A 57,671-nucleotide genomic window follows, 5' to 3' on the forward strand; every position below is an offset into this window, starting at 1 on the left:
CCAAGATGCCACAACTGAGGGTTATTTTGCATCACTTAACGCCGACGATATGATTGCTTCTATTACGCAGTCAGACGACCTTTTTGAGGCTAAACCGCAACCTCAGCAAACCGTTACTTTGAGTGATCAATCTTATGTACTACCAAAAGCCTTAAATAGTATGGAAGTGGGGAAATCCGCCAGTATCGGCCGTTTGTCACGTGCTCGTATTCATTTAGATGAAAACGAAATTCGCACTAGCTTATTACAAATGCAACCAGGTGGAAGTGTTCCTGAACATACTCATAAAGGATTTGAACTCACACTGTTATTAGACGGCTCATTTAGCGATGAAAAGGGCAAATATGTAAAAGGTGACTTCATTGTGCTAGACAGATCCCATCAGCATCATCCTGTGTCTGAAGAAGGGTGTCTGTGCTATACCGTTGTCAACGACGCGCTGCATTTTACCCAAGGTATCAATAAGTTACTTAACCCCATCGGTTCGCTAATTTACTAATTTCCCAAGGAAAACGAGAAGAAATCATGATACACAATGTTGAAAAGAAAGATCTACAGGTTGGAATTAGTGCCTGTTTAGTGGGTGAAAAAGTACGCTTTGATGCCAGCAACAAACCTTCAAATTTTTGTATCAAAGAGCTAGGCAAGCATGTTTCTTACCAAACGTTTTGTCCAGAAGTGGCAATAGGTTTGCCAATCCCTCGGGCCACAATACGCCAAATTAAAAACAATGATTTGATCAGTGTTGCCAGACCTGACGGCACGGGTGATGTCACACATGCACTTCAAGCTTATGGCAAAAAAGTAGCCCAGTTAACAAAAAACCTAAGTGGCTATGTATTTTGTGCCAAAAGCCCAAGTTGCGGTATGGAACGGGTAAAAGTGTATAACCAAAAAGGCAATGCCCTTGATTCAGACGGTGTGGGAGTTTTCGCAAAAGAAATCATGCAAGCCAACCCTTTATTACCTTGTGAAGAAAATGGGCGCCTAAAGGATCCCAATATTCGTGAAAATTTTGTAGCACGCGTTTTTGCATACAAACATTGGCAGGATGTTGAAGCTTCTGGGTTAACTAAACACAAACTTACAACTTTCCACAGCCAGTACAAATACACAATAATGAGTCACGACCTTATTGCCTACAAAAACTTAGGGCGATTATTAGCTAGAGCTGACTTACCATTGCAACACATGGCCACACAATATATATCTGGACTAATGGACGCACTAACCATTCAAGCCACGCGTAAAAAACATGCAAATACATTAGCGCACATTCAAGGCTACTTTTCTAAACAATTGCAAAGCAACGAAAAACAAGAGTTATGCCTGCAAATTGAAGCATACAGAAAAGGACTGATCCCTCTCATCGCGCCATTGACACTTATCAAACACTATTTAATGCAATTTCCAAAAGACTACATAGCCAATCAGTCTTACTTATCCCCTTATCCAGATGATCTAAAGCTCAGGTACGCTTATTGAAAAACATGGCTTAATTGGATTTTCCGAAACCATAGTATTAGGCTGCATAGCTAAATAATCTATACTACATACTGTAATGAATAATGATTGTTTGAAGTACAGAAAGGGCTACTCAGGCTCAGTGATTGCAACTACTGGGTCGAACTAGCTAAACAACTTGTCAATTGGAGTGGGTTTACTATATAAATATCCTTGCAACTGATGACAGCCACTTTCTTTTAATAGATTAGCTTGCTCTACAGTTTCTACTCCTTCAGCACAGACTTCTAAGCCTAACTGCTTACCCATTTCAATGATCGCTTTAGTAACTAACTTACTTTTGTTTGATTCTGTAATATGACCAACAAACTGCTTGTCAATCTTCAAGGTATCAATATTAATTTGTGTTAAATACCCTAATGAAGAATACCCCGTACCAAAATCGTCCAAGGCTATAGAACAATTTAACTTCGCCATATCTTCAAAAAAGATATTAGACGAGTCAAAGTTATCTAAGTAGACCGACTCAGTAACCTCGATCTCAATATTGCGACCATCTACATTATATTGTTCGAGCAATGACGCTATTTTGTTACTTAAATAGGCTTCTCTTAAATCAAGCGCTGAAAGGTTAAAAGATAACTTAATATGCGAACCATGCTGGCTAATAAAAGTCGACATATCCTTACATAGTGTCTCCAATACCCAAAAGGTGATCAGCGAGATTTTACCACTTTGTTCTGCAATTTGAATAAACTCATCTGGGGGAATAAACCCCAAACTTTTACTGTTCCAGCGAATTAGCGCTTCGTAACCCACAATTTCGTCAGCTCTGTTTACCTTAGCTTGATAAACCAATTGAAATTCATTTTCAGTGATTGCTTGGCCTAATGCGTTGGCAATATCTAACCTACGATTTTTTTCTTCCTTCATGTGGGTAGCAAAAATGATGTAATTACCCGGCCCAGAATTCTTAGCATGATAAAGCGCAATGTCGGCATTACTCACTAGCTCTTTAATATCAAAATCTGAATCAGAAGCCACAGTTATGCCGATACTGGCTGTGACCTCCAGTTGCCAAGAATCTATCGAATAGGGTTGTGATAGTGTTGTTGCTAAACGTTTAGCTATTTCATTGACTGTGACTTCGTGAAGATCGTTGTAAAACAGAATAAGAAATTCATCTGTTCCCAACCTTGCAATAATATCACCTTTACGTAACAAACTACGAGCGCGATTTGCTACTTCTACAAGTAATGCATCACCGGTTTTATGACCGTATGTTTCATTAACCCGTCTAAATCCGTCTAAGTCAAAAAACATCAAGGCTAAATCTCTATTGTCGCGCTTAGACTGAGCCAATATTCTTTCAAGGGTTTCCATAAAATATTTACGATTGGGTAACCCTGTCAAGGTGTCGTAGCGAGACATCCTACTCATCGACTCTTGAGCGGCTACTAATCGACGAGCATTCATGCGATTTAACTCTGAATCGGCATGAATTGATTCAAGCATGTCGTTAATATTGCGACCAACAACGGCTAACCCTGAACCAAGTTTTGGTTTAATACGCAGGCTGTAATCTCTGGTTTCTTTTACTTCGTGAATAAATGCAAATAAACCAAAAAAGGACTGCAAAATTCGGTGCACAAATAGGTGACTTAGACAATAACAAGCAGCCAACAGAGCAATACAAAAAATTCCAATTGCTAGGTAGTTTTTTTGAACAACTTGATGCGTGCCAGCATCTATCACGGATAAAAAAACCACAGTCGAAATCGTGCTGAACAAGCTAATGAAACACATAATGAACACAAATTTTAACTTGTTCGAATTTTTAGGCATGGGATTCCAAAATCTTCTTAAAAATTGGCATTTTCAAAATATAATAATACTTGCTCAAATACAATGTAAATCAACGGCTTAAACCTTCGATTGATTTAATAACACACTTTATTGATCCATTGTTGCAGAATTAATACAGTGGGGTTAACGTAATCTAGTGACATATACTCATCAGGTTGGTGGGCCTGCTCAATACTGCCTGGCCCTAATACAATAGTATCGCAACCAAGTTGATTGATAAAAGGGGCTTCAGTTGCATAGTTAGCACTTTGATATTTATTGCCTGTTAGTTGCTCAGCTATCGCCAATATATTTTGTTCATCACGACAAGCAAACGCTGGGGCGGTAGGATACATCAAATCCAAACTTAGTCGATTCGGATATTTCACAATAACTGGAGCGAGTGCTTCCTCAATCATAGTTAGGGCTTGCTCATCCTGTAATTCCGGCACTGCTCGCATATCAAAGTTGAGTTTGCAATGTCCACAGATACGATTTTCGCCATCACCACCATGAATATGCCCTAAATTCATAGTGACATGGGGCACACTAAAAGCATCATCATAAAAGCGATTTTTTAATTGCGTTTGTAAGTCCAGCAACTGGCCTATCGCCTGATACATTATTTCAATCGCATTGACGCCCTTGTCGGGATCACTTGAATGCCCCGCTTTACCCTGAATATTCAAACTCTGCGCAATATGCCCTTTATGCTTATAAATGGGAACTAATTCGGTTGGCTCACCAATTATGGCCATATTAGGCTTAATCAATTGTTGCTCGGCAAAAAAACGCGCCCCAGCCATAGAAGTTTCTTCATCTGCCGTGGCTAATATGTACAAAGGTTTACGCAATTTTTGCAATGGAATGGTTTTTAACGCTTCTAGAATAAAAGCGAAAAAACCTTTCATATCACAGCTACCTAGACCATATAACTTGTGATCGGCTTGCTTAACTTTAAAAGGATCGGTTTGCCATTGTCCTTCGTCAAACGGCACTGTGTCTGAATGGCCACAAAGTAGTAATCCACCTTCGCCGCTACCTATTTTGGCAAGCATATTAAATTTATTACGGGTATTGGGCACTTTCTGAATAGTTATTGTAAATCCAAGGTCACTAAACCAAGTCGAAAGAATATCAATAAGGGGTCTATTGGATTGATCTATAACTTCATCAAAAGCACTAATTGAAGGGCTTTCAATAATTGTTTTGTAACTCTCTAAAAATGATAAATTTGACACAGCAACCCACTTAAATAATTATTCACATTTATTGCATAAATATAAAGCCTATGACACACTATACACCAACTTGAATTGGCCGTGCGATAAATTGGTCAATTTGGAAAAATGGCCCTTACTTTAATTTATTTTGGTTAGTTAACCTATATGTACTTAATCTTTGTAAAAATCACATTCCACTTAATTTCCCTGCCTAGCTTCGCCAGCGTGTTGTATCGACGATAGTCGAGGTTGTCGCGTATAGCTCACTCTTTGCTTTAATCTATAATGTTTGGGCGAAGAGTGCTTTTTATTTTCAGATTTCACTAAATTTACACACTGCTCATGTTGAGCATACTGAGAAATATTTATGATCAAAACCTGTATTATAGGAGCAAGTGGTTACACTGGTGCCGAGTTATCGGCATTAGTACAGGGCCATAGTCAATTTGAGCTCGCCGCGTTATATGTATCTACTACTAGCCAAGATGCAAACAAAACACTAGGCGAGATCCATCCGCAGTTTTTTAATCAAATTGATTTGACATTACAGCCCATTGAGGAAGATAACTTATCCTTATTGGCAGATAATTTTGATCTTATATTTTTAGCTACACCCCATGAGGCAAGTCACAAATGGATGAAGCAGCTTTGCGGTAAAAAAGCCGTCATCATGGACTTATCCGGTGCCTTTAGAATAAAAGACAAACATACTTTCGCTGAATATTATGGCTTTGAACATCAGGCTGATGAACTACTTGACCAAGCCGTATATGGGTTAGCCGATTGGCATCAAGCTCAGATTAAAGATGCCGATTTGGTGGCTGTTCCCGGCTGTTACCCAACAGCTTCATTAACGGCTCTTAAACCGTTACAGCAGCATGGCTTAATAGATACTGCACATTTTCCAATTATCAATGCCGTTTCTGGTGTGTCAGGGGCCGGTAGAAAAGCCTCACTAAACAGCAGCTTTACCGAAGTCAGCTTGCAAGCATACGGGGTATTAGGCCACAGGCATCAACCTGAAATATCAGACTACTTAGGCACTGATGTGATTTTCACTCCACATTTAGGTAACTTTAAGCGTGGAATCTTGGCAACAATAACAATCAAAACAGCGATAAATGTCACTCATCAGCACATTTCAAATGCGTTTCAGCAAGTATACCAAGGCAATCCTATTGTTAGGCTTAGAAATAACTGGCCGAAAATTGATGATGTCGTTGGCACGCCTTATTGCGATCTTTTCTGGAAATTAGATGAAAAAACGGGCTATTTGGTTGTCACCAGTGCCATTGATAACCTATTAAAAGGCGCGGCCTCTCAAGCCATGCAATGTGCCAATTTACGTTTTGGTTATGCGTCGCATTTAGGGTTGGTGAATGAGCAATGAATCCTAGACATGTATTAGTCATCAAAGTCGGTGGCGCTTTTATGCAAAACCATGACGCAGCTATGGCATTACTCTCAGCCATTGCCGAATTACAATCACGTTATATAGTGGTGTTAGTCCATGGCGGCGGCGCTATGGTCGAGGAATTACTCGCGGCCCTTAATCTTAGTAGCGAAAAAATTAACGGTTTACGCGTCACGCCAAAAGAACATATGCCTTACATTACCGGTGCACTGGCAGGTACCGCTAACAAGCAACTGTGTGGTCTGGCGATACGCGCCGGTCTTAGTCCTGTAGGACTAAGTTTGTTAGACGGAAATATGTGTCATACCAAGGTTATGGATAAAAAATTGGGGGCCGTAGGCGCTGTTACTGCGGGTGATGCAACTCTATTAAAAGCCTTAGCCGCCACACAGATGTTACCAATTATCAGTTCTATTGGTGCAGATAACCAAGGAAACTTACTCAATGTCAACGCCGACCAAGCGGCTACTGTGATTGCACAATTACTTGATGCTCAGCTACTATTATTATCCGATGTATCAGGCGTGTTAGATGCTGAACAAAACCTGATTGAACAATTAAATAACAAACAAATCGAATCACTGATTGAGCAAAAGGTGATCCGCGATGGCATGATAGTCAAAGTGCAAGCCGCTCTAACTGCCGCCAATAGCTTAGGGCGCAGCGTCACAATTGCCAGCTGGAAAGATCCAAAAAAGTTACTCGGTTTATTACAGCAACAAAGTATTGGTAGCACCATTACGCCGCTATTAACAACACTCAATCACAAGGCTTAGTTATGAAACAGGATCTTCTATCATTTAAAGATTGGACAGCAGAGCAATTACACAACTTGTTGGCTTTAGCTAAAGCCATCAAAAATAACCCTGTGGGTTATCGTACTGCTTTAGATGGTTTATCGATTGTGGCATTGTTTGAGAAGCCGTCACTGCGTACTCGTGTTAGCTTTGATATAGGTATTAATAAGCTAGGTGGCCATATGGTGTATTTAGATAGCCAATCAAACAAGTTAGCTGGACGCGAAGATGTAAAAGACATGGGCGCAAACCTAGCCTGTTGGGCCGATGCCATTGTAGCAAGAGTATTTGCACACAGTACCCTAGAAGAACTAGCAGAGTCAGCAAATGTGCCTGTCATCAATGCATTGTGTGATTTGTATCACCCATGCCAAGGGGTAGCAGACTATTTAACTATAAGCGAAAATTATGACGATTTGAGCAAAGTGAAACTAACCTACATAGGTGACGGTAATAACGTCACCCATTCCCTTATGTTAGTAGGCGTTGCGTTAGGGTGTGAAGTGGTGGTTATCACACCAAAAGGGTATGAAGTGGATGAAAACATTGTCACCTTAACCCATGCTAGAGCGCAGCAATATGGTGGGAAACTCACAGTGAGCACCGACATTAACGCGGCAAATGGCTCGCAAGTGTTGTACACAGATACTTGGCTTTCTATGGGTGATGATACACCCTTAGCCGATATCAAAGACGCCTTCTCTGGTTACGAAATTAATGAAGATTTAATGATAAAAACTGGGGCTGAATATGTCATGCATTGCCAACCGGCACATCGTGACCTAGAAATAAGCGGAACTCTAATTGACAGTGATAAATCTCTACTTATGCAACAAGCAGAAAACCGTATGCATGGACAAAATGCACTTTTAGTTAAATTACTAGCAAAAGATTTTCAACCAAGAAATTAAGGGCTGCTTCGAGCTAAGTAGCAGAATGTACAAAATATTGTAGATAAAGTGTCAATAACCATTCACTTTATTAAGTTAAATAACATCAACGCAGTAATGGGTTTGCTGGTAGCTCCAAGCTAGTAACTCGCCACTGCTTTTTAAGGATCCATCATGGCAATTGCAAAAAACAAACCTATTAAGAAAGTCGTACTGGCTTATTCAGGCGGACTCGACACCTCGGCTATTATTCCTTGGTTGATAGAAACCTATAACTGTGAAGTTGTGGCTTTTGCCGCTGATGTAGGTCAAGGGGATGATGAACTTATTGGCTTGCATGAAAAAGCAATCGCCACTGGTGCCAGCGAATGTTATATCGTCGATTTAAAAGAAGAGTTTGTCGCCGACTATATCTATCCAACCATTACTACAGGCGCTGTTTACGAAGGTGAGTACTTACTTGGCACCTCTATGGCTCGCCCAATCATCGCCAAAGCCCAAGTAGAAATCGCCCGCAAAGTTGGTGCCGATGCTCTATGTCATGGTTGTACTGGTAAGGGTAATGACCAAGTCCGTTTTGAAGGAACATTTGCCGCATTAGCGCCAGATTTGGCAGTTATCGCGCCATGGCGTGAATGGGATATGGTTTCACGAGAAGACTTACTCGATTACTTAGCTGAGCGTAATATTCCGTGCTCTGCTTCATTAACCAAAATTTATAGTCGCGATGCCAATGCTTGGCATATTTCACACGAAGGGGGCGAGTTAGAAGATCCTTGGTGTGAACCTACTAAAGGGATTTGGACCATGACAGTTGATCCAGAGGATGCCCCTGACCAAGCCGAACGTATTCAGTTAAGTTTTGAAGCGGGTAAACTAACCAAAGTAAATGGCGAAAGCCTAACGCCTTATGGCGTATTAATGAAGCTAAACGAGTTAGCTGCAGCTCACGGCGTGGGTCGTATCGACATAGTTGAAAACCGTTTGGTAGGCATGAAATCTCGAGGCTGTTACGAAACACCGGGTGGCACAGTCATGATGACTGCTTATAAAGCATTAGAGTGCTTAGTACTAGATAAATCATCACTTAAATACCGCGAACAAATCGGCTTAGAGTATTCACATGTTATGTATGACGGGCGTTGGTTTACGGCATTAAATGATGCGTTACTTGCAGGTGCTGCTAGCTTCGCGCAAAAAGTTACCGGCGAAATTGTGGTTAAACTGTATAAAGGTCACGCCACAGTGGTACAAAGAAAATCGCCTAACAGTTTGTATTCTGAAGATTTTGCCACCTTTGGTGCAGATGATGTATACGATCAAAGCCATGCAGAAGGGTTTATTCGTTTATTTAGCTTGTCAAGCAGAATTGAGGCCATGAACAAAAAAGGGATGGCCTTTAAAAATACAGGTATCGAATAATGAGTTTATGGGGCGGACGTTTTCAAGACGGTAGCAGTGAAATGTTCAGAAGGGTTAACGATTCGTTGCCTTTCGATAGAGCATTAGCCAGCCAAGATATTCGTGGTTCAATTACATGGTCAAAAGCCATTTGCAAAGCGGGGGTATTAACCCAAGACGAACAACAACAACTTGAACAAGCGCTACAAGCATTATTAGTTAAAGCCGAAACTGGCACCTTAGACTTTGATGCTAGTAGCGAAGAAGACATCCATAGTTTTGTGGAAGCCACTTTAATCGAGCAACTAGGTGATGTTGCCCGTAAATTACATACTGGCCGTAGCCGTAACGACCAAGTGGCCACCGATTTTAGATTGTGGACTCGTGAACACGTTGACTTACTCATTGCTGACTTAGAAAATGTTAAAGCCTCGCTTGTAGGCACGGCAACGAATAACAAGACAGTGATTTTACCCGGTTATACCCACTTGCAGCGTGCCCAGCCGGTACGTTATCCACACTGGTGTTTGGCCTATGTTGAAATGTTTAAACGTGACATCAGTCGTTTGCACGACTTAAGAGCGCGGTTAAACCAATCACCACTGGGTTGCGGGGCTTTAGCAGGCACCACTTACCCAATTGATCGTCACGAAATTGCCAGTGATTTAGGCTTTGATAGCCCATGTTTAAATAGTCTGGATGCCGTTTCTGATCGCGATTTTGTTTTAGAGCTATTATTTGCCGCCAGCACCAGCATGATGCACATGTCACGTATGGCCGAAGACTTAATTTTCTTCAACTCTGGTGAAGCTGGTTTTATCACTTTAGGCGACGAAGTGACTTCTGGTTCATCACTGATGCCGCAAAAGAAAAATCCCGATGCATTAGAGCTTATGCGTGGTAAATGTGGCCGTGTGTTTGGCAGTTTACAAGGTATGTTGGTGACCATGAAAGGTCTACCTTTGGCTTACAACAAAGACATGCAAGAAGACAAAGAAGGGTTACTTGATGCCGTCACTCAATGGCACATATGTTTGTGTATTGCTTGTGAGGTGATCGATAGCATTAAGCTTGACTCAGAGCGCTGCGCTAAGGCAGCCCGAGAAGGTTATGCCAACGCCACTGAATTGGCAGACTACCTTGTTGCTAAAGGCATTCCTTTTAGAACCGCTCATGATATTTCCGGTCAGGTAGTACTTGCTGCACTTGAAAAGAAAAAAGCTATCGAAGAATTAAGCCTTGAAGAATTGAAACAATTATCTGGACTAATCGAAAACGATGTTTATGAAATACTGCAATTGGAATATTTAGTGGATAAACGCAGCATATTAGGTGGAACCGGTATTGATCCCGTTAGTAAAGCCCTTGCCGCTGAAGTCGCGCAACTAAAATAAGGATAAACCCGTGGTCGCCACGCACCTAGACAGCGTTAAAATCATTCGCAATTCTGCACCCTACATCAATGCTCACAGAGGCAAAACCTTTGTATTGATGTTTGGTGGCGAGGCCATAGAAGAAGCCAACTTTGCCAATATCATTCACGATATAGCCTTGTTAAATAGCTTAGGGGTGCGCTTAGTTTTGGTTCATGGTGCTAGGCCACAAATCGACCAAAGAGTGGCGCTGCGTAACTTGCCTCGTCGTTTTCATCAAGATATTCGCATCACAGATAAACAAACCCTTGAATGCGTGAAAGACGCAGCAGGATCGGTTCGCGCCGAAGTAGAAGCCTTATTAACCATGGGCCTTGCCAATTCGCCCATGCACGGCGCGCAAATTCGGGTGTGTTCGGGTAATCTAGTGGTGGCCATGCCAACCGGCGTGCGTGATGGTGTGGATTTTGAAAATACCGGTTTAGTAAGGCGCATTGATGTAGATGGTATCAACGATCACCTCAACGATGGCTCAATAGTATTGTTATCACCCATGGGATATTCATCTACCGGTGAGGTGTTTAATTTGTCTCACGAAGATGTGGCCACGCAAGCGGCTATTTCCCTTAACGCCGATAAACTCATTCTATTTAGTCAGCAAGAGGGAATAGTAAACCAACAAGGAAAACTTTTAAGAAACTTGGAGTTACACGAACTCCACAACATGATTAATCAAGCGTTTTATGCACCCGAAAAACACTCTCTACAAGCCATAGTATCGAGCTTAGAAGCAGGTATTAGCCGTTGCCATACAGTCAGTTATCGCCAAGACGGCGCGTTATTACAAGAGCTATTTACTCGAGATGGTGCGGGCTCACTTATCTCGCAAACATCTTACGAACAACTACGCCAAGCTAATATTGAAGATGTGGTCGGCATTCTAAAACTCATCAAACCGTTAGAAGAAAAGGGCATGTTGGTGAAGCGCTCCCGAGAGCACCTTGAGCAAGAAATTGAACAATTTACTTTAATAGAACGTGACGGCATGACCATAGCCTGCGCGGCTCTGTATCCATATGCAGATGAAAAAATGGCTGAACTTGCCTGTGTGGCAACCCATAACGATTACCGGGGTGGCAATCGCGGTGAGCGACTTTTAGAAGCGGTCAAAACCCAAGCTCGTAATCAAGGTTTACACTCGATATTTGTATTAACGACCGTAACAGCACATTGGTTTCAGGAGCAAGGTTTTGTTGAGGCCAGCTTAGATGAACTACCTGCCAAGAAAAAACAACTTTACAACTTCCAACGTAAATCCAAAGTGTTTAAGCTAGCGCTCTAATCATTTTTGAGATCGACTATTTATGTACTTAAAACGCATTTCGTTAATTTTCAGTGCCGCCCTTTTAAGCATTTCGCTAAGTGGCTGCGACTTATTTGAAGACCAAGCCATTAAACAAGCAAAGCAGATCATTGCCGAGCAAAAGGTGGATAAAACTAAAGAAGATTGGAAAACCACCTTATCACAACCTGACGTTTTAAATTTTAGTGCTGACAAAAGTTATCTTTGGCATTTAACGACCAATCAAGGTGATATCACCATTGAACTCATGCCCGACATCGCCCCTATGCATGTTTCCAGTACTATTTATCTAACCAAGCTAGGCGTTTACGACAACACTATATTCCACCGTATTATTCCCGGCTTTATGGCGCAAGGTGGCGATCCGGAAGGCACGGGTAGAGGTAACCCTGGTTACAAATATGCTGGGGAATATAGCGACACAGTCAAACATACTCAGGGTGGTCTATTAAGTATGGCGAACGCCGGACCAAATACTGACGGCAGTCAATTTTTCTTAACCTTTAAAGCCACGCCTTGGCTAGACGGCAAACACAGTATATTTGGAAAAGTTACCCAAGGTATGGAAGTCCTTGAAAACATGGAAAAACTCGGCTCAAGAAGCGGCAAAACTAGCGAACCAGTACAGCTCATAAAAGCGACAATAGTTGTCGAATAATTAAAGTAAAAACTCTATAGTGAACACTAATAAACCAAATAGGTGTTCACTATGTTTGCGGCTTTGCCATTTCAAGTATTAGGCTTTCTATTATTCACGGCTTCAAGCTTGGCTACACCTAGCGCCGCTATCCAATCCATTGATCAAAATTTCTCCAAGGCTATAGCGGCAGATACCCTTCCCGGCTTAAACGTCGCCATCGCGGATAAACACGGTATAGTGTGGGCCAAAGGTTATGGTTTTGCTGACGTAGAAAACCAAGTCGCCATGACCCCAAAACACAAAATGCGTATAGGCAGTATCGCAAAACTAATTACCGCTGCCGGCTTAATGCGACTATATGAACAACAGAAATTATCCTTAGACACTCCGGTTACCAAGTATGTAGAAGTGTGGCCTACACATCATGCCGCCATCAATCTCAAGCAATTAGCGAGTCATACTTCAGGTGTGCGCAGCTATAAAGATAAGGCTGAGTTTCTTCTGAATGAGCACTATTCAAGCACCTTATCTAGCCTAAACCTATTTAAAGAAGATCCATTACTTTTTGAACCTGGAACTAAACATACATACTCAACATTAGCCTATACCCTTATCGCAGCGGCCATGGAAGGGGCCGACAAAGAACGTAACTTTAAAAAAATCATTCAACAAGAAGTGTTTAATCCACTAGGCATGCAAGACAGTGCATTTGATGATCAAGCCGATATAATTGCTTACAGGCAACGTCCATACACAGTTCTCGATGGGAAATTAAGCAATGCGCCTCAATCGGACCATTCCTACAAATACGCGGGAGGCGGATTTATTGCCACACCATCAGATATCTCCCGCTTTGCCATCGCTCATAGTCAAGCTGGTTATCTCAAACCAGCAAGCCTAAAGACTATGTTTACCAAAGCGCAACTCAAAAATGGGCAAACAATAGGCTTTGGCATTGGCTGGATGATAGATTTTGATAACTACAAAAATCGCCCTAATCTAAAAGACAATACTCACGCTCATAAACTTATGGCTAGTTTCGACAATGCGGTGATGCACTCAGGTGGCAGCAACGGTGGAACCACCATGCTAATCCTCTGTCGTGATCACCAACGCAGCATTACAGTGGTAAAAAATGTAGACAACGACCCCAGTGCAGATGTGTTTTTACTAGCTCTGGAATCATTAAGTTTGTTACATACACCTTAAGCATCTTTACTGAACCATATAAAGTGATTGAATTTCTTTTTGTTACAATATAACATCTCACAAATATTGATATATTATAACATTACTAAGAGATGATATGAGAGTTAAGACCAGACTTGCAGCGCTTATCGGCGCAGCGCTTTCGCCTTATGTATTAGCACAGTCGATAGAAGGGACAGTACAAACTCAAAGCGGAACACCCATTATTGGTGCCAAAGTTGAAATAGAAGGTGCCGGCACCACTACCACAACAGACCAAAGCGGAAAATTTGTGTTTACTGCGGTAAGTCAAGGGTTGAACGAAATACACATTAAGGCCACAGGCTTCTCACATATGCATAGAGACATAAAGGTGAGTGGTAATGAAGTGGTGTCTCACACTTTTGTGGCCACTCGCACCCCAATAGAAGTGATTGATGTATCGGCCTACCCTATTCATCTTTCGTCGATGGAATCGGCAATACCAGTCAGTGTATTGGGCGGCGAAACATTACGCCGCCAGCAAGCCCCTACTCTTGGTGATACCTTAGAAAAACTGCCCGGGGTACACACAAATTTTCACGGTAAGGTAAGCAGCACCCCTATTATCAGAGGTTTAGGCGGCCCCCGCGTACTCATTACTCAAAATGGTCTTGATGTGAGTGATGTATCTAGGGTTGGCCCAGATCATTCGGTAAGCAGTGAGGCCTCAACGGCACAACAAATTGAAGTATTACGGGGCTCGGCCACACTTTTTTATGGAAGCGGTGCAATCGGTGGTGTGGTCAATGTGGTTGATCAACGTGTGCCTACCAGTAGTGATACTCAAGGTGAATGGCTACTAGAACATTCAAGCGTAGATGAGCAAAAATCGGCCTCATTTAATGCAACAACTGGCACTAAGTCTCTTGCATTTTACGCCGATGGTTTTTATCGAGAGTCCGATGATTATGAAGTGCCGGTTCAGCCTGAGCTTGAGTCAGATGGTCACGTTATTGAGCATGACAACAAGACGCACTTTAAAGTCGCCAATAGCGCTGAAGAGTCCAACGGCTTTACGTTAGGCACTAGCTACTTGTTCGAACAAGGCTACGCAGGAATATCTGTAGAGCAGTTTAACCGTGAATATGGCGTACCCGGTCATGCCCATGGTGAGGAAGACGAACATGACGATCACGGCCATAACGAAACAGCCGAGCATGAGGCGCACAGTGACGATGTCTTCGCCGATTTAGAGCAAACTAAAATTCAGCTCTTAAGTGAACTGGTGTTTGCAGATTCATTTATAAACGGCGCCAATTTTCGAGCCGGTTTTACCGACTATAAGCATGCCGAAATCGAAGCGGGCGAAGTAGGCACTACCTTTGAAAATAGTACTCAAGAAGTACGTTTAGAGCTGCTTCATCAGCCTTATGCTGGATTTAAGGGCGGCCTGAGTTTCCATTACAAAAACAGTGAGGTGGCGGCACAAGGCAACGAAGCATTTACCCCACCATCAGACACTGAGATGATTGCCTTGGCCGTAATGGAAGAACGTCATTTTGACAAGGTATTATTGCAATTTGGTGGGCGCATTGAACGTGTAACCCTTAAAACAGACGAATTAATCCTGCCAATGATAGCGGCCCATAGTCAAGAGTCAGAACAGGAAGAAGACTATGATGGACACGATACCGACGACCACAGTAATCACGGCTCAGGTAATCACAGCGATGAAGCCCAAGTACCCCGTATATTTAGTAGCGCACATAAATTCACACCCATTAGTTTGTCCGCCGGAGCGGTGTGGGATTTTGCTAAAGATTACAATCTAGGTATTTCGATTTCACACTCTCAAAGAGCCCCGTCAGCCTCTGAATTGTTGTCTTTTGGACCACACATAGGCACCCAAACCTATGAAGTGGGCGCCTTGTTTGCAGTGCACCATCATGACGGCGAAGTAGAATTTGAGCTAAGCGACAACCCTATCGACTTGGAAACAGCGAATAACATCGACCTCACCTTACGTAAAACCCAAGGCGACATTGGTTTTATTTTTAACGTTTTTTACAACCAAGTAGATAATTATTATTACCAAACGGCCACCGGATTACTGACAAGCTCTGAGCATAACGATGACGATCATGACGGCCACAACCACGGTGCAGCAGAAGACGAACACATTGGTGAGTTGCCTGTGTTTATTTTTCAAACCGATGATGTGGTGTTACATGGCTTTGAAGCGCAAGTCGCATGGCAAGTTAGCGAAGAGTTTAATGCCACAGTTTTTTCTGACTTAGTACGGGCGCGCCTTAAAGATGGCGGTAATTTACCACGCACTTCGCCCATTAGATTTGGCACCCAGTTTAGTTATCAAACAGTGGATTTAAGTGCCCACTTAGATGTCACTCACTATCAATCACAAGACAAGGTAGCCTCATTTGAAACCGCTACCAATGGCTACACTTTGGTTGATGTAGCGGTGTCCTACGACTTATCGCTATTAAATCACCAGCTTGCTGTATATCTCAAAGGTCACAACCTGACCGATACAGAGGCACGTGTACACACCTCATTTTTAAAAAATCTAACGCCCAGACCCGGTCGAAACTTTAGCCTAGGTATAAAAGGTTATTTTTAGGCAACTCTCAATTTAAAGCATTAGGAAATCACTATGACAAACCCAACTACCCGTAATTTACTTGCCATGTCAATATTATCTGCTTTGTTGTTAGGTTGCGGTAACGCAGAAACCACCATCAATGAACTTGAATCAATTGTTGTTCCTGATACTGAAACAGACGACCACACATCTGGAGATACTGACGGAGACTATATAATCAATAGTTTAGGTCGTTTAGCGGTGACCTCTACACAAAGTAATAATATCAGCCTATTAGATATCGACGATGGAAGTCTACTTGATAACTTTGCCCTAAAATACGATGGCACCAGTATTTCAGCTTCAGCAAATAACCGCTATGTTGTTCTTAATTCAAGAAACTTTGATACTGTACAATTCTTAGATGCTGGCCTGTGGCGCGAAGATCACGTTGCACACATACACGATTATCAACAAGCACCAAGTATGAGTGACTTTGAATTGAGCGGAATTAAACCTACACACCTGAGTGCCCATGAAGGCAATTTAGCAGTCTTCTATGATGGTGACAGCGAAGCAGGTTTACCCGCAGCCATACACCTTGTGTCAGACAATGATATTAATTCACAAACCACAGTCCCCACCTTCTTAGAGTACCCTGTTAATATGCATGGCGTAGCTTTGCCTCGCGGTGAATTTGTCATAGCCACGATCCGCCGTGAGGACTCAGACAACACCTCAAACAATAATACCTTACCCGATCAAGTAGCTGTTCACCATATTCATGATGAGGAGTTAGAACTAGAACAAGTGATAGATATGGCCTGCCCTGATCTCCACGGTGCAGCCCAAAATCATGAGTTTTTGGCCTTTGGATTTAGTGACGGTGTGATGGTAATTCATGATCATGATGGCGAGTTCGAAGCGCATAAAATTCCAAATATCGAAGCCATAAACAAGGTGCGGATTGGTACAATATATGGACATGAAAACAGCGAACTACTTGTAGGTATTGCCAGCACTCATGGCTCTGGTGCAGCAACAGTGCTAACGATAACTCCTGAAGAAAACGAAATGGAACTACTCGACTGGCAAGGCCTTGAAAACGCTAACCCAGTGTCATATTCATTTACTTACGATGGCGCTCATTTTGTGATCCTAGATGACCAAGGCTATGTCACCATACTCGCTGTTGAGCAACACGAAGGCCATACTCATCTAGAATTTGAAAACAGACTAAGCGTTACCGAACTTGACGTTGCTACTATGCCAGAAGGCACATCCTTTGGCATGGCTGTATCCAAAAACGATAATCATATATACGTGTCTGATCCTATGTCGCAACATATTTTACAAATCGATATAGAAACAATGAGCATAGAAGGCGATATGGAACTGGACTTTATACCCGCAGCAATTGTTTGGTTGGGCATAGCCGCAGAAGATCACGATAACGGCCACCATTAAGCTATCCCCAAAGGACGCCTAAGTTCAGGTTGCTCAGGCGTCCTTGCTGACTGCGATTAAAAGCCCCACTGGCTATAAAACATCAATCGCCACAGTTGCTATCAAGTGTTTCAATAAAGAAAAGAGGAAACACCTCTCAATCGGTTATATGGAATGGTTGGTATTGTATTCAAACGCCTTAATAACCTGCTTTACACCTTTGATGTTGCGGGTTATATCTACCGCTATTCTAGACTCCTTATCGCTCACTAGTCCCATTAAAAATACTTCACCATTCTCAACCTCAATCTCAATATGTAAGCCGTCAATACGTTTGTCGGCTATCAATTGAGTTTTTACTTTTGAGGCCAACCATGTGTCACTTGCTACAACGCTTGCTGGTATTGGTGAGCCAAGGCGAATTTGATTGTGGAGTTTTCTAATGTTTTTCACCGACATTGCCAATTTTTCGGTTTGCTGTATTAGTGTCTGAGTAGGTGCTTGGCCTACTAATAAAGCAACGCCGTTAAATACTTGAATCGTTACATTAGCCTGATGACTTATAGCTTCATTACCTGCAATAGCCACTGAAATGCGACTGGCTAATGTTGTGTCGTCAATTTGGGTACCCATTGTACGTCTATCATGGGCAACAGACGCAGCTCCCACACCCGCGCCAACGATTAACCCTGCGCAGCCTTGTATGCATAAGATTGCTGTGACAAGCAAGGGTAAATAAATTCTATTGTTTTTGCTCATATCTTACTCCTGAAAATTTTCAGGGAACAAACAGTTGTCGATCCCTTCACAAAGACTATGTACTACCAGAAAATGTACTTCTTGGATCCGCGCAGTGCGATTTGAAGGCACACGTATTTCTACGTCGTGCTGGCTAACTAATCCAGCCATTTTTCCTCCATCCATACCTGTTAAGGCAACTATCGTCATATCTCGGCTAAGGGCCGCTTCCATGGCCTTAATTACATTCTCGGAATTACCACTAGTGGATATAACAAATAAAATGTCTCCGGCTTGGCCTAAGGCACTCACTTGCTTTGAGTAGACTTCGTCGAAAGTAAAATCATTGGCTATGGATGAGACAGTCGCACCATCCGCAGTCAAAGCAATAGCCGGCAGACTAGGCCTCTCACGCTCAAATTTGTTCAATAATAATGATGAAAAGTGTTGCGCAATTACAGCGGAGCCTCCATTGCCACAACACAAAACTTTATTACCGTTAATTAAAGCATTTACCATCATGTAGGTTGCGTTTGAAATAGCTTCGGGTAATAACTCAATTGAGGCAATTTTGATTTGAATACTTTCAGTAAAATTAGCCTTAATGCTTTCTAACATAACACTCCTTTAAAATTTATAATGTCACTTGGCTAGTGTTTTCAAACACTTTTAAGCCAATTAATAATTGGCTGATGCTGGCCTTGACCTTCAATGCCAATTACATCAATTCTGTGTGGCACCACACTTGGATTAAAGTTATTTTGTTGCATGTAATACATAACCGCAGATTCAAACTTACGCTTTTTTTTGGCATGAAAAAACTCAACGGCTTTTCCATGCTGGCTGTTCTTTCGGTATTTCACCTCTACAAACACCAATTCAGTACCATCTCGCATAATTAAGTCAATTTCGCCAGAACGACATCTATAATTTTGCATAACAAAGGTCAGACCTTGTTGCTCTAAGAAGGTTCGCGCAACACGTTCGGCTTCACTGCCTATAATCGGAGATAGCGCCTGCTTAATCCAATTCAAGTAATTTCACTCGGTCTTGAGCAACTTGTGCCCAAGGCAAACGCCTGTGTACCACGCCTTTATCATCAATATTAATGTCTCCAGTTAGACCTTGACTGATCATTTGTGGAAGCGTTTTTAGTCGACGTAAATTGGGTAGTAAGTTGTAGGCATCAAACCCTAAAGCAAAAAGTCTTAGTAAGGTATCTTGCCTTTGCGGCCAAAGTTGTGTGGTTTGATTCGCTAAGGTCTGCCAATTATGATCAGGCAACATCCAAGGCATATCTGTAAAGGTTAGATTGCGAAGATCTCTCAAACTATTACTATTTAAATCAAGGCTATAGCTGCGCGAAGATGCGAACACCGACAATGATTTACGGGCGAATGGGCTAAGGCTTGCTTCAATAATAGGGTTGAGTAATCTGGTCTGTTCAGGGTTTGCAAATAGCACTATGGCATCAATATCTCGACGATTTCTTTCAACGCTAATCACTTCTACATCTGACAAGGATTCTATCTGGGCAGCACGCTCTTTACTTTGCGCCACATCCAACATTTCTGACACTCTTAATCGCATATCTTTGCTATCGGTAAATAAGGTTAAGTCTGGCGCAACGACATTTGCGTTTTCTTGCCATTGAGTAATAAAAGCCTCAGCCATCCTTTGCGTTATTGGATTTTCAGCTGCAAAGATTATGGGCCTAATTAATTGTTTACTTTGAATGTAACGCGCCAGTTGCTCTGCTTCATCTTCTGGGGCTAGGGAAAAATAATAATGCTCTGCTTCGACTATTTCTGATCCTTCAAAACGTGGCACATCTGTCGACTTAAATTCATCTAAAGAAAAGGCTTGAGCCTCTAACTGTACGCGGTTTAACGCTAACAATATCTTATCTTTGGGTAAAATTGCTGCCAATTCAATTATTTGCTGCTTGACCAAAGGCCCTAAGACCACATCAAAATCAGCCACCATAGTATTGAGTTGCTGGGGTGTTTTTAACGCCGAATCAAAAAACCGAATTTCTGGGTGTGGCTGAACATTAGGCTGATTGACTGCCTCCCGTGACAAAGTTTCAAAATAGGCGGCCAAAATTCCGTCTTTTATGGCTAAACCTTGAATGGAAAGCCGGCCTGTTAGTGGTAACAAAACGGCAATACGCTGCGTTTGTATCTGCGCAAGACGCAAGGTGTCTTGTATTGCCACAGGAAGATCAGATGCCAGTGGATGGGACACATGCAAGCCTTGCCAATTAACTATTTCTTGAAGAAATAATTCTGGTTGTAACCCGTATCGTTTGACAATGATGGCAAGCTGTAGCCAAGGTGTAAGAACTTGCTCATAAGCCACTGCCCGTTCCAATTCTTCCAAATCTAACTTTTGGATCCATTGCCACACTGCATGGGATTTTTGAGGCTCTTGAATATCTGAATCTAATAATGATGTTGCGGCTTTGAGCCATTCTTTATTGTTAATATGAAGCTGCGCTTCTAGGGCAGCGATCCTAGCTTGAAATTCATCATTATTTGCTAATTTTTCAAGAATGAGGTCGAGATGTTCAAATGGTTGCTCCACCACCAACAAATAACATTCCGCCAAAATCAGATTACCATACACCTGAAGACGTTCATCCAGTAACTCAGGCAGAAGCAGCTGTAACATTTTAATACTTTTAACACATTGTTGTTCGCTTTGTAGCGCTTCAGCGGCCTGAACTAAATACTTATTACGCTGATAGTTGTTACTAACTTGGGTGTTAAGTTGCTTGGCTTGCGCTAGATAATAATCACTATTTTTCACTATCTTGGTTATATTTTTGGTGGATTCAACCATCACTCTTTTAGCTTGCCGAGACGGACTACTGGTACAAGAAAATAAACAAAAAACAGTGATACACAATACCACTAGCACTCGAAAACTCATGGCTGAAATCCATAAAATAACTTGCTGAATAGTTTATAGTATTAGCCATAAATATCTAATGCTTTGTGATTAGCTTTTGAGATAAAACCAATACTCTTGCTAATGCTACAAGGCCCTTTTTTCTTGGAGAGTCTTCATTGACTGAGTTAGGCACCTTATATATTGTCGCTACGCCCATTGGCAATTTGGAAGACATTTCCCACAGAGCTTTGCGTATTTTGGCCGAAGCCGACTTAATTGCCGCAGAAGATACACGCCATAGTCAGCGTTTGTTGCAACATTACTCGATTGCCACGAGATTAACCTCTTTGCATGATCATAATGAATCCCAACGAGCGAAACAGCTCATCGAAAAACTTAAATTGGGTGAGAATATCGCATTGATTTCTGATGCTGGAACACCTCTAATTAGCGACCCTGGCTATGGCTTGGTCACGCAGTGCAGAGATGCAGGGCTTGAGGTTGTGCCTATACCAGGGCCATGTGCAGCAATAACGGCTTTATGCGCGGCCGGTTTAGCAACAGACCAATTTAAATTTGCAGGTTTTTTACCCGTCAAAGCCGTGGCCAAGCAGCAAGCCTTGCAGCGTTTGCTCAACGAGTCTAGTACCAGCGTATTCTACGAGTCCCCACGCAGAGTGGCCGATACCGTCCGACAAATTGTTGCTGAATTAGGTGAAACTAGACAAATGGTAGTGGCTAAAGAGCTAACCAAAACCTTTGAAACATTTTACTCAGGTAGCGCTCAGTCGTGCTTAACTTGGCTTGAAGCCGATGCCAATCATCAAAGAGGTGAGTTTGTGTTAATGATTGCCGGTGTTGAGCAAGACCAAACCGAGGTCACAGAAGAGGCCCTTAATCTACTGAAATTATTAATCAAAGAATTACCCCTTAAAAAGGCCGCGGCGCTAACCGCCGAACAATATGGTCTTAAGAAAAATCACCTATATCAACTGGGTTTAGAACTAAAACCATGAATAAAAAAAGCCCCTTAGTCGCTACATTATTACTTGGATATTGGCTGTGTAGCAATGCGGCCAACGCTAAATGGGTAATGGCTGATAAGAGCATAATGGGCACCAACATTCATGTTGAAGTATGGAGTGATGCCCCGCAGCAAGCTGCAGACTCAGTACAAGCCGTTATGGATGAAATGCATCGTATCGACAAATTGATGAGTCCTTACATTCCTAGCAGTGAATTAAGTCAGCTCAATCGCCTTGCTGCAAGGTCTGCTACACCTGTATCTAAAGAATTATTTGAGTTAATTGCATTGTCGGTGGAATTAGCAAAAGAGACAGAGGGTGCATTTGATATCACTTTTGCCAGCATAGGCTATTTGTATGATTACCGAGAAAATCAAAAACCAGACCCAAGACAAGTTAAGCAGTTACTTGATGCTATCAATTATAGGCATATTCAATTTAATGCTACCGAGCAGAGTATTAGTTTTGCTCATCCCAATGTGAAAATAGACTTAGGCGGAATTGCAAAAGGACACGCCGTCGACAATGCCATAGAGATCCTTAAAAAGCGCGGGGTTAAACATGCTTTAGTAACCGCAGGTGGCGATACTAAATTACTAGGCAATAGATTAGATAAACCTTGGATGGTGGGTATTCGCGATCCACGGGATAAGTCCAAGCAAACGGTAGTATTGCCTTTGGCAGATACCGCTTTGTCGACATCGGGTGACTACGAAAGATACTTTGAACAAGACGGTAAGCGTTACCATCATATTCTCTCGCCGAAAACAGGCACTTCGACCAATGCAGTGCAAAGTGTGTCTATTGTGGGGCCTAGCAGTACCCTGAATGACGCACTGTCTACCGCAGTTTTTGTTTTAGGAGTACAAAAAGGAATAGATTTACTCAATCGCACCCCAGGCTACGATGGCATTATTATCGATAATCAACGTCAACTACACTATTCCAATGCTTTGATGGAGTCATTCAGGTGATAGAAAGCTTTCAGTTTGAAGAGCCGCTAGTAGATAAGGTCGCCGATGCCTTAGGGCAACAGGGCTTTATTCAATTGCAGCAGTTTTTACCCGACAAGCTAGCGCAGCAATTACAGATTGAAGCGAAAGATTTAGCGGCTATTGAGTTTACTGCCGCCGGTATTGGGCGCAATGAAAACTTACAACTAAATACCCAAATAAGAAGCGATACAAGCTTGTGGTTAAATGGCGAGTCAACGCCCCAGCAGGCTTATTTGGAGTGGATGGAAAAGTTGAGGGTGGGACTAAATAGACGGCTTTTTATGGGGCTGAGTGAATTTGAATGTCACTATTCCCACTATGCAAAAGGTGATTTTTATAAGCGTCATTTGGATGCTTTTAAAGGTTCGCCCCATAAAAATCGCAGTAACAGGGCTGTAAGTACGGTTTTTTATTTAAATTCAGATTGGCAGCAAGATGATGGGGGTGAGTTACTTTTGTATGCTGACAATCACCTATCTCCTTTGTTAATTGTGCCGCCTCTGTTTAACAGTTGCATGATTTTTCTTAGCGATACCTTTCCCCATGAAGTCCTTGCCAGCAACTGCGATCGCTACAGTATTGCCGGTTGGTATCGAGTGAATGGATAATTCCACAAAAGCAAAACAGCCAGCGAGAAACGCTGGCTTAACGATCTTTAATATACTCTAAAATAGAGTTTACTGTTGCGTAAAGGTTAATCCCGCATTTGTCACCAAACGCTTAATTAACTTATCACCCATAGCAGGAGCGGTAGTCCAAATACCGCCTTGGGTTTCTTGGGCGTCTTTTACCAAACAAATTGCCGCTTCGGAAATGATTTTTGAGGTGGAGCCATAGCCGGGATCGCGGTCGCCTGTTACGGCCACTTTAATGCTATTTCCTTGGGAGTCTGTCCCTATATAAAGCAAATCGTATAACCCTGCTTCGCGCTCCTCTTTACTTGGGCCTTCGCCAGGTTTAGGGCCGCCTTCGCCCCCCATACTTTTGTCATTGGCCATAGCGTTGGCGATGGCCTCACCTTTTTCGCCTGGGCCGGTGACAAACATTTCGTCATACACAAAATCTTCACCATATTGGCCATCGAGTAAAAAATTAGAACGCTGTACATTGCGGGTATTGATAGCAGCCATAACAAAAGGCGTGACCCAAGTACCTTGGTCTTCTTCGTAATAGGGTTTATTGCCAAAAGGCTGCTCCGCACCAACAAAGCCTGGGGTGAGGGAGAATGGGTTCATTAAGGCCTGCATTTTAACGGGATCTTGTTTGGCTGCTACTAAAGTCGCTTTAAAGCTGGCCGCGGTGCCGCCCGAAAAGGTACCTTTCATTTTTCTGACGCGGCATCTTACTCTTGGCATTGGATGACCAAACTTTTCTCTAGCGAGATTTTGCAAGTGATACACCCCTAAATCAGAAGGGATGGAGTCAAATCCACAAGAAAATACGATACGTGCGCCGCTGGCTTTAGCCGCTGCTTCGTGGGCGGGGATCATTTCGCTCATCCATACTGGCTCGCCACATAAATCCACATAATCCACCCCCGACTTAGCACACATGGCCACTAAATCTGAGCCATACAATTGATAAGGGCCGACTGTGGTTAACACCAGTTTAGTGCGATCTAACATAGCTTGGATAGAACTTAAATCTTCGGCATCGGCTACCACTAGTGGCGTGTCTGTAGGTGCGCCTATTTCATCTCGTACTTGGGCGAGTTTTGCAGCACTTCTACCAGCCATTGCCCATTTTATCGTGCTGTCATCTGCGTATTGCTTAACCAGGTACTCGGCGATAAGTCGGCCGGTAAAACCAGTAGCGCCATAGATCACTATATCAAATTCTTTATTTGTACTCATTTCATACTCCACATTGTTTTGGGTAGTGTAATGGCAATAACCGATGATCTTATACCGATCACCACAAGTAATCACCCACTCAAGATTCCCCAGCGGGTTTTAAAAGGGCTTACACTGCGTTGCATGGCTTCGAAAGAGAACAACTATTGATTCAGCCATGCGCCTTGTTTAAGCCTTTCTAAATTCTCGCTGAGAGGATAATTACTTATAGTGATTGGTTTTAGTTTATTTGAATAATAGCTAACTATTTTTGCAATTTATAAGACCCAAAAAAACGAGTCAATTTGACTCGTTTAGTGTGTAATGAATAAATTAAGCCGTCACAATCTTGCAGGCGTTAGTGCCACCTATTGTTTCCATCTCATCACCGTAGGTCATAATAAATTGGTCGCCTGACTGCAATATGCCTTTCTCTAGCAGAACGGCAACCACATCATTTTTGAGTTGACCGGGATCGCTGCCTCTGGAATCAAAAAACACCGGTTTTACACCGCGATAAAGTGCCATTTTATTTAGCGTGCTGTCGTGTCTCGACATAGCATAAATTGACAAAGAGGTGGTAATGCGAGACATCAGCAAGGGCGTACTGCCACTTTCGGTCAAAGCCACAATAGCTTTAATACTGCTTAAATGATTGGCCGAATAAACCGCGCTTAGCGCTATGGTTTCGCTTACCGAACTAAAGGACTCATCCATTCTATGTTTTGACATAGTAACACTAGGATGTGTTTCAGCCCCCACGCATACTCTGGCCATTGCCTCTACGGTTTCTACAGGGAAATCACCCGCAGCCGTCTCGGCTGATAACATCACGGCATCTGTACCATCGAGTACGGCATTAGCCACATCCATCACTTCTGCTCGCGTTGGCATAGGGCTGGTGATCATCGACTCCATCATTTGCGTGGCGGTGATCACCACTTTATTCAGTTGCCTTGAACGGGCGATGAGTTTTTTCTGGACCCCCACTAATTCGGCATCGCCAATTTCCACACCTAAATCGCCACGTGCCACCATTACCGCGTCTGATGCTTCGATTATGTCATCAATAGCTTCATCAGAAGCAACGGTTTCAGCCCGCTCCACTTTGGCACAGATCATCGCAAAACAACCGGCTTTTTCAGCCAGTTGCCTAGCATAACGCAGATCCTCGCCAGAGCGCGGGAACGACACAGCTAAATAGTCCACACCTATATTGGCGGCGGTGATAATATCTTCTTTATCTTTCGCGGTCAGTGCTTCGGCTGATAAGCCGCCACCTTGACGATTTATGCCTTTATTGTTCGACAACTTACCGGCAACGGTCACTTGGGTATGTACCTTATTGCCATCTACACTTGTCACTTTCAGTTGAATTCGCCCGTCATCAAGTAACAGTATGTCGCCATCGTTTACGTCTTGAGGAAGGGCTTTATAATCGATGCCAACGGCTTGTTGATTACCATCATCACGGCCCATATCGGCATCAAGGATAAAATGATCCCCAATCTTTAAGGTAATCGCGCCATCAACAAATTTAGCCACGCGAATTTTAGGGCCTTGCAAGTCGCCCAAAATAGCGACGTACTTGCCCAATTTTTGTGCTGTCATGCGCACTTTATCGGCGCGTTTAATATGATCTTCGGCACTACCGTGGGAAAAGTTCATGCGTACCACATTAGTACCAGCGGCAATAATCGCTTCAATCTGCTCTACAGTATCCGTAGACGGGCCTAAAGTGGCGAGTATTTTTGTTCGTCTTATCATAGTTTGGGTACCCTGTTGTAATGGCGCATTATTACCTATCTTCGCAGTTATAGTTCGCAAAGAACGGACTAAATTTAATCAATAAGACTTAGTCTCAATAGGGCGATAGTTCTTTTTGTTGTGCCTACAACTAATTAAATTAGTTATAAATTAACAAATCTGTAATTTTATTACGAAAATAGTAGTGCAAAACCGCTGTAAAGTGAAGCTATTCTCTCTAAAAACACTATATGGGATCGATTTAATTGAAATAATCTAGTTTAGATTTTCATTTGGACGGTTAAACGCTTGGCTTATTGCTAAGGGCCTTCCAGAGCTAAATGACACACATTAACCTTGACTAAATGCCCCCCCTTATTAGTACGATCCTAATAAAACGATTACCGATAATATCGCCAACGGCACCGCCCTCAACGGTTGGCTCGAGTTTGAAACCACCAGCAATGCCCCTAGTTTTGTTGATGCATTCAATATTAGTGGTGAGTTAAGTTGGAATGATGGTGTCGACCGACTCTTTAGCCTGACTGGTTGGAGTGGAGAAAGTAATAGTTCTTCAGGACTTATAACCCTTAGAATGGCGGGGAGTCCGTTGACCTTGGCAACGGGAGATTTGACTCATTTACTTTTTAACTTTGATATAGGCCAAAATCCATTTAATACCACCGACAGTTGGGATGATTTGCTGATTGAATCATCCTTAACCAGTGTCGGATTCACTATCAATGTTGGTAATTCAACAACTGGCATACCTAATGCCTCATCAATAACCCAATTTCAAATCAGCCGCCCTGACGCTAACGCGGTATCCGAACCCTGGAGCCTGAGTTTTTTGTTGGCCGGTGTGCTACTGTTGGGTTGGCGCAAAGCCAAGGGCAATAAAGCCCTTCAATTGGCTTAACTCGAGCAAATTTAAATGGGTCAATCTACATTGGCCCTTTTAAACTCCCAAACCATGGCTGCGGCCATGTTAGGAATAGCATGGTCATCTTGGCCGTGAAAAGGGGATAAAATTAAATCTGCGGGCGCGACTTGAAAACAGTTGGCCAGCACAGAAAGGGAGCGCCAGCCGGCTTTACCTTCTATTTCAATACGTTGTATGGTTCGAACACTGAGGCCAGATTGCTGCAGGCCAATTAGGTAATGGCCCGATAAGCCTTTGAGTTGACATAACTGGTTCGGCGTATGTTCTTAATCATTGGGTTTATCGAATCGTGAACCTCTTAAGGTATCTTTGACACGTTTAAGGTTTTCTCTAAATTTATTGCCTCTTCTAAGCGTGAAACCAGTGGCCAAAATATCGATGAGTATCAGTTGCGCGATCCTAGAAGCCATAGGCATGTACATATCCGTATCTTCTGGCACCTCTAGTGATAACACTAAATTACATTCTCTGGCGAGCGGGCTACTTTTAGACGTGATCCCCATTACTGTGGCGTCATTGCCCCGCGCAATTTGCGCTATTTCGACCAAACTTTTTGTTCTACCCGTATGGGAAATCAATACGACTACGTCGCCCTCACCAGAATTCATGCAGCTCATACGTTGCATGATAATGTCTTCAAAGTAGATGACAGGCACGTTAAATCTAAAAAACTTATTGAGCGCGTCGTGAGCCACTGACGCCGAAGCACCCAGTCCGAAAAAGGAAATTTTTTGCGCTTGAGTTAATAAGTCTACGGCACGATTAATGGTTGTCACATCAACAGATTGGCGCGCCACTTCAAGTGAGGCCATAGTAGATTCAAATATTTTGTGAGTATATTCCTCGGGACCATCGTTTTCTTCCACATGGCGATTGACATAAGGGGTGCCATTGGCAAGGCTTTGAGCTAGATGTAACTTGAAATCAGGGTAACCTTTAGTATCGAGCCTACGGCAAAAGCGATTAACAGTAGGCTCACTCACACCTGACATTTTCGCCAAAGTAGCGATACTACTGTGAATAGCCGTTTGTGGGTTCGCCAATATGACCTCGGCCACTTTGCGTTCAGACTTACTAAAGACTGTGTTGTGCTGGGTTATTTTTTCAAGAATATTCATACGAGCACCAAAAACTTCATTATAATACCTTCACTCAAAGACCAGCGTTTCCTTAGCTGGTTAACATCAGAGTACTATATTTGTAATTTTTTAACAGAAAATCTTGCGGATTACCGAAAATAGTCCTAGTACAAGCACTATCTGGACGACAAAACACCGCATTAAGTTGTAATATTACTACATTTAGTGTTAAGTTTAGATAATGTGTTGCTAATTGGATTATAACGACAATTCGTTATCATCAGTAATTTTATCAATCAAAAATAAGTAGGCACAAAAATGGTTTTGGAAAATTCATTTGAACCTTGTGATTTCGTGTTATTCGGCACAAAAGGCGATTTGGCAAGACGTAAACTTTTACCTTCTTTATATCAACTTGAAAAAGCTGAATTGATGCATGCTGATACCAAAGTGATCGGTATTGCCCGTCAAGATATCAGTCAAGATGAGTACATCACACTCGTCAAAGAAAATATCGAAAGATTTACTAGTGAAGCACTATGCCCAGATACTTGGAAGCGATTCGCAGCAAAATTAGACTATATAATGGTCGACATGAAAAACGCAAAGAGCTACGCAGCTTTTAAAGAACATGTGGATCCAGATCGTATGATGGTGTGCTACTTTGCAACACCTCCTTCGATTTTTGGCGATATATGTCGTGGTTTAAAGGCAGCCAATATCATCGACAAAAGCATGCGGGTGGTATTAGAAAAACCCATAGGCCATGACTTAGCCTCATCTAAAGTGATCAACGATCAAGTGGCTGAGTTTTTTGATGAAAGTCAGATTTACCGAATAGATCACTACTTAGGTAAAGAAACCGTTTTGAACCTAATTTCACTGCGCTTTGCCAATTCTATTTTTGCCACTAATTGGGATCATAACTGTATTGATCATGTGCAAATTAGTGTGGCTGAGTCTGTAGGCATTGAAGGTCGTTGGGGGTATTTCGACGAAGCGGGACAAATGCGTGACATGGTACAAAATCACCTATTGCAAATATTAACGCTGATTGCCATGGAGCCGCCCGCCAACTTAGATGCAGACAGTATACGTGATGAAAAACTCAAAGTGCTAAAGTCTTTGCGGCCAATTGATGCCACCAATGTTACTCAAAACACTGTACGTGGTCAGTATGTAAGTGGTTTTGTCAAAGGCCAAGAAGTGCCCGGATACTTAGAAGAATCTGATGCCAACACATCCAGTACGACTGAAACCTTTATTGCCCTAAAAGTTGAGTTAGACAACTGGCGCTGGGCGGGCGTGCCATTCTATTTGCGTACCGGCAAGCGCTTACCCAACAAAACCAGTGAAGTAGTGATCTACTTTAAACGCCAACCCCACAACTTGTTTAAAGACAGCTTTCCACAGTTGCCTCCTAACAAGCTCACCATTCGTCTGCAACCAGACGAAGGAGTTGAAGTAACGGTTATGAATAAAGTACCAGGACTTACTGGGAAAAGTTCAATGGACTTACAAAAGTCGAAGTTGAACTTAAGTTTTTCAGAAACCTTTAAAGATGAACGTATCGCCGACGCTTATGAAAAATTGTTGTTGGAAGTAATGTTAGGTAACCAATCATTGTTTGTTCGCCGCGATGAAGTAGAAGCGGCATGGAAATGGGTAGATGGCATCCTAGCTGCTTGGAAAAACACTAACGAGCCACCCGAGCCCTATCAGGCAGGCACATGGGGGCCGGTAGCATCCATCGCCCTACTCGCTCGGGAAGACAGAGCTTGGTATGAAAGCCGTATGGGGAAAAAATAATGGCGTTATCACAATCTAAATTTAGAACAACTGAACATCTCAATGCTGCATTTGCCCGCAAAATCACTAAATTGCTGCGAGATAGCATTGAAGAAAATGGCCGCGCAAGTTTAGTAGTGTCGGGCGGCCGTACACCTGCAGATCTATTCAATGCCCTTTCAAAATCCAATCTTGAGTGGAATAAAGTCGATATAAGTTTGGCAGATGAACGTTGGGTAGATAACAGTGATGATGCTTCAAACGAAAAAATGCTGCGTAGTAAGTTACTCATCAATAACGCCGCAAACGCACATTTTGTGCCTTTGAAAACCCACCACGACAATGCCGAAGATGCGGTACTAAGTTGTACTGAAAATCTACAAAAAATGTCTAGGCCCTTTGATGTGCTTATTTTAGGCATGGGTGAAGATGGCCATACGGCGTCATTATTTCCATGCTCCGAACAAATTGCCCAAGGTTTAGACCTAGATTCGGGCGACGCATATATTGCGGTTCAACCGACAACTGCACCAAACCAGCGTATGTCATTGACCTTGCCAGCCATTCTTAACAGCAATCAAATATTTTTGCACCTTACCGGTGAAAGTAAAAAACAAGTGTTAGACACGGTTTTAGCAGATGACGATGCTTTAGTGATGCCCATTCGCGCTGTTATCAACAATGCTGATGTAGAGCTTTTATGGGCTCCCTGATTTAATTTACCGATAGGAACGATCCATGAACCCAGTTATCCAAGAAGTCACAGACCGAATTATTGAACGTAGTCTGAATTCGCGAAAAAGCTATTTAGAAAAAATTGAAAGTTCGCGTCTACAAGGACCACATCGCGGTGTGTTGTCATGCGGTAACTTAGCCCATGGATTTGCCGCTTGTGGCAAAGACGATAAATCTGACTTGCGCAGTATGACTAAAGCCAATGTGGCTATAGTGTCGTCATACAACGATATGCTGTCAGCTCATCAACCCTACGAGGCGTATCCAGCGCAAATAAAACAAGCCATTAATGCTGTGGGCAGTGTAGCTCAATTTGCAGGCGGCGTACCGGCTATGTGTGACGGTGTGACTCAGGGTACGCCAGGTATGGATTTAAGTTTAATGAGCCGCGATGTGATTGCCATGTCAACCGCTGTTGCCCTTTCCCACAATATGTTTGATGGGACTGTGATGTTAGGTATATGCGATAAAATCGTTCCCGGCTTGTTAATCGGTGCCCTTAGCTTTGGGCATTTACCCACGGTATTTGTGCCTGCCGGCCCTATGCCTTCTGGCATTCCCAATAAAGAAAAAGCCCGGGTGCGCCAAGCCTACGCCGAAGGTAAAGCCACCCGTGAACAGTTACTAGACGCAGAATCTGATTCCTATCATGCAGCGGGCACTTGTACTTTTTATGGCACCGCAAACAGTAATCAATTGGTTGTGGAAATCATGGGATTACATTTACCGGGTTCATCTTTTGTCAATCCTGGTACACCTCTGCGTGATGCACTTACTGCCGCAGCGGCTCGTCAAGCAACTCGTATTACAGATTTAGGTGATGAATATCGCCCAATTGGACATATTATTGACGCCAAGGCCATAGTAAATGGGTTAGTCGGCTTGCTTGCAACCGGTGGTTCAACAAACCACACCATGCACTTAGTCGCTGTAGCAAAAGCGGCTGGTTTTATCATCAACTGGGATGACTTTGCGGATATTTCCAAAGCCGTGCCTTTGTTAACCCGTATTTATCCCAATGGTTCTGCGGATATCAATCATTTTACCGCGGCGGGCGGGATGGCGCTGTTGATACGAGAGTTGCTTGAAAATGGCCTATTGCACAATGATGTCAACACCATTTGTGGCAAAGGTCTCGATGCCTACACCAAAGAGCCTGTACTTGAAAATGGCGAACTAGTTTGGCGCGATGGCCCAGCAGTTTCATTGGACAAACAAGTAATAGCCACAGTTAACGATCCCTTCAAAGCCGATGGTGGACTATCTGTTTTAAGCGGTAACCTAGGGCGAGCAGTAATGAAGACCTCTGCACTGCGTAACCCACATTGCAAAATCACTGCCCCAGCAGTGGTATTTGAAGACCAATTTGAACTTCACGCAGCATTTAAAGCCGGTGAGCTTAATAAAGATTGTGTGGTGGTAGTGCGCTTTCAAGGCCCATCAGCGATTGGCATGCCAGAGCTTCACAGTTTGACGCCCCCGCTGGCAGTATTGCAAGACCGCGGCTTTAAAGTTGCACTGGTTACAGATGGCCGTATGTCTGGCGCCTCAGGCAAAGTGCCTGCGGCCATTCATGTCACCCCAGAAGCAATCAAAGGCGGCATGCTGGCTAAAGTGCAAAGCGGCGATATGCTTGAACTCGACACTCAAACCGGTGCCATGGATATTTTAGTAACGGCTGATGAGCTTGCTAAGCGTGAAGCCAAAGTAACAGACGTGGCCAAACATCAAATTGGCATGGGACGTGAAATGTTTGCCGGATTGCGCACCACTTTAACGGGTGCAGAGCAAGGAGCATGCTCACTGTTTCTAGGTCAGGACTAATAATATGACTCGGTTTGTGGCTGATGTTGGCGGTACCAATATTCGTTTGGCACAAATCGAAAGTGGTTCACTACGCCATATCAAAAAATATAGGTGCAGCGACTTTAAAACCATAGGCGCTGTTATTGCAGTTTATTTTGCTGAGTTTCCAGGAGTGAAATTTACAGCGGGGTGTTTAGGGGTTGCTTGCCCTGTTAGTGGTGATGTTATTTCAATGACTAACAATCATTGGCAGTTTTCTGTTTCGCAATTACAAGACGAACTGGGTTTGAAATGGTTAGGGGTGATCAATGACTTTACCGCAGTTGCCCACGCAGTAACGGTATTGAGTAGTCAACAAAAAGTCCAAATTGGTCAAGGTCAAGCCGCAGAACTTGAGAACATAGCCGTGTTTGGTCCCGGTACTGGTTTAGGAGTTAAACATCTAACTCACACCGCAAATGGCTGGTTAGCACTAGATGGTGAAGGTGGACACGTCGATTTTGCACCTGTGGATGAAATAGATCTTACAATTTGGCAGTTTCTAACGAATAAATTGGGTCATGCATCGGCTGAAGAAGTGTTGTCGGGTCGTGGATTAATACACATTTATCAGGCGATAGCTAAACACCAAGGACTTACCGCACCTTTAAAAGATCCCGCCCATATTACTGAACAAGCACTCGACGGAAGCTGCGCATTATGCGAGGCGACCTTGACACAGTTTTGCAAAATTTTGGGGAGCTTTGCTGGCAACCTTGCCCTTAATTTGGGAACACGTGCAGGGGTGTATATTGGGGGTGGTATTGCCCCTCGTTTCATCAATTTTATTAAACAAAGTGATTTTCGGACACGTTTTGAAGCCAAAGGTCGATTTCGTGACTATGTAGCTGGCATCCCGACTTTCATTATCAGCGAGCCTGACCATGGTTTGATTGGTTCTATGGCTTATTTAAATCAAATCTATAAAGGTTAACCACAATGACAAAAAATTGGAAAATGACATCACAAGAAATCTTCAGTCAAGGGCCTGTTGTGCCAGTATTGGTTATTAAAGATGTTGAACATGCGGTGCCTTTAGCAAAAGCACTGATTGCCGGTGGTATCAAGGTATTAGAGGTGACGTTACGTACAGAAGCAGCCTTAGAGGTAATCACTAGAATTGCAACAGAAGTACCAGAAGCCATTATTGGTGCCGGAACAGTGACCAATCGCAGCCAGTTACAACAAGTGATTGAAGCTGGCGCCAAGTTCGCAATTAGCCCAGGGTTAACCACTGACTTACTTAAGGCAGGAAACGAGGGCAGCATTGCCCTGATCCCTGGTATTTCATCTATCTCTGAGTTAATGACAGCCGCAGATCATGGCTACACCCACTTGAAATTTTTCCCAGCCGAAGCGTCAGGAGGCGTCACTGCACTTAAAGCAATAGGTGGTCCTTTCCCCGATATAAAGTTTTGCCCAACTGGGGGGATCAGCCCAAAAAACTATAACGATTATTTGGCTCTGCCAAACGTGTGTTGTGCCGGCGGTTCTTGGTTAGCGCCAGAAGAAGCTATGATAAACGGTGAATGGGATAAAATTACTGAACTTGCCAATCAAGCTGTGGCTGGCGTTAGATAGTTTTCTCGGAATACTCTCTGTAGTTACGCTGTTACAATAGTTGATACGCGGCTCTTTTTCATTCGCAAGAGGAGCCCCTATTTCTTTCAATATACCTATTTCTTATTTACCCCAAACTCGGGATAATTATTCATTCTATTAAGTATTGCCAATTAGCCAAATAAAGTATTTTTAAGCTCCTACGCCCTCTAATATTTAAATAACTGTATAAACAAAACGATTAATTTTCGAGGAATCTATCATGTCGAATCAATTTGCGGGCAAAACTGCTGTTATTTCCGGTGGCGCTGGGGGCATTGGTTTTGCTCTGGCTGAGGAGTTTGGTCAACTAGGAATGAACATTGTCATCGCTGACATCGACCAAACACAGCTAGCGCAAGCACAGCAAAAATTACAAGACGCCAATATTTCCGTACTGGCTTGCCCGCTTGACGTAACTCAAGTTGAGCAGTGGCAAGACACAGTGACCGCAGCCGAAGCCAAATTTGGCAATATTCATATGTTAGTGAACAATGCTGGCGTAGGCGGCATTCCTGGCACCATAAACGACACTAAGCTCGAAACATGGCAATGGGTGATGGATGTCAACGTAATGGGAGTTGTTAATGGCACACAAACTGTTGGCCCTAGCATAAAACGACATGGACAAGGCGGCTGGATAATTAACGTAGCATCTATGGCGGGCATGATGGGGATCGCCCATTCTGGTGCTTATGCTGCGTCAAAAGCTGCAGTAGTGTCTATGTCAGAAAGCTGGGCCGCTGAATTAAAGCCCCACAATATAGCTGTGTCGGCATTGTGTCCTGCCTTTGTAAAAACCCGTATTCATGAGTCTTTACGAAACCTGCAACCGGCATATCAAAGCATAAAGGAACAGGGTGACAAATCGATGAGTACAGATGGCGGTGCTAACCATGCCAAGGCGCTTGTGGAGTCAGGCATTCCCACCTCGGTATTGGCGAAACGCGTAGTGGAAGCCTTGCAGTCTGGGCAAACCTATATTTTTACCCATCCCAATTTTAGAGCGCCAGTAGGTTATCGTGGGGTTCTTTTAGATAACGCCTTTGCCGATGCTGAAAATAGCCCTGTAGTAGGACATTTAAAAGATGACGAAATTGTGATGTTATAAAAATCAGATAGTAACGGTTAAGGGCAAGAGGCTACTAAAATGAGTAAAATCGAAGGTAATATTGTGGGTTATTCAGACCGGGAGTTGGCGAAAACCCATAAACAACTTCAGCCTGCTACCGATCGCCAATCGGTATTAATAAGGCAAGATTTTGAGACATTAACGACTCAAGGTTACGTCATTATTGAAGATCTGCTTACTCCAGAACAATGCGACGAAATTAAGAATAGTTGCTTGCCCTTAATGTCCCACACCGGTAGAAACAATTTTGAAGGTGAAAAAACCCAGCGTTTATACAATGTCTTGGCAAAAACCCGCTGTATCGATAATTTAGCGGACCATCCTAGAATTTTGGGCTTGATGGATTTACTGTTTAAGCCTAATTTTTTATTAAGCCAAAGTCAGGTCATTAATATTCTACCTGGTGAAAAACAACAAGCTCTGCACTTTGATGATGGATTCTATCAAATACCTCGGCCCAGACCACCATTAGGTGCAGCCAGCATTTGGGCAATTGACGATTTCACCAAAGAAAACGGTGCAACCCATGTGGTACCACAAAGTCAAAACTGGGATGGTCAGCAGCGCCCTACTGACCATCAGAGCATTCAAGCCGTTATGCCAGCAGGATCTGTTATATTTTTTCTTGGCACAACATGGCATGGCGGGGGTGCTAACCAAACTCAAAGCTCAAGATTGGCCGTTACCCATCAATATTGTGAAGCATTTTTGCGGCAGCAAGAGAACTTCTTGTTGGAATTAAATAAGGAAACAGTGAAATCACTGTCTCCAGAGCTTCGTGCTTTAGTGGGTTATTCGATTCATCCACCTTTTATGGGCATGGTGAATGGTCAACATCCTCTTAGAACTCTCGACGAATAAGCATTAACCCAAGCTCAGGTTAATCGGGCAACTGTTGTTGCGAATAGCGCAACATATTGATATTGCCTCCCATCAGTTGTTTGAATGATTTTTCACTCCAACATAAATCTAAAAATGATCAATTTTTATCATTGAGATATCCATGCATCTATAACCAAACCACTGTTAAATATAGCTTTTATCTTGTGTTGACTAAATATCGACACGCTGTTGCCTATATGTTGCTTGAGTGCACATTTTCAAAGTTGTAAAAATTACCACCTCCTAAACATGCAGAATATTAACAATAAATTAATAGTGGCGTAATGATGTTGTCAAAAAAAGCAATTGAAAATAGCAAGAAGACGCAAGATGAAAAAGTTCTGAGACATCAAACCAGTGTTGGTGAAAACGTCTTAAGGACCGCCAGCGCGTCTAGTTCAGGCCTTGGTGATGGCGCAGAAGAAGTGCTCAGTTATATTCACTCTTTACCGCCAGCCTATAACTTTGAGCCGGCGTTTGTTAGAGAATATAGAAAAAACCCGTTTGAACATGACGATGTTACGCAGATAATGAAACAAGACATAACGATCCCATGTGAACCACTTGCGTTAGCAGCCAGAATTTATAGACCAGTCACTGAGCAAACTAAGTTGCACCCTGCGCTAATTTATTTCCATGGCGGCGGTTTTGTTTTAGGAAGCATTGAAAGTTACGACAAATTGCTCGCACAGTTATGTTTCCAGTCCAATGTAGTGATTATTTCTGTGGCTTATCGATTGGCTCCAGAAACCGTATTTCCCGGCGCAGTTGAAGATGTTCAGCAAGCGACTGATTGGATCGCAAAAAACGCAAAATCACTGCAGTTAGACGCAACTCGTCTCGCAATAGGCGGGGATAGTGCAGGAGCAAACCTTGCAACGGTTTATTGTTTATCCAACAAAAATAGAACAGATTTCAAAGCCAATTTTCAATTACTCATTTATCCCAGCATTGCTGGAAATGAAACGACGCCTAGCCGTAAGGAGTTTTCTGAAAACTTACTGTTAACCAAAGAACTTCTGAAATGGTTTCATCAACATTACATCAGCAAAGAACAAGAAAACGATCCCCGTTTTAACGTGTTAAATGCAGAGGATTATCGCTTCCTACCACCCACGTTTGTCATTACGGCTGGATTTGATCCACTGCGTGACGAAGGACAAATGTATGTCAATAAACTGATCGAAAGCAGTGTAACCGTTAAGCATGCCTGTTACAGCGATATGTTTCACGGCTTTATCAATTATGGCGTATTACAACAAGCAAAAGACGCGGTAGCTGAGTGTGCTTTAGCACTCAAAATCGCGATGAATATTAAGTAAACAACACAAAATTGAAATTAAAACTATAACAACTCTATTGGGCCACATTATGAAATTAATGACATTATTAACATCAAGAAAGTTACTCGCCATTTCAATCTCGACGGCGCTCACATTGCCTGCTATTGCTCAAGAAGCAAATAGCACAGGTGAACAATTTGAACAAATCCAAGTGACAGGTTCCTATATTAAACGAACTTCTGTCGATGCTGCCGAACCGGTTCAAGTACTCGACTACAATTATATTCAATCTACAGGTGCCACAACCGTAGCCGAATTAATTGGCATGTTAGCCATATCTTCAGGGGCTGAAAACCAAGCCGATTCTTTTTCACAAGCTTCTACACAAGGTACTGGTAATGTGAATTTGCGGGGTTTAGGCTTAAGTTCGACATTGGTGTTAATCAACGGTCGTCGTCAAACAATTTCAGGTGCACTGACCAATGATGGCAGTGTGTTTGTTGATACCAGTCATATCCCTATTGATGCGATTGAACAAATAGAAGTATTAAAAGAAGGTGCTGCTTCTACCTACGGTTCAGATGCCATTGCAGGTGTGGTCAACTTTATATTACGTAAAGATTTTGAAGGTTTAGAAGTTAGTGCGGCTATAAGCAAAGCTGCTGATAGCAGTCAAAAAGATACGGATATAGGCTTTTTGTGGGGAGCTGAATTTGACAATACTTCTATTGTTGTGTCAGGTCACTACTTAGACAGAACACCTTTAACTATTGCTGATAGGCCAGAGTTAGGTGATATTGCATTTAGTTCTTTAGGTAATTCTTTCCTACTTTTGGGTAATGCTGAGGTAGCCGACGGTGCATATGCAGGCAGTTATGGGGCTAATCAAACTGTACCCGATCCAACCTGCTTGGATGATAGTTTAGGTATGCTAGTACCCCAAGCATACGGTTCTCGTTGTGGTTTTAACTTTGGGCCTCTTTATAATTTAGTGAATACCGAAACCCGTACTCAATTGTATTCTAATCTTAGCCATGGCTTTGATAATGGTAACGAGCTTTTTTTAGATGTGAGCTGGAGCTCGAATGAAGTAAAAGATAACCCTCAATCACCCAGTTATCCAGACTTAACCTTTCCATACATTGGTCCAGGCGCAGGTAATCCCTTTGGTGTTGGAGTGATTTGGTTAGGAAGACCATTAGGGGCAAACTATGATCCAGCATTAGCACCTCGTGAAAATGACACTTTCCGTACATCACTGAACTTAATCGGTAATTTTGATAACGATTGGGGTTGGGATACCGCATTAACTTATAGTAAAAACAGCTATAAGCAATATCAAGAAGACCAATTGAAATCAAGGTTACTTGCTGCGTTTGCTGGTGTTGGCGGCCCTAATAACAATGAGCTTTTTAATCCTTTTGACCGCTCTAGTTTGAGTCAGTCTGTTATTGATGACTTTACTCATGTAACAGAATCAGAAAAAACCACTGATTTGTTAGTACTTGATGCAGTTGTCAGCGGTGATTTATATGAATTACCCGCAGGCACTATTGGTTTTGCTGCTGGTATTCAAGCCAGAAACGAAAGTTTTAAAGTAGATACCGATGATGTGTTTGAAATCAAATTTGATTCCGATGGCAACCCTATCCCTGTTGATTTGATCTTTTTACAGGGTTTGTCACACGTTGATGCAGATAGAAGTTCGTTTGCGCTGTTTGCTGAAAGTGTTATTCCTGTTTCTGAAAACATTGAGGTTAAAGCAGCCTTACGTTATGAAAAGTTAGAGAATGATTCAAGCGTCGACCCAAAAATAGCGGTTCGCTGGCAACTATCTGACCAATGGATATTCCGTGCATCGGCAAGTACTGCCTTTAGAGAAGCATCCTTATCCCAGAAAAGCGCCTCTTCGGCCGTTATTACTAGCATCACCGATTACAACCTTGACGGTACAGCAAAGTCTAGTGCCTTTGTTGGCGTCATTGCTACGGGTAACGAGAGTCTGAAACCAGAAGAATCTGAAAACTACAATATAGGTTTTATTTTTAAACCAAGTGATAATTTGGATTTCAAATTAGATTTCTGGCGGGTTGATTATACTGACATGATCACCGTCGAAAATGCTCAAGGCAAACTAATAGATGATCCAAATGGTATAGACATTATTCGCTCTGATGCTGGTTTTTTATCTTCAGTTAAGGTTAATTACTTCAATTCATCTTCAGTCAGTGTCGACGGCATTGATTTTGAATCTACGTGGACTTTATCAGAACAATTTAACCTTACCTTAAACGCATCACATTTTAATTCATACGAGTTAACTCTAGCAAACGGCGAAGTGATTGAAGCGGCAGGCTCATTTAATATCAATAACTTTGCCCGCTCAATGCCTGAAACGAAAGGTTCATTGAACTTTAATTGGATAGGTGAAAGCCAAAGAGCATCGGTTAATGTTAACTATGTTTCAAGCTATGAAACAGGTGTCAATGTGTCGGCTTTACCCAATGAAAGTTCAACAATAGACGCTTTTACCACAGTAGATGCACAATACTCAGCTAACTTCCGTATAACACAAGACAGTGACGCAGTATTAACCTTAGGTGTTAAAAACCTACTGAATGAAATGCCACCACGTGCTTACATTGCTGAAGGCAGCTTAAGTTATGATCCAAAACAACATAACCCCTTAGGACGTGTTGCTTACGCTAAAGTAAAACTCGCATTCTAGAATCGGATCTATGCTTTTAGAAATCAAAGAGGGGGAACTTCCCCCTCTTTCCAACAATAAGATAAAACTATGTCATTTGTTTTTAATACAACTAAATCAATTATAAACGCCCCTAACTCCTCAGCGGAGTTAGGCCAATATTGTCAAAACCTCAATATTAAAAACGTATTATTGGTGACCGATCCCGGCATTGTAAAATTAGGTTTGCATCAGAGACTTATCGCTAATTTAGAGGATCATCCCATTGACATTGTGCTCTTTAGCCAAGTTGAGGTTGACCCTCCTATAGCTATTATTGAAAAAGCCATAATGTTTGCTAAACAGAATGGTATTGATGGGGTGATAGGTTTAGGTGGCGGCAGTTCTCTTGATACCGCCAAATTAATCGCGGCATTAACTTACTCCGAGCAATCGGTAAATGATGTATTTGGCATCGACAAACTCTTACATTCAAGATTACCCCTGATTCAAATCCCCACGACTGCAGGTACGGGGTCTGAAGTCACGCCGATTTCTATTGTCACCACCGGTGAGTCAATAAAAATGGGCATTGTTTCACCTGTGTTATTGCCCGATATTGCCTTACTAGATGCAACCTTGACCTTAAACTTACCTGCACATATAACTGCGGCTACTGGTATCGATGCCATGGTACATGCCATTGAAGCCTATACCAGTCGAATCAAGAAAAACATTTACTCCGATATGCTGGCAATCCAGGCATTAAAATTAATGTCTAACAGTATTCAAACGGCTGTGCATCAAGGCCAGGATTTAGACGCACGATCTAATATGATGTTAGGGGCGACTTTGGCAGGTCAAGCCTTTGCTAATGCTCCAGTAGCAGGGGTACACGCTCTCGCTTATCCATTGGGTGGGCAATATCATATTCCTCACGGACTGAGCAACTCATTAGTTTTACCCCACGTATTGAGATTCAATATCCCCGCGGCGGCAAGCCTGTACGCAGAGTTAGCAGACATAATCATTCCCGAAACATGTTCTCACTTGGATTTGGATGAAACAAAAGCCGAAGCATTCGTTCAATACCTAGAGTACTTGATTGATGACTTGGGGCTTCCTAACACGTTAGCCAGTGTTGATATTAAAGAAAGCGGTTTAGTCGCTCTAGCTAAAGATGCATTAAAACAACAACGTTTGTTGATAAATAACCCTAGACCTATGGATGAAGCAGATATTTTAGCCATTTATCAGGCTGCGTATTAACACCTTCCTTTTTTGATGAGAGACGTAAATGATTAACGACACACCCAATCAGCTTGACTCAAGCCCGACAGAAACTAAATCACCAAGACGAAATATTTATGCTGCCTACTTAATTTTTATTTTGTTGCTAGCCTATACCTTCTCGTTTATTGACCGGCAAATTCTAAGCTTATTAGTAGAGCCGATGAAGCGGGATCTAGACATTAGCGACACCCAAATGAGTTTACTGCAAGGTTTGTCATTCGCATTATTTTACACTTTGATGGGTTTACCCTTAGGGCGTTTGGCGGATAGTAAAAGTCGCAGAGGGATCATAGGCTGGTCGATATTCATTTGGAGTTTAATGACAGCCGCTTGTGGTTTAGCTAAAAGTTACTGGGCTTTGTTTTTTGCACGCATGGGCGTGGGCGTGGGCGAGGCAGGATTATCTCCAGCGGCCTATTCACTTATCGCCGATAGTATTGAGAAGAAACACTTAGCTAAGGCCATTGGTATTTATACAATGGGTATCTACCTTGGTGGGGGTATGGCCCTTATTGTGGGCGGCATGGTGATCCAATGGGCAGATACATTTTCATCTATTAGTCTACCTATAATAGGCGAGATTTATGCTTGGCAAGCGGTATTCATAGCAGTAGGACTACCTGGATTATTGTTGGTACCTTTAATGTTTACATTGAAGGAGCCTAAACGTACACAAGCACAAACAAAAGCAGTGCCCGTATCTGAAGTGGTCAATTATTTTAAGCAAAATAAAAAGACCATACTAATGCATAATTTCGGCGCGGCACTTGCCTCTGTTGCCGGTTATGGTGCGTTGGCGTGGGTGCCAAGTTACTTAATTCGCGTACATGACATGACTAGCGGTGACGTGGGTTTAGCCTTTGGTTTAATCGTACTTTTTTGTGGTGCTGGCGGCGTAATTGTTGGCGGTGTCTTAGCTGATAAGCGTTTTAAGGCCGGTCAAACCGACGCAAAAATGCGTGTGGCTATGTGGGCCATGATCATTGGTATTATTCCAACTGTTATTTATCCGCTGCTTACTGATCTATATTTGGTTTTAGTTGTTTTGGCTATTTCCACTTTTTTCGCCAATTTTATGATGGGCTTGGGACCCGCGGCCATTCAAGAAGTGGTACCCAGTAACATGCGTGGGCAATTTAGTGCGCTGTATTTATTCATTGTCAATTTAATCGGTTTAGGATTAGGGCCTACATTAGTTGCTTTATCTACAGATTACATTTTCGGATCACCGGAAATGGTTGGATACTCTTTATTACTAGTATCTTTTGTTGCTATGGCAGGCTCGGCGATATTACTTGGAAGATGTCTGCCTAATTACCGTGCGACTATAATTGCTTTAGAAAAATCATCCGCTAAATAGTAATTTAATTTTACATCGCAATCATTATCCAAGCTTTAATTAGCGATGTCTGTTGCCTAAATATAACTGGAGTAAACATGTTACGTCTAAACGATCCTTTGTTGTTAAAAAGCCAACTTTTCATAAATGGAGAATGGGTCGATGGCGACTCAGAAAAAACAATTGCAGTGTTAAACCCAGCCACAGGCATTGAAATATGCAAGGTAGCTAGTGCCACCAAAAAGGAAACAGGCTACTCAATCGATTGTGCGCAAAATGCATTACAAACTTGGGGTAAAACAACAGCAAAACACCGAGCTGAATTACTCAAACACTGGTATCGGTTAATAGTGGAAAACATTGACGATTTGGCGTTAATTCTCAATGCCGAACAAGGAAAACCCCTAGCCGAAGCCAAAGGTGAGATACTCTATGGCGCATCATATATTGAATGGTTTGCAGAAGAAGCCAAACGAATTTATGGCGACATCATTCCCAGTACCCAATCGACTCAACGACTATTAACCATTAAACAACCTATTGGCGTGGTGGCGGCAGTGACACCTTGGAATTTCCCCAATGCCATGATCACACGCAAAGTTGCTCCAGCTTTGGCTGCAGGTTGTACAATAATTGTTAAACCCGCAGAAGCGACACCTTTAAGCGCCCTAGCATTAGCAGAATTAGCACAGCGAGCAGGCATACCAAAAGGTGTATTGTCTATTGTTGTGGGAGAGGACTCGAAGGAAATAGGCAAAGCGCTAACAGATAGCCCACAAGTCAGAAAGTTATCTTTTACCGGCTCAACTAAGGTTGGCAAAATACTCATTAAACAGTGTGCCGACACCGTCAAAAAGGTATCAATGGAGCTGGGTGGAAACGCACCCTTTATTATTTTTGAGGATGCCGATATCGACCAAGCGGTAAAAGGGGCCATCGCGTCAAAATTTCGCAATGCTGGGCAAACCTGCGTATGCGCCAATCGTTTTCTAGTACAAAGTAGTATTTATCAAGCATTTACCGATAAGTTTGTTGCAGCAACTAAGAAGCTAATAGTGGGTAACGGAGCCGATGATAAGGTTACTATTGGCCCATTAATCAATGGGAATGCCGTGCAAAACGTGCATGCAATGGTTAAAGAGGCTGAACAAAATGGAGCTAAAATTGTACTTGGTGGAACGCCAAGCAATTTGGGGCCAAATTTCTATCCACCGACAATATTAACGGATGTCACCTCAGACATGCACTTATTCAAAGAAGAAATATTTGGCCCTGTCGCACCTATTATTCCGTTCGATACTGAAGAACAAGCACTTGAATTAGCTAATGCGACAGAAGCAGGTTTAGCCTCTTATCTATACACCCAGAACTATTCAAGAATATGGCGGTTTTCAGAAAATTTGGAAAATGGCATTGTTGGAATTAATGAAGGCATTATTTCTACTGAAGTCGCTCCTTTTGGAGGCATAAAGCAATCAGGAAATGGCCGAGAAGGGTCTAAATACGGTATCGAAGATTATATTGAAATAAAATATCTCTGTATGGGCGGAATATAAATCATCCTATTGCACTTAACAGATGCATATTGTGTGAGATACATTCAGTGTGTCGACATGACTACTTATGACAATAACCAACGTGATGCCGTTACTATTTCAAAAAGTTTTGGTCCCATTGTTGTTGAGCTAATTGAGATTCTTGAACTAGCCAATCTCGGAAAATCTTGATGGTTTGCATATTTTCATATTTTTCAGGACAAACAAAATAGTATGACTCTTTTTTCGGCATCATGTAATGATGGGCGATAATAAGTTTGCCTTCCTTTAATAGTGGATCAGCCAGAGGTCGATACATTGGTATGATCCCTAAACCATCAACAGCAGCTTGGGTTGCCACTGCTACATTATCAAAGGTAATGTTCTTTTTATTGGTATGTAATTCTGGATGACTAGTATTAGATAACCATTGCTCCCACAACTTCGATAAATGGTCATAGTGTAACCAGTTGTATTTAGCCAAGTCGGTAATATCCTCAGAATTATGTAATTTATCCAGCAAAGACGGAGAACATACGGGCTGCACGTAAATATCCAATAATTTATCACAGTGACAACCTAGCCAGTCTCCCGTTCCTAGGCGTATGGCTGCATCCATATTTTCACCAGAGAAATCGACTGAATCCGTTCCGGTATCAAGGCTATTTGTGAAAAATGAAAGAGTTAATTCAGGATGGTATTGTTCGAGTCTACAAAGTCGGCTCATCAGCCAAGTTGAATTAAATGTAGCAGAAATGCCAAGTTGCAGTTTTAGCTCGGCGCTACCATGATGCAGTGTGTTTGTGGCTACTTTTAAGTCAGCAAATATATTGGAAATGGAATTAGCGTAAAGAACCCCTTGTTCGGTGAGTTCAAGGCCAACTTTATGCCGTTCAAATAGCTTGAATCCAAAATACTCTTCCAAATTTTTGATTTGTCGACTAACGGCAGAACGAGTGATATAGAGCTCATCGGCTGCCTTAGTAAAACTCAACAAACGAGATGCAATAAGGAAAACCCAAAGGGTATTAAGTGGTGGCAAACGTCTAGACATATTAGGCCTTTTAAATTTTAGTAATTCACATTTCTTAAATTTTGAAAACTTAAAAGACATTTTCTATATAATTCAATGCTATAGGTGACAGTTTTCTAATAATTCCTTACTGGAAAGTAATATATCCTAACGCCATCAGATCAGCAACGCTGATATAGGTGTTAGGATAAATTTATTCGTTGGGTATTATTGCCTTAATTTAGTCCGGCAACTGTTGTTGCAAATAGCGCAGCATATTTCCGCCCATAACTTGTTTGATTTGCGCTTCACTTAATCCTACATCCAGTAAGGCTTGGGTTAAATAAATAAGTTCGGAGGTATCAAAAGGTACACTCGTTGACCCGTCATAATCCGATCCTAAGGCAATATGTTCAGTGCCGACCAATTCAATGCCATATTTAATCGCTTTGGCAATCTCGGTTACATTGGGCTCGCACATCGCGCCATCCCAATATCCAAGGGCAATTAGTCCACCTCTTTGGGCTATCTGTTGCATTAGTTCATCGGCAATATTTCGAGCAGAAGGACAATGTCCGTATAACCCAGTATGGCTTACCAACAGGGGTTTAGAACTGATGGACAATACATCTCTTACAACCTGTTCGGACGAGTGAGATACATCTATCATCACGCCTAGTTCCAACATTTTGGTAATGGCGTGGCGGCCAAATTCAGTCAAACCGGCACCACTTTCGCCATGTAAACTGCCACCCAGCTTATTATCGAAAAAGTGCTGTAAACTCATCATTCGAAAGCCACTATCGTATAAGCGCTGAATATTGTTCAAATCGCCATCCAATGCATGAGAGCCTTCGGTGCCTAGCAACATACCTACCAACAGAGGGTTAGTTTTTCGTTCTACCAAAAATTGTGAGAGCTCTGACTTTGAAGTAATAAGCGAGACTTGTTGTGGGTACTCTTCGGCCACTTTTAATGCTTTACTTGCCTGAAACAAGGCTCTTTCGGTTAGGCTATCCCAAGTTTTAACAGGCCAAAGGCTGACCATTGCCAATTTGGTAATATTGTCACCGGCCTCACTGCTATTAGCATCGTAGTTTTGCCCTTCTGGGGACTTAGTCACTGTGGTAAACATCTGCAATGCCACATTGCCCTGTTGCAGCCTAGGAATATCCATATGGCCATAATCGTGCTTTTCGATTAAATCTCTTTTCCACAAAAGTGTGTCGCTGTGCCAATCACCAATAAATAGCTGACTATGTAACTCTCTGGCTTGCTCGGAAATTTTAGGCAAAGTCGAAACATGTTTCTGGTTCATTTGCTTTTCTAATTGAGCTGGTAAAAACATAAACAGGCCAACAACAGTCATCACCACTATCAAGGCGATCCCTATTGTTATATTTTTTTTAGTACCCATAAGTATTAATCTTAAATGTTAAGTAAAGTGAAGAACTACCTTGTTAGTTCGTTGCAAAAAAGTCAAATTTAACTGGAGTTACAATATGAGTACTTATACCGCAATTAATCTTGTTGCCCGCCCGGAGCCTGGCCCTATCACTGCTGAACTTTTTGAAGTGGTACAAAAGCCGATGCCAAGTGTGGGTGATGGCCAAATTTTAGTTAAGCAAACTCATATGTCCCTCGATCCGGCTATGGTGGGTTGGATGAGCCCAGATACTGAAAGTTATATTCCACCTGTAGGGCTAGGTGACGTGATGCGCTCTTCTGGACTAGGAGAGGTAGTAGAGAGTAATCACCCAGACTTTGCAGTAGGGGAGCGTGTTATGGGCATGATGGGATGGACCGAATACTTTCTGACGACTGGCGAAGGCTTAAGAAAAGTCCAACCAGGCCTTGATGCTGAAATGGTTTTATCAGTATTTGCTTTGCCAGGTTTAACTGCCACTCAAGGTTTATACGGCAGTGGCCACCCGAAAGCAGGCGAAACCCTAGTCGTCAGTGGTGCCGCAGGCTCTGTTGGTTCCATTGTAGGGCAACTAGCTAAGGCTGACGGACTCACAGTAGTTGGGGTGGCAGGCTCTGATGAAAAATGTAATTGGTTAGTGAATGAATTAGGTTTTGACGGGGCCATTAATTACAAAACCGACGATATTGCCGCTAAATTAGGGGAACTTGCGCCTAAAGGTATCGATGTATACTTTGAAAACACTGGTGGCCCGATCCAACAACATGTATTTGATCATATGAATGCCCATGGCAGAGTGGCAGTATGTGGCATGATTGCTGACTACACCGCCGAAACGCCAAGTGCAGGACCCAACTGGATCCCAATCATTAAAAAACGTATTACCATCCAAGGTTTTACTATGCCAGACCACTACGACGATGTGCCCAATCTAATTGCTAAGCTCACCCCATATGTGATGCAAGGTAAAATCAAACATCGTGCCCATGTGCTGGATGGTTTAGAGTCATCTATCGAAGGCTTAAATATGTTGCTTACAGGAGCCAATAACGGCAAGTTAATCGTTAAGCTGTAAATTTCAATAAATACAAGCCTGAGCTACAAACTAGCTCAGGTTATATCTATCACAGTTCTAGTGGTAGCCAAGTTAAGCGGTGTGATATCCTTAGTACCATTAAATTTCTCATTTAGTCCTGCATTTTTACTATGATATCTACTAAAACATACCCACCCAGTCGTTTTAACAGTTTTGCTATACAGGCCTATCGCTTAGTACTTGGCCGTATTTTACCGCAATCTTTATGGCGAGATAAAATACCTAAAGAAGCGGACCGAAAAGCCGTAAATGGTAGATTTAATTTAGAAATAGTGAGTCACTGCTGGGGGTATGCCAACATGCTAACCTATCAGTTAAGCTCTTTTGTTAATTACCCCCCAACTAAATTACAGTTAACTGTAACCATTTTTTATGCTGAAGAAGATCTCAAAACTAAGGCAACCTTAGATTTTTTTGCACAGCAATCTGTCCCGAATGTGACATGGAATTTTCAAGTACTGTCTAAAGGAAAACTCTTTAGACGCAGTATTGGGCGCAATATGGCAGCTCGCTCAACAACAGCGGATTGGGTGTGGTTTACCGATTGTGACATTATTTTCCACGAAAACTGCTTAGACTCACTAGCAGACAGTTTACAGCATGAAAAAGGCTTGTTATTTTTCCCCGAAGAAGAAAAAATTTCCGAAATGTTAAAAGACGACGACCCCCTATTAATAAAAGATGCCGAACCACAGCTTATTGATATTAATACAGAAAATTTTAGTTTTTATGAGCGCAATAAGTCTCGCAATAAAGCACGAGGCCCGTTTCAAATCGCTCACGGCGATGTGGTTCGAGCTATTGGTTACTGTGAAAAAATATCCATGTTCCAAACTGAGTCTGAAAGCTGGAGCAAGTGTTATGAGGATACGGCGTTTCGCTGGTTGCTAGGCACAGATGGAGAGCCGAAAAAAATCGATGGCGTGTTTCATATTCAGCATGTGACTAAAGGGCGCTATGCTGAAAACTCAAAGCTCTCTGCCGTAAGAAGTAATATCCGACAGAGCCAAAAGTAGATCTAGGCTTAAGCTAGTTGTTCACGCTGCAGCTTGTGGATAATCACTTGATTCGCATCGGGAAAAGTAAACTGGTCTAACTGATTGATATCAACCCATTGACTAAGTTGACCTTCTTGATGACTGGCCTCGCCCTTAAACGCTTCTACTAAACGAACATCTAGGCGCACTTTCTTGTCGCCATAGTCATGTTCAATGAGCATAAATTGACTTTGCTTAGTCACTTGTATCCCAATCTCTTCTGAAAGCTCTCTGGCAAGGGCTTGCTCGATAGTTTCATCGGCTTCACGTTTTCCTCCTGGAAACTCCCACTTGCCTCCCTGATGTAAGTCATCGGCACGTTTACTGATATAAATTTTGTTGGCGACTTTTATCACGCCTACCGCAACTTCGACTATTTTCATAGGCACTCTGTGTTTATTGGTACTATTGAAACAAAAAAGTCGAACCTAAGTCCGACTTTTTTAATGGGTATTAACTTTAGCTCAATTTGCCATGGCACTGTTTATACTTTTTGCCCGAACCACAAGGGCAAGGATCGTTACGCCCTACTTTAGGACCTTGGCGTGGTGGTGGCGCGGCAGCAGGTTTAGTTTCACCGGCTGAGGCAGCTTCGTGTTCGAAGTTCTTGGGGGTGTTATCAGCTTGACGTCTTTGCTCTTCTACCGCTTCTACGTCTTCTTGCGCCTTAACTTGCACCTTACTTAAAATCGTCACCACTTCGACTTTAAGGGCTTCTAACATCTCAGAGAACAGTTCAAAAGATTCACGTTTGTATTCTTGTTTAGGGTTTTTCTGTGCGTAGCCACGTAAATGAATGCCCTGACGCAAATGATCCATTGCTGCCAAGTGTTCTTTCCAATGACTATCAAGATTCTGCAACATCACAGCTTTTTCGAACTGCCTGATCACATCAGGGCCCACAATCTCTTCTTTGGCTTTATAGGCCGCAGCAACTTGCTCTTGAACGCGTTCACGAAGTTTTTCTTCGTATAATTTATCGTCTTCATCTAACCATTGCTGCACCGGCATCTCGGTTAAAAACTCTGCTTTGAAACGTTCTTCAAGACCAGCTACATCCCACATTTCTTCTAAGGACTGTGGGGGAATATATTGGTCAAGAATACCATTAACCACATCTTCACGGATCACCGCTATGGTGTCGCTGATCTCGCCTTCTTCGAGTAACTCGTTGCGCTGCTCGTAAATCACTTTACGTTGATCGTTGGCTACATCATCATACTCAAGCAGTTGCTTACGCATATCGAAGTTACGGCCTTCCACTTTACGTTGTGCGTTTTCGATGGCCCGCGTTACCCAAGGGTGTTCGATGGCTTCGCCACGCTCCATCCCTAAACGTTTCATCATATTGCCCATTTTTTCAGAGGCAAATATACGCATTAATGCATCGTCTAAAGACAAGTAAAAACGTGAAGACCCTGCATCACCTTGACGACCTGAACGACCTCGTAACTGGTTATCAATACGGCGTGATTCATGACGCTCGGTACCTATGATATGTAAACCACCCGAGGCGAGAACAGCCTCGTGAGCCACTTTCCATTCTTCTTTGATTTTTTCAACTTTGCTTGGCTTAGGATCGTGAATTTTGTCAATCTCTGCCTGCCAGTTACCACCTAACACGATATCGGTACCACGACCTGCCATGTTAGTGGCTATGGTAATAGCGCCTGGCTTACCTGCTTGTGAAATAATATCTGCTTCTTGCTCATGGAATTTGGCGTTTAATACTTTGTGAGCAATTTTTTGCTTTTTCAGAATACTTGAAATCAACTCTGAGTTTTCGATAGACACTGTCCCCACTAATGCAGGCTGCCCACGTTTTACGCAATCTTGAATATCTTCTACAATGGCTTCGTATTTTTCTTCGGCCGTTAAGAAAATCAAATCCGCCTTATCATCACGCACCATAGGTTTGTTGGTGGGGATAACCACAGTATCTAAGCCGTAGATACTTTGAAATTCAAAGGCTTCGGTATCGGCTGTACCTGTCATACCAGAGAGTTTGTCGTACAAACGGAAATAGTTTTGGAAAGTAATGGACGCTAATGTTTGGTTTTCATTTTGAATATTAACGCCTTCTTTGGCTTCTACCGCTTGATGCAAACCTTCAGACCAACGTCGACCTTCCATAGTACGGCCAGTATGCTCATCAACAATCACAATTTCGTTGTCTTTTACTATGTAATCGACATCTTTTGCAAACAGTTTGTGGGCTTTCAAGGCCGCATTAACATGATGCAATAAGGAAATGTGAGCCGCAGCAAAAAGTGACTCATCCTCTGCTAAAATGCTTTCTCGCTTCAGTATTTCTTCAACAAACAATTGACCATTTTCGGTAAGGTGGATCTGCTTACCTTTCTCATCAATAGTGTAGTGACCGTCACCGGTTTCCCCTTCTTCATCTTCTTTATCTTGCTTAGCAAGCTCAGGAATGATGACGTTTATTTTACGGTACAACTCAGAGCTATCTTCAGCTTGTCCTGAGATGATCAAAGGCGTACGGGCTTCATCGATAAGGATTGAGTCTACTTCATCGATTACCGCAAAATGGAGTGATTTTTGTACCCGATCTTCAGGGCTAAATGCCATATTGTCACGAAGATAATCGAATCCAAACTCGTTGTTAGTCCCATAGGTAATATCCGCTGCATAGGCCGCTTTCTTCTGGTCATGGCTCATACCGGGTATGTTACAACCAACAGTTAACCCCAAAAATTCAAATAACGGGCGACTCCAATCCGCATCACGACTGGCGAGATAGTCATTAACAGTAATAACATGTACGCCTTTACCCGAAATAGCATTAAGGTAAGAAGGCAAGGTTGAGGTCAAGGTTTTACCTTCACCAGTACGCATCTCAGCGATTTCACCTAAATGTAATACTTGGCCACCGAGCATTTGCACATCAAAATGACGCATCCCATAGACTCGCTTACTTGCCTCGCGCACTACCGCAAAGGCTTCCACCATAATATCTTCGGTGGTTTGGTTTTCTTCTAAACGCTGTTTGAACTCGCTAGTTTTATCTTTAAGCTGTTCGTCTGTTAGGGCTTCATATTCAGTTTCTAGTTGATTGATTAGATCAACAGACTTGCCGAGCTTTTTTATTGTTCGGTCATTTCGACTGCCGAAAATTTTGGTGAAAATACTAGAAAACATCGATTTAAAGCTTCCAATCTAAGTAATTAATAATTCGAATTGCGCACTTTTTGTGAACAAACCCTGTGGTTAAATAAAAACAATCGGCCTTAAGGCCGATTGTTTAGTAAACTTTGTTACTCCTGAAATGCTAGGAGCGTTTGCGATACACGTATGGCAAAGGATCTTGCTGTTTACCCTTGCGTATCACTTCGTAATGCACATGTGCGCCAGTTGAGCGCCCTGTGTTACCCATAACTGCAATATGCTGCCCTTTGGTGACAACATCTCCGATCTTAACATTAATTCCTTTATTGTGTCCGTAACGAGTAACTAATCCATCACCGTGGTCGATTTCAACTAACTCGCCATAACCATAACGAGAGCCAGACCAGGTGATAATGCCAGCACCTGTAGCCAGCACGGGCTCTCCTTCCTTACCAGCAAAATCAAGCCCTTTGTGCATAGCAGGCTTGCCGGTAAAGGGATCTTTACGAACCCCATAATATGAAGATAACCACCCAGAGGAGATTGGCTTACCTGCTAATCTTCGCTCCTGTTCTATATGGTGACTAAACATGATAGATTCAAGAGCATTAAGCTCTTGGCTTTTATTTTCAATTTGTTCAAGCATAGCGCCAATTTTCGAAAGCAATTGGTCCTGTTCATGTCCTTCAACTGCACTATTAGCAATCAAGGCTTCATTACTTGGTGTATGTGTAAAACTGAATTCTTCTGGACTGAGGTTTGCTTGTTCAACTAAACGAGCGCCCAATGCATCTAAATGATGTATTTGACTCTGCATTTCAGCCAATTTTTGCATCACACCTATCATTCGCTGTTCGGTAGATAATTTAAGCTGGTTCACTTCAGAGGCTTGATGATCGAGCCCCGATTGCGCAAGCTGAAGCCTAGTGATGTTTTCTTCTGGAGAATGGGTTGAACGACTTGATACAAGAAATAAACCACAAGTAGCAAGCAGCGCTAACAGCAATTTTCGCTTACCTATGTTCAGCACAAAGCGCGCCTGATTACTTTTAAAGAGTAACGTTAACTTCATTACTATTGACTACCTTTTCAACATGGACTCAATATTAAACTAAGCTTAATTCACTAAAACAAAAACCTAAAGCATTTGTAGGTATGCCTATCACAACATAGTGTTGAGCCTTTCATACCTTACAGAACACTTGGCACATCTAACTAGTATTCAATCAACAATAGAGATGACGCTATTTAGCGTATTGATTTTCAACTACAAACAATAACATAGTGTGTGAACAAATATTATTGATTAGTTTACAAAAACGACGATTTCACCAATCCATTCGCTTACCAGTGAAAAGAAAAGCAGTATTAGTTTGTCAATAATGCTGATGCAAAACGGATAGGCATCTCTTCTGGTGTGTCATAGCTAACAAATTCCCAACAGGCTTTATTTTGTAACAACGCATTCAGCAATTTGTTATTTAAGCCATGCCCTGTTTTATAAGCCACAAGTTCACCAATAATACTATGACCACCTAGATACAAATCGCCTATTGCGTCAAGGATTTTGTGCTTCAAGAATTCATCTGAATAACGCAACCCTTCAGGGTTAAGTACACGATACTCGTCTAGGGCTACTGCATTTTCCATGCTGCCACCCAATGCTAAATTGTGTGAGTTCATGAATTCAAGATCTTTCATAAAACCGAAAGTCCGGGCGCGGCTTACTTCGTCTACATAAGAGGATGAATCAAAATCTAGCACCATATGTTGACGAGTTTCACTGATCACTGGATGTTCAAAATCAATTCTAAAATCTACTCTAAAGCCATCGTAAGGACGCAGCTGGGCCCATTTGTCACCGTCTTCAACCTTGATCGCTTTCTTGATTTTTATAAACTGTTTGGGTGCATTGATTTCGGCAATGCCTGCAGACTGAAGCAAAAAGATAAAAGGACTAGCGCTACCATCCATAATAGGTAGCTCATCACTATCCACTTCTACGATAATGTTGTCTATACCTAATCCTGCCAAAGCAGAAGCTAAGTGTTCAACTGTAGAAATCGTCGCACCTTGGGCGTTACTGATGCAGGTACACAGCATAGTATCGCCCACAGCGTCTGCGCGAGCGGGTATATCGGCATAAGGCTCAAGGTCAACGCGGCGAAATACTATACCTGTATTCGCGGGCGCTGGACGGAGAGTCATAGTGACCTTGTCACCTTTATGCAGACCAATCCCTGTCTCTTGTACAGATTGTTTGATGGTGCGTTGTTTAATCATAACCTTTAGCTCAATAGCGTAATGGAATAAAAAGCGGCGCGTATAGTAATAAAAACACCCTACCTTGTCAAAAAACTGTCATATTTGCCAAAAATAATGGCATTAATCACCGTCTACGACAGATAATCCCGCAATTAATTCACTTTGCTTATTAATCAGCCTGTTTACGCAAGAATGCAGGAATATCTAAATACTCCAAATCATTGCCTTGCTCGGGTTTATCTTCGCTAACTGATACTGTGGCAGGTTCTGGCATCACACTAGCGCTTGGCATCGCATGGGAACCATTTGCCTGCAGTTTAAATTCATTACTATCTGCAATGACTTTAGTTGTTCTATTAGAGACCAAAGAAATATCGGGCTTTTTCTCTGCACCAATACCTGTCGCCACAACAGTCACGCGCAACTCGTCGCTCATGTCCATATCAATAACCGTACCTACTACTACAGTGGCGTTCTCAGAAGCAAAGGCTTTAACAGCATTACCTACGGTTTCAAACTCATCGATAGAGAAATCAGGACCTGCAGTAATATTCACCAATATACCTCTAGCACCAGATAAATCGATATCTTCTAACAATGGGCAAGCTATAGCACTTTCAGATGCTTCTTCGGCTCTATCTTCACCAGATGCGCTGCCATGTCCCATCATAGCGGTACCCATTTCTGACATAACTGTACGTACGTCGGCGAAATCCACATTGATTAAACCAGGACGGGTAATAAGCTCAGCAATACCCTGCACCGCACCACTTAAAATATCATTAGCTGCACTAAATGCTTGTAACAAAGGCGTGCCTTTGCCCATGACTTTAAGTAATTTTTCATTGGGGATAGTGATCAAGGAGTCCACATACTTAGATAACTCTTCGATACCTTGATCGGCGAAATCAGTGCGTTTTCTTCCTTCAAAAGGGAAAGGCTTAGTCACAACAGATACGGTCAAAATGCCTAGCTCTTTGGCGACTTTAGCAACTTCTGGTGCCGCACCTGTACCTGTACCACCGCCCATTCCGGCTGTGATAAAAACCATATCAGCGCCTTCAAGACTCTGCCTTATGGTTTCTCTGTCTTCTTCAGCAGCTTGGCGACCAATATTCGGATTAGCACCAGCACCTAAGCCTTTGGTGACACCCGAACCAATTTGCAACGTGACGTTTGCAGAAGAACTGCGTAACACTTGCGCATCAGTATTGATGGCGATAAATTCAACACCTTCAATATTCTGCGTCACCATATGTTCAATTGCATTGCCGCCGCCACCGCCAACGCCAATAACCTTAATTACTGCTTCTTCACTATGACTATCCATTAATTCAAACATTTTTACTCTCCGGTTTGTACATCAAAGCAGTCAGGATTTCATCCTTGCCTGCTGCCCATTTTTTATCATAAAACTAGCGTTTACTGATCAGTTATTAAAACTCACCTTTAAACCAACTTTGAACTCTGTGCCATAGGCCATCACTTGCTTTTGTTTTAACCGCAAGTTGGCTAATAACGTGTTCTTTTCCGTATTGCAACAAGCCTACTGCTGTTGCAAACTTTGCATCTTCGACATATTCCGACAAACCTTTCATGGCTAAAGGCTCACCTACTCGTACAGGCATCTGAAAAATTTCTTCGGCAAATTCCACTGCCCCTTCCATTTTTGCTGTACCGCCTGTTAATACTATACCTGCGGCAATTTGTTCTTCGAAGCCACTGGCACGGATCTCATCGTGTACCAGTTCAAACAGTTCCTGATAACGTGGTTCGATAACCTCTGCCAAAGTATGCCTAGACATGGCTCTGGATGGCCTGCCTCCTACACTATGGACTTCGATATTTTCTTCCATGCTAACCATGTCTTTTAAGGCACAGGCATGTTTAATTTTTATCTCTTCAGCATGGCTAATCGGTGTGCGAAATATCTTGGCAATATCACTGGTAATTTGATTACCCGCAGCTGGGATCACTGATGTATGACGGATCGCGCCATCGGTATAAATCACCATATCAATAGTGCCGCCGCCTATATCGACCACACACACACCTAATTCTTTTTCATCATCGGTGACAACCGCATAACTTGACGCCAAAGCTGAAAAAATCAATTGGTCTGCCGTTAGATCGCAGCGCTCAACACATTTCACTAGGTTTTTGGCCATATCATCGGCGCAGGTAATAATATGCGCTTGGGCTTCCATTCTCACCCCAGACATACCAATAGGGTTTTTAATTCCCTCCTGTACATCTATGGTAAATTCTTGTGGCAATACGTGTAGCAAACGGCGCTCTGCGGCTATGGGTACAGATCGGGCCGCATGTACCACATTATCCACATCTTCTTGAGTCACTTCTTGGTTGTTAATAGGTACCATGCCACTTTCGTTTTGACATTTTACGTGACGTCCCGAAATTGACATAAATACAGAAGACACACTGCAATCAGCCATCAGTTCCATTTCGTGCACCGCGCGTTTAACCGATTGCACCACTAAGTTGAGGTCGTTTACGCCCCCTTTATCCATACCTTTAGCCGAATGACTGCCTACGCCAACTACGCTAATGGAGTTGTCGTCTAATAGCTCGCCTACTACGGCTTTAACATTACTGGTGCCTATGTCTAAGCCAACAATTAACTTTCTTTCAGTACCCTTAGACATTTTCGCCAACTCTCACAATGATCACACTCACGTTAATTTAATCTC

Annotated in this window: 47 protein-coding genes (1 of these 47 only partly in view); 30 read left to right on the plus strand and 17 right to left on the minus strand. The window is 42.5% G+C overall.

Features of this window, described 5'->3' with window-relative positions; translation table 11 throughout:
* Both Q0688_RS18715 and Q0688_RS18720 read left to right on the plus strand, forming a co-directional pair.
* Positions 1 to 499: the 3' portion of a ChrR family anti-sigma-E factor gene (locus Q0688_RS18715; RefSeq protein ID WP_299080634.1), read on the plus strand. It extends 203 nt beyond the left edge of the window; the window shows 499 of its 702 coding nt (coding positions 204–702); its start codon lies beyond the left edge, outside the window; it ends in the stop codon at positions 497 to 499.
* Positions 500 to 525: 26 nt separating this feature from the next.
* Positions 526 to 1,485, plus strand: coding sequence for a DUF523 and DUF1722 domain-containing protein (locus Q0688_RS18720; protein WP_299080637.1), 960 nt, complete (start codon positions 526 to 528; stop codon positions 1,483 to 1,485).
* 144 nt (positions 1,486 to 1,629) lie between these two features.
* Here the strand turns inward: Q0688_RS18720 and Q0688_RS18725 are convergent, their stop codons facing one another.
* Together Q0688_RS18725 and argE are read right to left on the minus strand one after the other, a co-directional pair.
* The gene (locus Q0688_RS18725) at positions 1,630 to 3,102 is read right to left on the minus strand and encodes an EAL domain-containing protein (RefSeq protein WP_299080641.1); all 1,473 of its coding nucleotides are present in this window, start codon (positions 3,100 to 3,102) and stop codon (positions 1,630 to 1,632) included.
* A 302-nt stretch (positions 3,103 to 3,404) separates the two neighbouring features.
* Complete coding sequence (argE, locus tag Q0688_RS18730) at positions 3,405 to 4,550, minus strand: acetylornithine deacetylase (RefSeq protein WP_299080644.1); 1,146 nt, start codon at positions 4,548 to 4,550, stop codon at positions 3,405 to 3,407.
* Positions 4,551 to 4,899: 349 nt separating this feature from the next.
* Between argE and argC the strand changes: the two genes are divergently transcribed.
* The 10 genes from argC (at position 4,900) to Q0688_RS18780 (ending at position 17,646) form a co-directional block, all read left to right on the plus strand.
* Positions 4,900 to 5,922 carry an N-acetyl-gamma-glutamyl-phosphate reductase gene (gene argC, locus Q0688_RS18735; protein WP_299080647.1) on the plus strand — a complete coding sequence of 341 codons (1,023 nt, stop codon included), beginning with the start codon at positions 4,900 to 4,902 and terminating at the stop codon, positions 5,920 to 5,922.
* Positions 5,919 to 6,722 carry an acetylglutamate kinase gene (argB, locus tag Q0688_RS18740; RefSeq protein WP_299080650.1) on the plus strand — a complete coding sequence of 268 codons (804 nt, stop codon included), beginning with the start codon at positions 5,919 to 5,921 and terminating at the stop codon, positions 6,720 to 6,722. Before argC ends, argB begins: the two co-directional genes overlap by 4 nt.
* Positions 6,723 to 6,724: 2 nt before the next feature.
* The gene (locus tag Q0688_RS18745; protein WP_299080659.1) at positions 6,725 to 7,654 is read left to right on the plus strand and encodes an ornithine carbamoyltransferase; all 930 of its coding nucleotides are present in this window, start codon (positions 6,725 to 6,727) and stop codon (positions 7,652 to 7,654) included.
* Between the two features lie 153 nt (positions 7,655 to 7,807).
* A complete protein-coding gene (locus Q0688_RS18750; RefSeq protein ID WP_299080668.1) occupies positions 7,808 to 9,055 on the plus strand; it encodes an argininosuccinate synthase in 1,248 nt (415 codons plus the stop codon).
* Positions 9,055 to 10,428 (plus strand): argininosuccinate lyase, encoded by a 1,374-nt coding sequence (gene argH / locus Q0688_RS18755; protein WP_299080672.1) that lies wholly within the window; start codon positions 9,055 to 9,057, stop codon positions 10,426 to 10,428. Before Q0688_RS18750 ends, argH begins: the two co-directional genes overlap by 1 nt.
* A gap of 10 nt (positions 10,429 to 10,438) precedes the next feature.
* A complete protein-coding gene (gene argA / locus Q0688_RS18760; RefSeq protein ID WP_299080675.1) occupies positions 10,439 to 11,749 on the plus strand; it encodes an amino-acid N-acetyltransferase in 1,311 nt (436 codons plus the stop codon).
* Between the two features lie 22 nt (positions 11,750 to 11,771).
* On the plus strand, positions 11,772 to 12,428 hold the full coding sequence (locus tag Q0688_RS18765) for a peptidylprolyl isomerase (RefSeq protein WP_299080678.1): 657 nt from the start codon (positions 11,772 to 11,774) through the stop codon (positions 12,426 to 12,428).
* 51 nt (positions 12,429 to 12,479) lie between these two features.
* Positions 12,480 to 13,619, plus strand: coding sequence for a serine hydrolase (locus Q0688_RS18770; protein WP_299080681.1), 1,140 nt, complete (start codon positions 12,480 to 12,482; stop codon positions 13,617 to 13,619).
* Positions 13,620 to 13,716: 97 nt separating this feature from the next.
* Positions 13,717 to 16,218 carry a TonB-dependent receptor gene (locus Q0688_RS18775; RefSeq protein WP_299080684.1) on the plus strand — a complete coding sequence of 834 codons (2,502 nt, stop codon included), beginning with the start codon at positions 13,717 to 13,719 and terminating at the stop codon, positions 16,216 to 16,218.
* 33 nt (positions 16,219 to 16,251) lie between these two features.
* Positions 16,252 to 17,646, plus strand: coding sequence for a 5-methyltetrahydrofolate--homocysteine methyltransferase (locus Q0688_RS18780; protein ID WP_299080730.1), 1,395 nt, complete (start codon positions 16,252 to 16,254; stop codon positions 17,644 to 17,646).
* Between the two features lie 144 nt (positions 17,647 to 17,790).
* On the opposite strand, the gene Q0688_RS18785 is transcribed toward Q0688_RS18780, so the two are convergent.
* Genes Q0688_RS18785 through Q0688_RS18800 form a run of 4 tightly spaced genes read right to left on the minus strand, consistent with a single transcriptional unit; the run spans position 17,791 to position 21,297 of the window.
* A complete protein-coding gene (locus Q0688_RS18785; RefSeq protein ID WP_299080733.1) occupies positions 17,791 to 18,384 on the minus strand; it encodes a BON domain-containing protein in 594 nt (197 codons plus the stop codon).
* Positions 18,385 to 18,387: 3 nt separating this feature from the next.
* Positions 18,388 to 18,981, minus strand: a complete 594-nt coding sequence (locus Q0688_RS18790; protein WP_299080736.1) for a phosphoheptose isomerase — start codon at positions 18,979 to 18,981, stop codon at positions 18,388 to 18,390.
* A gap of 41 nt (positions 18,982 to 19,022) precedes the next feature.
* The gene (locus tag Q0688_RS18795; RefSeq protein ID WP_299080740.1) at positions 19,023 to 19,397 is read right to left on the minus strand and encodes a YraN family protein; all 375 of its coding nucleotides are present in this window, start codon (positions 19,395 to 19,397) and stop codon (positions 19,023 to 19,025) included.
* Positions 19,384 to 21,297 carry a penicillin-binding protein activator gene (locus Q0688_RS18800; protein WP_299080743.1) on the minus strand — a complete coding sequence of 638 codons (1,914 nt, stop codon included), beginning with the start codon at positions 21,295 to 21,297 and terminating at the stop codon, positions 19,384 to 19,386. The genes Q0688_RS18795 and Q0688_RS18800 overlap by 14 nt, the downstream gene beginning before the upstream one ends.
* Before the next feature lie 137 nt (positions 21,298 to 21,434).
* Between Q0688_RS18800 and rsmI the strand changes: the two genes are divergently transcribed.
* From rsmI to Q0688_RS18815, 3 genes are read left to right on the plus strand one after another with little or no spacing between them, the layout of a single operon-like run.
* The gene (gene rsmI / locus Q0688_RS18805; protein WP_299080746.1) at positions 21,435 to 22,274 is read left to right on the plus strand and encodes a 16S rRNA (cytidine(1402)-2'-O)-methyltransferase; all 840 of its coding nucleotides are present in this window, start codon (positions 21,435 to 21,437) and stop codon (positions 22,272 to 22,274) included.
* The gene (locus Q0688_RS18810; RefSeq protein WP_299080749.1) at positions 22,271 to 23,257 is read left to right on the plus strand and encodes an FAD:protein FMN transferase; all 987 of its coding nucleotides are present in this window, start codon (positions 22,271 to 22,273) and stop codon (positions 23,255 to 23,257) included. Before rsmI ends, Q0688_RS18810 begins: the two co-directional genes overlap by 4 nt.
* Positions 23,254 to 23,886, plus strand: coding sequence for a 2OG-Fe(II) oxygenase (locus tag Q0688_RS18815; RefSeq protein WP_299080752.1), 633 nt, complete (start codon positions 23,254 to 23,256; stop codon positions 23,884 to 23,886). Before Q0688_RS18810 ends, Q0688_RS18815 begins: the two co-directional genes overlap by 4 nt.
* Before the next feature lie 69 nt (positions 23,887 to 23,955).
* Here the strand turns inward: Q0688_RS18815 and Q0688_RS18820 are convergent, their stop codons facing one another.
* Both Q0688_RS18820 and pyk read right to left on the minus strand, forming a co-directional pair.
* Positions 23,956 to 25,131, minus strand: coding sequence for a saccharopine dehydrogenase NADP-binding domain-containing protein (locus Q0688_RS18820; protein ID WP_299080755.1), 1,176 nt, complete (start codon positions 25,129 to 25,131; stop codon positions 23,956 to 23,958).
* Positions 25,132 to 25,443: 312 nt separating this feature from the next.
* Positions 25,444 to 26,877, minus strand: a complete 1,434-nt coding sequence (gene pyk / locus Q0688_RS18825; protein WP_299080758.1) for a pyruvate kinase — start codon at positions 26,875 to 26,877, stop codon at positions 25,444 to 25,446.
* 589 nt (positions 26,878 to 27,466) lie between these two features.
* On the opposite strand from pyk, the gene Q0688_RS18830 reads away from it, so the two are divergent.
* Complete coding sequence (locus Q0688_RS18830; protein WP_299080761.1) at positions 27,467 to 27,775, plus strand: hypothetical protein; 309 nt, start codon at positions 27,467 to 27,469, stop codon at positions 27,773 to 27,775.
* 290 nt (positions 27,776 to 28,065) lie between these two features.
* Here the strand turns inward: Q0688_RS18830 and Q0688_RS18835 are convergent, their stop codons facing one another.
* Positions 28,066 to 28,917: a MurR/RpiR family transcriptional regulator gene (locus tag Q0688_RS18835; RefSeq protein ID WP_299080764.1), complete on the minus strand. Its 852-nt coding sequence runs from the start codon at positions 28,915 to 28,917 to the stop codon at positions 28,066 to 28,068.
* A gap of 279 nt (positions 28,918 to 29,196) precedes the next feature.
* Here Q0688_RS18835 and zwf point away from each other — a divergent pair, with 279 nt between their 5' ends.
* The 12 genes from zwf (at position 29,197) to Q0688_RS18895 (ending at position 45,016) form a co-directional block, all read left to right on the plus strand.
* Positions 29,197 to 30,687, plus strand: a complete 1,491-nt coding sequence (gene zwf / locus Q0688_RS18840; protein WP_299080767.1) for a glucose-6-phosphate dehydrogenase — start codon at positions 29,197 to 29,199, stop codon at positions 30,685 to 30,687.
* Positions 30,687 to 31,379, plus strand: a complete 693-nt coding sequence (gene pgl / locus Q0688_RS18845) for a 6-phosphogluconolactonase (RefSeq protein ID WP_299080770.1) — start codon at positions 30,687 to 30,689, stop codon at positions 31,377 to 31,379. Before zwf ends, pgl begins: the two co-directional genes overlap by 1 nt.
* A 25-nt stretch (positions 31,380 to 31,404) precedes the next feature.
* Complete coding sequence (edd, locus tag Q0688_RS18850) at positions 31,405 to 33,225, plus strand: phosphogluconate dehydratase (protein WP_299080773.1); 1,821 nt, start codon at positions 31,405 to 31,407, stop codon at positions 33,223 to 33,225.
* Positions 33,226 to 33,229: 4 nt separating this feature from the next.
* A complete protein-coding gene (locus tag Q0688_RS18855; protein ID WP_299080776.1) occupies positions 33,230 to 34,180 on the plus strand; it encodes a glucokinase in 951 nt (316 codons plus the stop codon).
* Positions 34,181 to 34,185: 5 nt separating this feature from the next.
* Positions 34,186 to 34,827 carry a bifunctional 4-hydroxy-2-oxoglutarate aldolase/2-dehydro-3-deoxy-phosphogluconate aldolase gene (locus Q0688_RS18860; RefSeq protein WP_299080781.1) on the plus strand — a complete coding sequence of 214 codons (642 nt, stop codon included), beginning with the start codon at positions 34,186 to 34,188 and terminating at the stop codon, positions 34,825 to 34,827.
* A 241-nt stretch (positions 34,828 to 35,068) separates the two neighbouring features.
* Complete coding sequence (locus Q0688_RS18865) at positions 35,069 to 35,956, plus strand: SDR family oxidoreductase (RefSeq protein WP_299080784.1); 888 nt, start codon at positions 35,069 to 35,071, stop codon at positions 35,954 to 35,956.
* Positions 35,957 to 35,995: 39 nt separating this feature from the next.
* Complete coding sequence (locus Q0688_RS18870) at positions 35,996 to 36,838, plus strand: phytanoyl-CoA dioxygenase family protein (RefSeq protein ID WP_299080788.1); 843 nt, start codon at positions 35,996 to 35,998, stop codon at positions 36,836 to 36,838.
* A gap of 305 nt (positions 36,839 to 37,143) precedes the next feature.
* Positions 37,144 to 38,181 (plus strand): alpha/beta hydrolase, encoded by a 1,038-nt coding sequence (locus Q0688_RS18875; protein ID WP_299080791.1) that lies wholly within the window; start codon positions 37,144 to 37,146, stop codon positions 38,179 to 38,181.
* Between the two features lie 49 nt (positions 38,182 to 38,230).
* Complete coding sequence (locus Q0688_RS18880) at positions 38,231 to 40,870, plus strand: TonB-dependent siderophore receptor (RefSeq protein WP_299080794.1); 2,640 nt, start codon at positions 38,231 to 38,233, stop codon at positions 40,868 to 40,870.
* Between the two features lie 69 nt (positions 40,871 to 40,939).
* Complete coding sequence (locus tag Q0688_RS18885) at positions 40,940 to 42,097, plus strand: iron-containing alcohol dehydrogenase (protein WP_299080797.1); 1,158 nt, start codon at positions 40,940 to 40,942, stop codon at positions 42,095 to 42,097.
* A gap of 28 nt (positions 42,098 to 42,125) precedes the next feature.
* Entirely contained in the window at positions 42,126 to 43,481 is a 1,356-nt protein-coding gene (locus Q0688_RS18890; protein ID WP_299080800.1) for an MFS transporter, read from the plus strand.
* Positions 43,482 to 43,558: 77 nt separating this feature from the next.
* Positions 43,559 to 45,016 (plus strand): NAD-dependent succinate-semialdehyde dehydrogenase, encoded by a 1,458-nt coding sequence (locus Q0688_RS18895; protein WP_299080803.1) that lies wholly within the window; start codon positions 43,559 to 43,561, stop codon positions 45,014 to 45,016.
* A 94-nt stretch (positions 45,017 to 45,110) separates the two neighbouring features.
* On the opposite strand, the gene Q0688_RS18900 is transcribed toward Q0688_RS18895, so the two are convergent.
* The gene (locus tag Q0688_RS18900; protein ID WP_299080806.1) at positions 45,111 to 46,049 is read right to left on the minus strand and encodes a LysR substrate-binding domain-containing protein; all 939 of its coding nucleotides are present in this window, start codon (positions 46,047 to 46,049) and stop codon (positions 45,111 to 45,113) included.
* Positions 46,050 to 46,248: 199 nt separating this feature from the next.
* Positions 46,249 to 47,424, minus strand: coding sequence for a dipeptidase (locus tag Q0688_RS18905; protein WP_299080809.1), 1,176 nt, complete (start codon positions 47,422 to 47,424; stop codon positions 46,249 to 46,251).
* Between the two features lie 85 nt (positions 47,425 to 47,509).
* Between Q0688_RS18905 and Q0688_RS18910 the strand changes: the two genes are divergently transcribed.
* Positions 47,510 to 48,508 carry an NADP-dependent oxidoreductase gene (locus Q0688_RS18910; protein ID WP_299080812.1) on the plus strand — a complete coding sequence of 333 codons (999 nt, stop codon included), beginning with the start codon at positions 47,510 to 47,512 and terminating at the stop codon, positions 48,506 to 48,508.
* Between the two features lie 131 nt (positions 48,509 to 48,639).
* Positions 48,640 to 49,545 (plus strand): glycosyltransferase, encoded by a 906-nt coding sequence (locus tag Q0688_RS18915; RefSeq protein ID WP_299080815.1) that lies wholly within the window; start codon positions 48,640 to 48,642, stop codon positions 49,543 to 49,545.
* Positions 49,546 to 49,553: 8 nt separating this feature from the next.
* Here the strand turns inward: Q0688_RS18915 and mutT are convergent, their stop codons facing one another.
* The 6 genes from mutT to ftsA all read right to left on the minus strand — a co-directional run bounded on the left by mutT (position 49,554) and on the right by ftsA (position 57,626).
* Entirely contained in the window at positions 49,554 to 49,949 is a 396-nt protein-coding gene (gene mutT, locus Q0688_RS18920) for an 8-oxo-dGTP diphosphatase MutT (RefSeq protein WP_299080818.1), read from the minus strand.
* Positions 49,950 to 50,025: 76 nt separating this feature from the next.
* A complete protein-coding gene (gene secA, locus Q0688_RS18925; protein ID WP_299080821.1) occupies positions 50,026 to 52,728 on the minus strand; it encodes a preprotein translocase subunit SecA in 2,703 nt (900 codons plus the stop codon).
* 130 nt (positions 52,729 to 52,858) lie between these two features.
* Entirely contained in the window at positions 52,859 to 53,767 is a 909-nt protein-coding gene (locus Q0688_RS18930) for a M23 family metallopeptidase (RefSeq protein WP_299080824.1), read from the minus strand.
* A gap of 296 nt (positions 53,768 to 54,063) precedes the next feature.
* Positions 54,064 to 54,978: a UDP-3-O-acyl-N-acetylglucosamine deacetylase gene (gene lpxC, locus Q0688_RS18935; RefSeq protein WP_299080827.1), complete on the minus strand. Its 915-nt coding sequence runs from the start codon at positions 54,976 to 54,978 to the stop codon at positions 54,064 to 54,066.
* Between the two features lie 151 nt (positions 54,979 to 55,129).
* Positions 55,130 to 56,302: a cell division protein FtsZ gene (ftsZ, locus tag Q0688_RS18940; protein ID WP_299080829.1), complete on the minus strand. Its 1,173-nt coding sequence runs from the start codon at positions 56,300 to 56,302 to the stop codon at positions 55,130 to 55,132.
* Between the two features lie 94 nt (positions 56,303 to 56,396).
* The gene (gene ftsA, locus Q0688_RS18945) at positions 56,397 to 57,626 is read right to left on the minus strand and encodes a cell division protein FtsA (RefSeq protein ID WP_299080832.1); all 1,230 of its coding nucleotides are present in this window, start codon (positions 57,624 to 57,626) and stop codon (positions 56,397 to 56,399) included.
* Positions 57,627 to 57,671: the final 45 nt, after the last annotated feature.

Source organism: uncultured Paraglaciecola sp., from assembly GCF_937123705.1.
Taxonomy (GTDB): Bacteria; Pseudomonadota; Gammaproteobacteria; order Enterobacterales; family Alteromonadaceae; genus Paraglaciecola.

Coding starts and splice junctions, on each gene's coding strand:
- Q0688_RS18800 (WP_299080743.1), bottom strand. CDS start 21,297: ATGAGTTTTCGAGTGCTAGTGGTATTGTGTATCACTGTTTTTTGTTTA.
- argH (WP_299080672.1), top strand. CDS start 9,055: ATGAGTTTATGGGGCGGACGTTTTCAAGACGGTAGCAGTGAAATGTTC.
- pgl (WP_299080770.1), top strand. CDS start 30,687: ATGGCGTTATCACAATCTAAATTTAGAACAACTGAACATCTCAATGCT.
- Q0688_RS18765 (WP_299080678.1), top strand. CDS start 11,772: ATGTACTTAAAACGCATTTCGTTAATTTTCAGTGCCGCCCTTTTAAGC.
- Q0688_RS18750 (WP_299080668.1), top strand. CDS start 7,808: ATGGCAATTGCAAAAAACAAACCTATTAAGAAAGTCGTACTGGCTTAT.
- Q0688_RS18890 (WP_299080800.1), top strand. CDS start 42,126: ATGATTAACGACACACCCAATCAGCTTGACTCAAGCCCGACAGAAACT.
- Q0688_RS18870 (WP_299080788.1), top strand. CDS start 35,996: ATGAGTAAAATCGAAGGTAATATTGTGGGTTATTCAGACCGGGAGTTG.
- Q0688_RS18855 (WP_299080776.1), top strand. CDS start 33,230: ATGACTCGGTTTGTGGCTGATGTTGGCGGTACCAATATTCGTTTGGCA.
- zwf (WP_299080767.1), top strand. CDS start 29,197: ATGGTTTTGGAAAATTCATTTGAACCTTGTGATTTCGTGTTATTCGGC.
- Q0688_RS18835 (WP_299080764.1), bottom strand. CDS start 28,917: ATGAATATTCTTGAAAAAATAACCCAGCACAACACAGTCTTTAGTAAG.
- Q0688_RS18885 (WP_299080797.1), top strand. CDS start 40,940: ATGTCATTTGTTTTTAATACAACTAAATCAATTATAAACGCCCCTAAC.
- Q0688_RS18900 (WP_299080806.1), bottom strand. CDS start 46,049: ATGTCTAGACGTTTGCCACCACTTAATACCCTTTGGGTTTTCCTTATT.
- Q0688_RS18790 (WP_299080736.1), bottom strand. CDS start 18,981: ATGTTAGAAAGCATTAAGGCTAATTTTACTGAAAGTATTCAAATCAAA.
- Q0688_RS18770 (WP_299080681.1), top strand. CDS start 12,480: ATGTTTGCGGCTTTGCCATTTCAAGTATTAGGCTTTCTATTATTCACG.
- Q0688_RS18820 (WP_299080755.1), bottom strand. CDS start 25,131: ATGAGTACAAATAAAGAATTTGATATAGTGATCTATGGCGCTACTGGT.
- Q0688_RS18875 (WP_299080791.1), top strand. CDS start 37,144: ATGATGTTGTCAAAAAAAGCAATTGAAAATAGCAAGAAGACGCAAGAT.
- lpxC (WP_299080827.1), bottom strand. CDS start 54,978: ATGATTAAACAACGCACCATCAAACAATCTGTACAAGAGACAGGGATT.
- Q0688_RS18915 (WP_299080815.1), top strand. CDS start 48,640: ATGATATCTACTAAAACATACCCACCCAGTCGTTTTAACAGTTTTGCT.
- ftsA (WP_299080832.1), bottom strand. CDS start 57,626: ATGTCTAAGGGTACTGAAAGAAAGTTAATTGTTGGCTTAGACATAGGC.
- ftsZ (WP_299080829.1), bottom strand. CDS start 56,302: ATGTTTGAATTAATGGATAGTCATAGTGAAGAAGCAGTAATTAAGGTT.
- Q0688_RS18810 (WP_299080749.1), top strand. CDS start 22,271: ATGAATAAAAAAAGCCCCTTAGTCGCTACATTATTACTTGGATATTGG.
- Q0688_RS18880 (WP_299080794.1), top strand. CDS start 38,231: ATGAAATTAATGACATTATTAACATCAAGAAAGTTACTCGCCATTTCA.
- Q0688_RS18895 (WP_299080803.1), top strand. CDS start 43,559: ATGTTACGTCTAAACGATCCTTTGTTGTTAAAAAGCCAACTTTTCATA.
- Q0688_RS18745 (WP_299080659.1), top strand. CDS start 6,725: ATGAAACAGGATCTTCTATCATTTAAAGATTGGACAGCAGAGCAATTA.
- edd (WP_299080773.1), top strand. CDS start 31,405: ATGAACCCAGTTATCCAAGAAGTCACAGACCGAATTATTGAACGTAGT.
- Q0688_RS18905 (WP_299080809.1), bottom strand. CDS start 47,424: ATGGGTACTAAAAAAAATATAACAATAGGGATCGCCTTGATAGTGGTG.
- pyk (WP_299080758.1), bottom strand. CDS start 26,877: ATGATAAGACGAACAAAAATACTCGCCACTTTAGGCCCGTCTACGGAT.
- Q0688_RS18930 (WP_299080824.1), bottom strand. CDS start 53,767: ATGAAGTTAACGTTACTCTTTAAAAGTAATCAGGCGCGCTTTGTGCTG.
- secA (WP_299080821.1), bottom strand. CDS start 52,728: ATGTTTTCTAGTATTTTCACCAAAATTTTCGGCAGTCGAAATGACCGA.
- Q0688_RS18865 (WP_299080784.1), top strand. CDS start 35,069: ATGTCGAATCAATTTGCGGGCAAAACTGCTGTTATTTCCGGTGGCGCT.
- Q0688_RS18910 (WP_299080812.1), top strand. CDS start 47,510: ATGAGTACTTATACCGCAATTAATCTTGTTGCCCGCCCGGAGCCTGGC.
- mutT (WP_299080818.1), bottom strand. CDS start 49,949: ATGAAAATAGTCGAAGTTGCGGTAGGCGTGATAAAAGTCGCCAACAAA.
- Q0688_RS18785 (WP_299080733.1), bottom strand. CDS start 18,384: ATGAGCAAAAACAATAGAATTTATTTACCCTTGCTTGTCACAGCAATC.
- argC (WP_299080647.1), top strand. CDS start 4,900: ATGATCAAAACCTGTATTATAGGAGCAAGTGGTTACACTGGTGCCGAG.
- argB (WP_299080650.1), top strand. CDS start 5,919: ATGAATCCTAGACATGTATTAGTCATCAAAGTCGGTGGCGCTTTTATG.
- Q0688_RS18860 (WP_299080781.1), top strand. CDS start 34,186: ATGACAAAAAATTGGAAAATGACATCACAAGAAATCTTCAGTCAAGGG.
- Q0688_RS18775 (WP_299080684.1), top strand. CDS start 13,717: ATGAGAGTTAAGACCAGACTTGCAGCGCTTATCGGCGCAGCGCTTTCG.
- Q0688_RS18720 (WP_299080637.1), top strand. CDS start 526: ATGATACACAATGTTGAAAAGAAAGATCTACAGGTTGGAATTAGTGCC.
- Q0688_RS18780 (WP_299080730.1), top strand. CDS start 16,252: ATGACAAACCCAACTACCCGTAATTTACTTGCCATGTCAATATTATCT.